Raw genomic sequence first — 57,671 nt, 5'->3', positions numbered from 1 at the left:
GCACAAAGGCTCGAGCGCGCCGCGGAATCAGGGTTTGCGGTAACGACCGGACAACAGCCGGGTCTGTTCGGAGGGCCGCTGTATACCTGGTGGAAGGCGCTCTCCGCCCTGGCTCTTGCCGATCACCTCGAATCGCTGACTGGCCGCGCGATCGTTCCGATATTCTGGGCAGGAACCGATGACTCGGATTTCCTCGAGGCAGCGTCGACAGCCGTTGCATTGCACGACCATGCTTTCAGAATTGGCATCGACACGCTCCCTGAAACCGGGAGCACCCTCAGCGAGATGCCCCTCGGGGATGTCAGCGAGCAGCTCGCCCAACTGGCGAGCGCATCAGGCTCAGCACCGCACGCGGGCATTCTCGACATCGTACGTCGCGCCTATTCGCCGGCGCAGACCCTTGGGGGCGCATATTTATCACTGCTGAGGTCGATCCTCAGCCCGTTGGGAATCGCAGTCGTCGATGCTTCTCACCCTGCAACAAAAGCCGCTGCCTTGCCGGTGGTTCGTGATGCATTGAGACTGGCGACCGCAGTGGAATCAGCGCTGGAATCACGGACTGCTGAACTGACTTCTGCTGGACACTCGGTTCAAGTCAGGCAGGTAAAGGGCAGGAGCCTGGTGTTCCGAGAGAAGGATGGCAACCGGAACCGCGTGACGACACGCGCGGCAGACGCCGCGGCCACGGCAACAGACCTGCGCAATCTCGGACCCAACGTACTGCTGAGGCCTATCGTCGAGCGCTCCATCATCCCGACAGTTGCGTATGTAGGCGGACCGGCGGAGATCGCCTACTTCGCTCAGATATCCGCGGTTGCAGAGGCACTGGATACTCCGGTACCGCTCGTCGTTCCCCGATGGGCCGGGATGGTCGTCGAGCCACGGATAGATCGCATTCTCGAAAAACATGGCCTGTCGATCGATGATCTGCGCGACCCGCACGCGGCGACAACAAAAATGGCGCGCGCGTCGCTGCCACCAGAGCTCAGGAGCAGCCTGGATAATATAAGGGAGTCCATACAATCAGCTGCCGATGCGATCGTTGCCGCTGAAGGGTCAGGGCTGGTACCGTCGCGGGTTGTCCAGGGGCTCAGGCACAACGTTGCGCGACAGATCGATCGACTCGAGCGCCGGTATGCCGCCGCCGTAAAACGACGTGGCAATGCCGATCTGACCGACGTTGCCTCGGCCAGGGCTGCACTTTTTCCACTCGACGCTGTTCAGGAGCGATCACTCAACATCGTCCCGCTGCTCGCGCGGCACGGGGAGACACTGATTCATGAGGTAATGCGGGAGATCGAGCCGCACGCGATCGCTCTGGCATGAGCGCCGACCGATCCCGCAGCGCTGCGTTTCTCGTCGGCGCAGGCATTTTTCTGAGCCGTATTGCCGGCCTCGTCCGTCAAAAAGTCTTTGCCTACTACTTCGGTACGTCGATCGCCGCCGATGCATTCAATGCGGCCTTCAGGATACCGAATTTTCTCCAGAATATGTTTGGCGAAGGTGTGCTGTCGGCGTCCTTCATTCCGGAGTATGCAGGGCTGATAGCACGCGAGAAGGAAGAAGAGGCGGGCAGGCTGGCCGGAACTGTGATCGCAGCTCTGGCGCTCGTTTCGGCTGTCCTTGTTCTGACAGGAGTGCTGCTAGCGCCGGCCCTCGTCGGTACAATCGCCCCCGGCTTCAGCGGCGAAAAGCGCGAGCTCACTGTTCAATTGACGAGGATTTTTTTCCCCGGGGCGGGGTTGCTCGTGTTTTCTGCGTGGTGTCTGGGAATTCTCAACAGCCATCGCAGGTTTTTCGTGAGCTATACAGCTCCGGTAATGTGGAATCTGGTGATGATCGGGACGCTGCTCTGGTACGGCGCCGGAACCGCGCTGCCGCGTCTCGCCCAGATCCTTGCCTGGGCGTCGGTGGTGGGAAGCGCTTTGCAGTTCGGCGTTCAGATTCCGTTCGTTCTCAGACTGGTAAGACGACTTCGGCCCAGCCTGAACTTTCGAAGTGAGAGCTTCCAAAACGTGTCTCGCACATTTCTGCCGACCTTCGTGGGACGTGGCGTCGTGCAGATATCCGCGTTCATCGATTCCTTCATTGCGAGCTGGCTGCCGACGGGCGCGGTCGCTACCCTCGCTTATGCACAGGTGCTTTACACCCTTCCGGTCAGCCTCTTCGGCATGGCAGTGTCAGCGGCAGAGCTTCCAATGATGGCGAGCGCCACCGGGACCATGGAGGAAATTTCGACGTATCTTCGCGGCAGACTCGATGGTGGCCTCGAGCGAATTGCGTTTTTCATAATCCCGTCCGTGATAGCTTTTCTCGCCCTCGGCGACGTCGTCTCGGCAGCGCTTTACGAGTCGGGGCGGTTCACGCGCAGCGACAGCGTCTGGATATGGCAGATTCTTGCCGGATCGACAATCGGCCTGCTTGCTTCAACCTGGGGCCGCCTTTACTCATCGACCTTTTATGCTTTGCGGGATACACGCACGCCGCTTCGGTACGCGGTTGTTCGGGTGACTCTCAATTGCGTGCTTGGATACATCGCTGCCCTTTACCTTCCAGGATGGCTTGGACTGAATCCGCGCTGGGGGGTCGCCTTCCTCACGGCGGCGTCCGGCATATCCGGCTGGGCCGAATTCTATCTTCTCCGCCGGGAGATGACCAGGCGGATTGGAAAAACGTCCATACCGGCCGCATTCACGATAAAACTCTGGCTGGCAGCCCTCGCGTCCGCCGCCATCGGATGGGGCTTCAAGCTCGGCCTGGACGGCCGCCACACGGTATGGATAGCACTCGTGATTCTTACATCCTATGGCCTTTCCTATCTGTTGATCACTACCCTCATAGGTGTACCTGAGGCAGTGTCACTTACCGGGCGAATCCGCCGCAAGCTGTAGACGGGAGCACCGAACGGCGCTCGCCACTGAAGGTATAATTAAGGATGAGGTCGATCCCGGATAGCGTCGCGAGGAAACTGCCACACCTGCCTGACGGCCCCGGCGTGTACCTCTGGAAGTCGGGAGACGGAACCACGTTGTACGTGGGCAAGGCCAAGAAACTTCGCTCGCGCGTTCGAAGCTATTTCGGCTCTGATCACGTGGGCAGCCCAAAAACGCGACACCTCGTCAATCAGATTGCTGACGTGGAGACGATCGTCGTCCCGACTGAAGCCCACGCGTTGATCCTCGAAGCAAATCTGATCAAGGAATACCGGCCGCGATTCAACATCGCACTTCGTGACGACAAGTCGTATCCGTACATAAAAGTCACGATTCAGGAAAGCTTCCCGAGGGTGTACGTCACGCGCCAGTTACAGAACGACGGGGCCAGATACTTTGGGCCGTACACTGATGTGGGTTCGATGCGGCGGGCGCTCAACGTCGTCAAGCGCATTTTTACCGTCCGTTCCTGCAACTATGACATGCCGCGCGAAATGCCCGAGCGGCCGTGTCTCGACTACTCCATAAAAAGGTGCAAGGCGCCGTGCATCCTTGCGCAAAGCCAGCCTGAATACCGCTCGATGATCGATGAAGTGCTTCTTTTCCTCGACGGCAAGCCCGGGGAGGTCGTACGGCGGGTTCGCGAACGGATGGAGCTCGCAGCGGAGTCACTTGATTTCGAAAGAGCCGGCGAGCTTCGCGACGCACTTGCGCATATTGAAAGGATGGAGGAGCCGACCGTGGTGCTCGAGGTCGAAGGCGGCGACCGTGATGTCATCGGGTACGCCAGGGACGCCGGCGACGCTTGTGTCACTCTGCTGAGGGTCCGTTCCGGGAAGCTGCTATCCCGGGAGCATCGCTTTCTGGAAAATCTCGACGGGGAAGAGGATACCACCGCGCTCTCCGCGTATCTGGCGCTCACCTATGTGCCCCTCCGTGAGCGTGCCCGCGATCTCCTCGTACCATTCGATTTTGACGACCGCGAGGTGCTCGAACAGACGCTCGGTGAAACGCGGGTGCATGTTCCTCAGCGAGGCCCGCGCCGGGAGCTGGTGGACCTGGCCCAACAGAATGCCAGACACCTCCTGGAAGAGCAGCGCCTCGCAAGCCACCACGAAGCGGGAACCAGAGCTGCCGATCCGGTCTACGAGTTGAGCCGGGAGCTATCGTTGCAGAAGCTCCCTCGCGCAATGGTATGCTTTGACATTTCGACAGCGCAGGGTACAGACACCGTCGGCTCTCTGGTCTGGTTTGAAAACGGAAGGGCAAAGCGCGCCGAGTATCGAAAGTTCAAAGTGAAAACTGTGGAGGGAACGGATGACTTCGCGTCGATGCGGGAAGTCGTCTCGCGTTACTTCCAGCGGCGAATCACGGACGAGAAAACCTTGCCCGATCTGATTGTTATTGACGGTGGCAAGGGCCAGTTGTCAGCGGCGCACGAAGCCCTCGTTCCGCTTGGTCTCGGAGACATGCCGCTCATCAGTCTCGCGAAGCGTGAGGAAGAAGTATTTGTGTGGGGACGGCAGGATTCAATTCGAATGTCTCGCAGATCGACAGCGTTGAGGCTGCTGCAGCAGCTCAGAGACGAAGCGCATCGATTTGCGATCACATATAACCGAAAGCGGCGAACTATGCGGACAGTGACTTCGGCGTTGCTCGAAGTGCCGGGCATCGGGCCCGTGAAACGCCGCCGCCTCCTTCAGGAATTCGGCAGCGTCCAGGGCGTTCGGGATGCGGGGCCGGAGACGATCGCCAAGGTGCTGGGGTTTACCGAGGAACGGGCCCGCAAGCTGCTGGAAACCCTTGCGGCCACGGCTCCTGTGCAATGAGCTAAGCACCGATGTTTCCTTGATTTCCGCGAGGCAGTCTCTAAATTACTTTAGCTATGGTACGAGTGTCGCGGGTTGAAGCAGGCAGTATCGCTGAAGAGATCGGAGTGGTTGCCGGCACGGAGTTCAGGTCGGTGAACGGACGCGCGTTGCTCGACTTTCTCGATTGGGAATTTCTTACAGCCGATGATGAGTTGGTCATCGAGGCCAGGCAACCGGACGGCGATGAGATCGTCTTCGAGATCGCGCGTCCGGACGGTGAATCGCTGGGCGTTGCACTCGAGCCGCCGAATGTGCGTCGGTGCGCAAATCGATGCGAGTTCTGCTTCATTGAAGGCCTGCCCCCGGGCTTGCGGCGGAATCTCTACATCCGCGACGACGATTATCGGCTCTCCTTCACGTATGGGAACTTTGCCACGCTGTCCAATGTCAAAGATCGGGACATCGCCCGAATTCTGGAGTATCGTCTCTCGCCGCTATATGTGTCTGTTCATGCGACCAACTGGGAAGCTCGCAAGGTTCTACTGAACAATCCGCGGGTGCCGAACATCGTCGAGCAGCTGACCCGCCTCGCTCGCGGCGGCATCCAGTTTCACTGTCAGATGGTTGTGGTTCCCGGTTTGAACGATGGTGCGGTTCTCGAAGAATCCCTTTCCGATTTGTGGAACCTCGGCGAGGCGGTCCTGTCCGCGGCCGTGGTGCCGGTGGGATTGACGCAGTTTTCGCATCTCTACAGCGGGCAGGGAATGGACGCCCTCAGCGCCACAACACTTCTGGAACAGGTCGGAAACTGGAGCAGGCGCGGGGAGCGGGAACGTGGAGACACCTGGGTGTTCGGATCGGACGAGCTATATCTGCTCGCTGGTCAGGAGCTTCCAGATGCAAGCCACTATGGCGAGTTCGCGCAGATTGAAAACGGAATTGGGTCGATAACGTCGCTGAGAGACCGGGTGAGGCTGGGGCTTATTGGGCTTCCGCGGCTCGATGGCGTACGGATAGGCATCGTCACCGGAATGGCGATGACGTCCATCATGCCCGGCATCGTCGAGCACCTGACTCTGGCGACGGGCGCCGCCTTCGAGATTATCGAGACCGAAAACTCGCTTTTTGGCCCGACGATCACGACCGCCGGCCTTCTCGTCGGCGCCGATATCGAGCGCGCACTTGCGTCTCGCGGTGATCTGGACATTGCGCTCATCCCCGCAGAGTCCATCAACGAGGACCGAATATTTCTCGACGACATCGTCTTCGATGAGCTCCGCAACCGGCTGCCGATGCCGGTTTTCCCTTCATACGATTTCATCGACATTTTGAGTACACAGCATCTGGCGGTCGCAGCGTGAACATTCCCGTTGTCGCGATCGTAGGCCGGCCCAACGTCGGAAAATCAGCCCTCTTCAATCGGATTGTCGGCGATTACAGCGCTATTGTCAGTGAGGAAGCCGGCACGACCCGTGACCGCCACTTCGCGCGGGCTGACTGGAACGGCCGTCAGTTCTGGCTTGTCGACACTGGCGGCCTTACCGATGATCCCCGCGTGCCGATGGATGTCGAGATCCGTCGACAGGTGATCGAAGCGATTGGGGAGGCCGACCTGATGATGCTGGTTGTCGATGCGAAAGCAGGACTGCACCCGAGCGATTCACGCGTCGTCGATCTGCTGCGGGAAGCGCAGAAGCCCTGGGTGCTTGTCGCCAACAAGGTGGACGTGCCCGAGTCGACCGACTTCTACGAGTTCTATTCACTCGGCGCTGGTGATCCAGTACCGGTTTCAGCGACTAACGGAAAGAATTCGGGAGATCTGCTCGATGTCGTTGTCGAGAGAATCCCGGAGGTCGTGGAAGAGGCGACCGAGGCGCTGAGAGTGGCTGTGATCGGGCGGCCGAACGTCGGCAAGTCATCGATCGTAAACCGCATCCTCGGAGAAGAACGGCTCGTAGTTTCCGACGTATCGGGAACGACGCGCGATGCGATCGATACGCCCATGGTATATCATGGCCGCGACATCATTTTCGTTGACACAGCGGGGCTGCGACGCCAGGCGCGCGTCGACGATGGAATCGAATTTTATTCCTCGCTCCGCTCCCGCAGAGCTATCGACCGCTCGGACATCTGCATTCTTGTGATCGATGCAACGGAAGGCCTGCATAATCAGGATCTGAAAATTGCGGCGCTGGCCTGGGAGGCAGGCCGCGGGCTGATGGTGGTCGTAAACAAGTGGGATCTCGCCGAGAAGGAGACCAATTCGGCGTTCAAGTTCCAGAAGGAGGCAGGGGAGAAAGCGCCCTTCTTCAAGTTCGTGCCTTTCATTTTCACCTCGGCCACCAGTGGCCAGCGGGTTACGAAGATTCTCGAAGTGGTGCTGCAGGTAGAGGCAGAGCGTGCGAAGCGGATATCGACTTCGCAGGTCAACACCCGTCTGGAGGAGCTCCTCGCACGACGCCAACCGCCCCAGGCGGCAGGACGGGAGGTGAAGCTAAACTACGCAACTCAGGTAGAGACGACCCCACCCGTGATCGCTGTGTTTGGAAACAATCCAGACCTTGTTCAGGAGCATTACATCCGCTACCTGCACAATGGATTTCGGGAATCGTGGGGATTCATGGGGAGTCCGCTCCGCGTCGTCATGCGGAAGAAATCAGCCTAGGTGCATCCGGCCGCAGGGGTGCTGCTCGCGTATCTGGCGGGCTCGATTCCGTTCGCCTTACTCGCCGGCAAAATGCGCGGGCTCGATTTGAGAGAGCACGGCTCCGGAAACCTCGGTGCAACAAATGCCGTCCGCGTTCTGGGACCGGCGATCGGAGGTGTTGTGTATCTTGGCGACACGTTGAAGGGATTGCTGCCAGTGTTGCTGTTGCCGCCGGTCACGCGCGCTGCCCGTCCGGATCTATGGGCAATAGCGTTCGGGGTAGCGGCAATTGCCGGTCACGTCTTTCCCCTATTCCTGCTTGGCAAGCGAGGAGGGAAGGGGGTTGCAACGGGTGGTGGCGTGTTCTTCGGACTGGCATGGCTCGCTGGTTTGATCGCGCTTGGCGTTTTTCTTGTGACGCTGGCGTTAACCAGGATTGTCAGTGTTGCATCGATTGCAGCAGCGCTCGCGCTTCCGCTGGCCGTTCTCGCCTGGCGCGGCGTCGCGAGTCCGCTTTTTTCTGTGAGTCTGGCAATCGGCCTGCTGGTAGTTTATGCGCACCGTACAAACATCGCGCGCCTGCGCCGTGGCGAAGAGCCGCGAATTCGTAGCGGTGCCGGAAAAGGCGCGGGCACCACATAGTGCGGTGCGCCATGATCGGGGCGGGAGCCTGGGGCACGGCGCTGGCCGATCTTCTTTCGCGCAACGGGCATGAAGTTCGGATCTGGGCGTATGAATGGGATGTTGTCGAAACGATAAATCGGTCCCACCAGAACCGGCGTTTCCTGCCTGGCTGCCAGCTCTCCGATACACTCCGGGCCTGCAATGAATTGAGCGAAACGCTTGAGGGTGCAGAGCTGATAGCGGTTGCGACTCCCTCACACGTCACACGGGAGATTTTGAAAAATGCGAGCGAGTTCATCAGCACCACGACACCACTGGTGCTGGCGTCAAAGGGAATCGAACAGGACACGCTATCTCTGATGACGGACATTGCTGCGCAGGAACTGGGGGGTACACGTGTGGTGGCCCTCTCAGGGCCGAGCTTCGCCGCCGAAGTGGCGGCCCGCCAACCCACTGCGGTCGTGGTTGCGGCGACCGATCCTGCCGATGCCCTGCTGATGCAGACTGTATTCAGCTCGACGCAATTCAGGGCTTACACTCACACCGATGTGACCGGCGTTGAGGTTGGAGGGTCACTCAAGAACGTGATGGCTGTGGCAACGGGCATTGCCGATGGTCTCGGATTGGGATTCAACGCCCGCGCGGCCCTGATCACACGGGGCCTCGCGGAAATGACCCGGCTCGGCGTCAGACTTGGCGCGGAAGCGTCGACATTTGCCGGTCTTGCGGGTCTTGGCGATCTGGTTCTGACCTGCACCGGGTCGCTGAGCCGTAACAGAAGTGTCGGTGTCGAAATAGGGCGAGGGGCGCCACTGGAGAAAATACTTGCCGGAAGGGATACCGTCGCTGAGGGAGTGATGACAACGCGAAGTGCGCACGCGTTAGCCACGCGCGAGGGGGTTGCGATGCCGATCGTGGATGCTGTGTACCGGGTATTGTTTCAGGCTGACCAGCCGCGGGATGCGATACACTCGTTGATGACCCGCGAGCTCCGGACGGAAGCTGATTGATGCCCGCCGCTGAACCGGTGCGCGAGTTTTTCTCGATGGGGGACGTTTGTAATCTGACCGATCTCAAACCCCATGTGCTTCGCTACTGGGAGAGCCAGTTCAGATTCCTGCACCCCGCCAAGAACCGCTCGGGGAACCGTGTTTACCAGCGCCGGGAGATCGAGCTGATCATGCTCGTGCGGCAGCTTCTGTACACTGAGAAATACACGATCGACGGCGCTCGCCAGAAGATCGATGAGTATCGCAAGAGCGGGGAGCTGCGCACCGTTGCTCGCTCCGCGCTGGATGCTCAGACAATCGAGTCAATGGAAGCGGAGCTCAAGGAAATTGCCGCGATCCTCGACGGAGAAGAAATCCCGGAATGAGTCGCCGGATCGTGGTTATAGTGCCCGCATACAATGCCGAGAAAACGCTGGTAACTGTTGTGCGCGGGCTCAGGAAGGCACTACCGACCGCGTTCATTGTAGGTGTGGATGACGGCTCCGATGATGGTACGGCAGCGCTGCTGCGTTCCGTGTGTGACCGCGCGATTCGATTTGAGCAGAATCGGGGGAAGGGCGCTGCGTTGCGCGCAGGCATCGCGGTTGCGCTGGAGAACGATTGCGATGCCGTACTTTCGATCGATTCGGATGGCCAGCACGATCCCGCTTTTTCTCGGTCGCTGGTATCGGCCCTGGGCCAATACCACATCGCGATCGGAACGCGCGACCTCCAGGGTGAGCAGATGCCGAGGCGCCGGAGATTTGCGAACTTTCTGTCGACGGTGGCGACCCGCTTTGTGTCAGGCGGCGCAGTCGGCGACAGCCAATCCGGGTTCCGCGCCTTCCGGCGCGAGGTCATTGAGGAAATACAGGGCGTCGGTGACCGCTATGAATACGAAACTGATTTCATCATCCGTGCGGCTCGCGCAGGGTTCACCATTACGAACGTGCCTATTTCGACCATCTACGGACCGCCAAGTTATTTTCGCGAGTTTCGCGACGCCTTGCTCGTTATCCGCGTACTCGTGCGTCATCTTGGCGGCGCCTTGCGCAAGTACACGCCGCGGAGCGTCTCTTCAATCACGGACATGAAGTAATGCGTTTGCTCTGCACCAATGATGATGGAATCCTCGCCAAGGGTCTCGAATGCCTCATCGCGGCAGCAGAACCGCTTGGCGAAGTGTCTGTCGTGGCTCCAGACCGGGAGCAGAGCGCAACCAGCCACTCGCTGACATTGCATCATCCCGTGCGCCCGGTTTCCCGCGGCGAGCGTCGCTGGCAGGTCGACGGCACTCCCACCGATTGCGTGATGCTGGCAGTGGCAGCGCTGATGCCGGAGCGTCCCGATTTTGTGTTGAGCGGCATCAATCATGGCCAGAATATGGGCGAGGATGTTCTCTACTCGGGAACTGTTGCAGCAGCCATGGAGGGAATCTCCATTGGCATCCCTTCGATCGCGATCTCGTTTGCCGGCGGAGATTTGCGAGCGGACGTTTCAATGCTCGACGACCAGATCGGACCGCTTACTGCGTTACTCAAGCACCTCGTGACACTGCCGGATTTTCCTCGGGACACGCTGTTGAACGTGAACCTGCCGCCGCGCCGGGGAAGTGACATCGCGGGAGTACGACTTACGCGCCTTGGGCGGCGTGTGTATTCCGATTCGATAAGGAAGATGGAAGACCCATGGGGCCGGCCGATCTACTGGATTGGCGGAGGATCAATCGAGTGGTCCGGCCCCGAGAATTCCGACTTCCGCGCAATTGAAGAGGGTTACATATCGGTTACGCCGCTGCATCTCGACCTGACACATCACGCGATTCTCGACACGCCGGGAAGCTGGTGGCGCGACCAGTAGAACCTCAGGAGTACAGGGGCGCAAGGCGGCGGCTGGTGGAGTTGCTGCAGTCGCAGGGGATTCGCGACCTGTCGGTGCTGCACGCGATTGACGGCGTTGCCAGGCATCCGTTTGTGCCGACCGGCGTGCGTCACCGCGCATACGAGGATTCCGCGTTGCCCATCGGCAACGGTCAGACCATCTCGCAACCGTCTATTCACGCGCGCTACCTCGAGCTGCTGCGGTTGAAGGGCACTGAAAAAGTGCTTGAAGTGGGCACTGGCTCGGGCTATCAGACCGCGCTGCTTTCACGGCTCGCATCGCAGGTTTTCACGATCGAGCGAATAGCGCCGTTGCTCGACAAGGCGCGGGAAGTTCTGAGTCAGCTGGGTGCGAACAATATTTCGTTCATGCTCGGGGATGGCACGCTTGGCTGGAGACAGTTCGCTCCTTTCGATGCGATTCTGGTAGGTGCAGCTGCTCCTGAGGTTCCGGCGGCGTACACCGAGCAGCTCGCGGAAGGGGGCAGGCTGCTGATTCCGCTCGGTCAGCGGGATGAGCAGATTCTGAACCTGTTTACCCGAGTGGGTGATGAGCTCGAGAGAGAGGATATTGCGCCCGTGCGATTCGTGCCTCTGGTTGGAAAGCACGGATGGGAAGAATAGCGACATGGGTTTACGCCTGCATCCACCCTTTTTCGGCGGCGAAATCGATCTCATCGACCGATATCTCGACTCGCTTCCGTCGATCGATGATTTCCTCGAGGATCGGGCTGCCGCGGGCCAGTTCGCCCTTGAGCCGGAGCTCAATGCCGAGCTGGAGCTGGACGCTGACGGATGGGCGCTTGCTTCGTGGCAGTCATACGACTGGAGCGATGTCGCCCAGCTTGGAGCGCCGCAGGACGAGGCCGATGCAGAAGCGGCGTGGATTGCGACAGACTGGACTCCGGTAAGCAGCGAGGCGCACGATGCCTGGGGATTTCGCGGTACGCTCGGTACCAATCATCCAACCGCCGACGAAGTGGCGTTCGCCCTCGACGCTATCGCGCGGAAGATACGATCGGGAGAGCTGTCGATCGACCAGTTCAGAGGCACGCCACCGGAGGCTGCGGTTGCGGCGGCACTCGCGGCGATGCTCGAGCTTTGGCGCTGAAGGATGTCGGAGGCGCATATACGTGTGTCGGGGAGGGTCCAGGGAGTGGGATTTCGATGGTTCGTGCGAGTTGCGGCGCGGCGGCTCAGTCTCGCTGGCTGGGTGACCAACAGGCCCGACGGCAGTGTCGAAATTGCCGCGAGCGGGGGCGAGGAGAGTCTGGCACAGTTTCGGAGGGCGGTTCAGAGCGGCCCTGATGGTGCCCACGTTGTTTCTGTTGTCGACCTCGCACCGGTGACGGGGGAGCTGGAGTTTCCCTTCGCGATGCGAAAATGACGACCAGATTGCGTTATGGGCGACGACTCTTGCGGCGCGTGCGCGGAATTTCGCGAAGGGACCGTTTAAGATTGAGAGTTGTTCAGAACAATCGAGCCCTCGTAGCTCAGGTGGATAGAGCAGCGGTTTCCTAAACCGTTGGCCGGGCGTTCGAGTCGCCCCGAGGGCATTTCCCGAAGACGTTTCAGGCACTCGTGGTACCGCTCCGGAGCTCAGGTCTGGCTCGTGAAGTTGAGACACCGACGGCGCTCCGATATGTTCCTTGGAGCCAATGACAGCCGTGATTGAGCCGAGTGCAAAGACTTTTGAAGTTTCGGGCGCCGGCGCGGTCTCCCGAATGATCGCAAGTTCCCGACAAAAACCTCAGATAACGCGACGATGACCGAACCTGCAACTCCATATAAAACCCGCTCCAGCAGCACCGAGTCGATGAGCGATTGGCTTCAGCTCCACAACAAGCGGCTAACCCTGGGCGCGGTCGTCCTCATCGCCGCAACCGGCGGATTGTGGTTTTATAACCGCTCTCAGGATCTGAAGCACGAGCGGGCTGAGCGTGCCTATTATTCCGCCCAGCGATCCGTTTCTTCCGGCAATCTGCCCCTGGCCGAGTCTGACCTGAAAAAAATGGTCACGCGCTATGAGGGAAGTGATGGGGCAATCCAGGGCCGGCTCCTCCTCACCCGGGTGCTCTACGAACAGGGCAAGTACCAGGAAGGCGTCAATCAGCTGCGCGAGGCGGCGGACGGTGCGAGCGGGTCGAAAGAGTTTGGCGCCTCGGTTCACCTTGTGATGGCGGCGGGCTACGAACAGCTTAAGAAGTACGCGGAGGCTGGCGCTGCATATGAGAAGGCGGCAACGGCGGCTCGGTTCGATGCCGACCGACACCGGTATCAATCCTTTGCCGCGCGGTCGTATCAGCTTGCCGGGAAACCAGCCGATGCCAAGCGTTTGTGGACGCCGCTGGCGGAGGATTCAAAAAGCGTCGTGGCTGGCGAAGCGCGCGTTCGCCTCGGCGAGATGTCGGCAACTCCGCAGCCGAGGAGCTGACGCCAGTAAGCCGACGGGAATCCGCCACCCCTTCACAAACCGGGGGCGGGTTAGTACGTATAATATATGTTATGTAAACTCCAACTGATGATGGAATGTGGAGAACCGCCATCCTTCGGTTATTTGTTCCGCTTATAACTCGTTCGTTCTGTTTGTGTTACGACATGCGGCGTCGAAAACGCTTTAGCTGTGTGGCAAGTCAGATGACTCGTCGACACGTCTTCGGCACGAACCACCGCCGGCTTCGCTCGCTGTTGGCAGGATCCTATGGCCAAGCGCATCGCGGCACCTACATCGGTTCGTCGGCCGACGGCCCGTAGATACCCGGCAACGCAATGTCGTTCAGCCTCAGGTACACGGTTAACTGACCCCGATGGTGGATCATATGGTTCATCACGAAACCTCTCAGAACCGCGATCCTTGGCATTGCGAAGATGACATTGCCACCGTTCTTGAGCGCCCACGTCTCCATCAATGTGGCGTCCGACGCCCCCTCGATCGCCTCCCTGGCAGCCGTTCTGCTGCGCTCGAAGCCAGCGACAAGCTCCTCCGTCGTATCCGCCTTCGCACGCTCGAACTTCGCTCCGCCTGCAGGATTGAAGTCCAGCTCCGGCTGAGTAATCGTCATTGTTGCATAACCAGGCAACTCGGCGACATGAAGTGCCAGCTGGCCAAGGCTGAATGACTTTGGATGGGGTTTCCAGGAGGCATTATGCATCGGCACCCGCTCAAGAATCCGGCGAGTGTTTTCCATCTCGTGATCGAACTCACCCAGCAATGTCTGGTTGATCATTATCCAGCATCTCCACTGTCTGAAGTGTGTGACCCCGGGGTACGGCTGGTCTCGAATCCCTCCCGCAGCTGTCCCGCGAAAACGATATCGGCGCTTCCACGAAGAGACGGATACCATGATCCTTCGTCCCGGCGTATCGTCACAGCGAGCATTCGCCCCGAGCGCGTCTCGAGCGTAACAGGTGACGATGCCATTCCCCATTCGGTGAGGAGAATAGCCGCGGCGACAGCGCCAGTGCCGCATGCGAGCGTCTCTCCCTCAACGCCGCGCTCGTAGGTTCTCATCCTCCAACTGCCGCCCGGAGACGAAGCGACAAAATTCACGTTAGCACCGTCCCGAAGCGAAGAATCTCGCCGGATTTGCGACCCCCGTCCACGCACATCCACGGCGTCCAGATCGTCCACTACGATTACCACATGGGGAACGCCCGCCCGCGCAAATCCCATCGCTGATTCAGCCGGCCGGCGTTCGATCCTCGTAACTATCCCGTTCACTTCGGTGACCGGGGCGAGGTCGATCTCTGGCAGCCCATCCACCATGCGCGCGTTCACCACCCCGGAGTCCGTCTCGATCGCGAGCTCAGCGCCGACAACCATCCCCTGCTCGTGTGCCAGTCTCGTGGCACATAGCGTCGCATTCCCGCACAGTTCGCCGAGCGAGCCGTCGCTGTTGTAGTAGCGAATAGCGATAGTGTTGCTGGACTTTCCCCGCAGAAATACAACGCCGTCCGCGCCCACGCCCGTGCCGCGCGCACAAAGCGCACGCACGGCAACAGATGTTTCGAGTCCGTCTACGCTGCCCGGACGGGCCTCCAGGAACACAAAATCATTCCCGGATCCACTCATTTTGAAAAAATCGCGACCGCTCACATCAGCATCTTTGCCCAGGCGGGGCGCGCTGCTCATACCCGGCCCGCGATCGACCACCACCTGAGGCGCCACACCATCAGGACGGCCTCACGGACAATCTGTTTGGACATCTTGCTTGATCCTTCAGTCCGGTCGACGAAGACGATCGGGATTTCGACAATGCGGAATTTCTTTTTCCAGACCCTGAACGTCATTTCGATCTGAAAGGCATAACCATTTGATTTCACGGCAGTTAGGTCGATTGCCTCAAGGACTTTCCGCCGGAAGCATTTGAAACCACCGGTGGCATCGAAGATCTGAAGCCCCGTCACCCGCCTTGCATAAATGTTGGCTGAATAGCTGAGAAACAGCCGGCTCATGGGCCAGTTCACTACATTGACCTGCCCATTCTGATATCGCGATCCAATCACCAGATCAGCACTCTCGATGGCTTTGAGGAACAGCGGAATCATCTCGGGCGCATGAGAAAAGTCTGCGTCCATCTCGAACACCAGCTGGTAGTCGCGCTCCAACGCCCACTTGAACCCGGTCAGGTATGCCGTTCCCAGTCCCATCTTTCCAGCGCGATGAAGACAGTGTACTCGCGGTTCGGAGGCGGCAACTGAATCGACGATCGCGCCGGTCCCGTCGGGAGATCCGTCGTCAACGACAAGGATATCGATCGAAGCATTCTGGGACAGCACCGCCGGAATCAAACGCGCGATATTGTCCTTTTCATTGTATGTGGGGACTATCACCAGCGCTCGTTCAGCCACGCTTCCTCCGTTCTGCCACGACGCCTGCAACGGTCAACGCCAGCGCCAACGCGAGAGCCACGAATGTAATCAGCTTTCCGCGCTCGTAGGGTTCGCTATGAAATGCCAGGTCTACACTTGTTGCGCCGACAGGCAGTTGAACGCCCATCAGTGAATAGTCAGCGCGGCCGACCACAGCGGGTTTTCCATCGGCGGTAGCCCGCCATCCAGGGTAGTAATTCTCGGATATCATGAGTGCAGCGCCTGCGGGCGCCGGTGCAGAAAGCCGAATTGACGCCTTTCCGGGGGCGTAACTAGTGACCGTGGTGGAGATTGGCAGCGGTTCAGGTAGCGCCGCCAGGTTCGCTACCGCCGTGACAGGCACATCGGGCCCGAAAAGGGCCGCGCGTCTGACATCGAAGCGAGGGTCGAGTATCGTCTGGCCTACCGCTTCATCTTCCGCCTTGACGATCACGGGAGTGACCCAGGCATATGGGTTTTCTCCCGGAAGCCGATAGAGGAATACGGTCACGCCGGCCGCATCTGTCACCGGTCCCACCACCAGCTGCGCACCCGGGACCTGTGATCCCACATCCGGCACGTTGGTAAGGAGGAATCGCACGTTGAGAAGCTTCCAGACGTTCGGATTGAGAACCTGCTGATATCCCTGATCCTTCTGCAACAGCTCGTTGTAACGCCCGAGCTGATTGCCATGATAGCCGAGCACTGTTCGGATATCGTGGATCATCAATCCGTCTCCAATCAGGTTGGGGTCTCGGCCCGACCGAACGAATTCAACGGCTAGCACACGTACCGGCTGGCGCTCTGACTTGATATGGTCGATCGCAGGATCGGTGGCGTAGACAGTGGCGGCGGGCTGAGAAAAAATCCAGTAGTGCCGCATCACGGTCCACAGATCCACTGCAACCAGTGCCACGAACGCCCACCCTGCAACTCGTACCGAGAACTTTCCCCGCTTGAAGTAGAGTATTAGCGCGACGGCGGCTACCACGAATGCAAACGATCGCCATGCTCCCAGGATCATCTGCAGTGAGTTCGCGTCGACGCTATCGACAGCCGCATCGGGGGCCAGCGTTTGCGCGATTGCCGTCAGTGCGCCGGTCGAGCCGAGCAGGACGACCAGTCCTGAAAAGACGAGCCAGCCGACTGCGTAGCGGCGGCTCACTTCCCCGCTCAGAATTCTTTCAACCCCCGCTGCGGAGAGAAAAGCCAGAGCGAGGGTCCCAACGAAGAAGACTGTCTCAGGGGCGCGGAAATATCTGGTGCCCGGCACCAGCGCATACGGAATGCGGTAAAACGGGGTGTCGCCACCGAATGCCCAAAGCGTCGAGATGACAAAAGTCAGCCCCCAGAACAGGAGCTGACCCCTGGCCGGGTCGCGGCGGTATTTCGAGAAGGCCGCGCCGGCAACGACGAGCACTACCACCCCGATGTAGTCGCTGTGAAAATGAATACCGTTCTCGCCCCAGTAGGCATCGAGCATACCCGTGAACTGCGGCAGGTACGCATCAAAGATTTCCTTCAGTGGCCACGCATAAGACGTTGCGGTGGAATAGTCTGAGATGCCGCCGGCTCGTGGAGACCAGGCGACGTACTCTCTCACCGGGAGATATTGAATTGCCCCCATCGCCATGCCGAGGATCACCGCTCCCAGCGCCCGTGCGAGCCTGACGAACGCATCTCTTCGCTCCAGTGACCCCCGTTTCACCGTCGATACAGCGAGGAAAATTGAGTAGGCGCCTGCCGCGAGAAGGAGGTACTGGAGCAACTGCGGGTGCGGGCTGAGCACGGCAAGGCCGATGACAACCGCCAGCACTCCCCAGCTCCATTTCATTCCATCGCGAAGTCCGCGGGTAAGCATCCACAGGGAGAGGGGCAACAGTGCGCTTACATAGAGCTTGCCGTCATGGCCGGGCGAAACCAGTGAGGCGAGTTGACCGCTCATCATGTAGGCGATACCGCCAAACAGCGAACCGAAAAATCCGAATCCGCTTACGCGCAGGAAGTGGTAAGTGAAAAGGCCCGCGAGAAACATGTGGATGATGAATGACCACGTCATGGCAACGTCGGTTGGCATCAACATCCGCAACAAAAAAGTCGGGTAAAAAATGTCGCCGTGCATTGCCGCAACGAATGGGAGGCCGCCGAACAGATACGGGTTCCACAGCGGGAACTGCCCCAGTGCCTGCAGCGTGCTCGCTCCAAACTCGCGGAACGCGTAGCCGGCAATGAACTGGTCGCTGTGCGGCCCGGCCAGAAATTTCCCCCCGAGTGCAGGATAGGCCAGCACCATCGTGCAGACGGCGTAGGTCAGCGCTGCCCAGATCCCGCCCCACCGAGGCTCCGCCGTGCCGGCGGCGTTCACGTCAGAACGCGAAGGTGGCTTGCGAGCCGATGACGATGAAGGGCTATCCTGCGCGATAGTCGCACTGCCGCCGGTAGTTTCTGCCATTATATCAATTGGTTGAGCTGGACCCCCGCCGGATGGCGAGGTATGCTAGGCCGGGCAGCAACTCGACGACGGTTAGCCAGAGCCGGGATGCGATTGCGATGGTCAGTGCATCCGCCTGGCTGGAAAGTCCAAGGCGCAGCATGCCAGCGACCATTGCTCCCTCGCGCACTACAGCACCGCCCGGTGCGAAAAGCGCAAGAAAACCAATGATGTACGATGCGGCGTAAACTGCGACGTAAGAAGTTGTCGCGCCAGCCGCTTCCCCAAGGACGCCCCGCACAAAAAACTGAAACGCAATTCCGTACGCAACCCACGAAAGAGCCGCACTTGCAAATGTGCCCCAGATTGTCGCACTGCCAAGTGCGGGAACGGTCACTTCCCTTCCGAAGAGCCGCGCCGTCCGGCGAACGATCACGGGCAATACATAAGGAGTGGCGGCAATGGAGGCCAGCATGGCCCCGCCGATCAGCGCTGCCAGCCACGGGCGGTCGACGGCCTGCGCGCCAGTCACGAGTACAACCCCGATTCCTGCCGCGATGCTTACGATCTGAATGAGAATGGAGGATCCGGCCGCCGCCACCGGAGAAACCGAATTGTCCCGGGCCATCATGCTCATCGCCGCGATCGACCAGATCTTCCCCGGGATGTACTTGCCAAGGTTCGATATGAACCAGATGCGAGAGGCTGTACGGAAAGAGAGATCAGCCGACCACGCCACCAGCAGCCTTCGCCAAGTCTCGATGAGGAGCGCGTAGGTCAGGAAGACGATGACGGTCGCGCCCGCAACCCAGCTCCATCGGATTTGCAGATGCTGGAGTCCGCCTGCCGCTTCGCTCCATTGGCCGCGGAGCGAGTGCCACGCAAACCAAAGCACTGCCAGAGCGAGTATCCACTGCGCTGCAACAAAGGCGTTGCGCTGATTCCGGTTCAAGACTTCGGCCCGGCAGCATCGCGGTAGATGGCGGCGTACCGGCGCGCGGCGGGCGCTGGCAGGAACAACTCGCTGGCTGCAATCCTGCCCGCTTTCCCAAAACCGATTGCCTCCGCCGGGCGTGCCAGAATACGCATCATCGCCGCAACAAGCTCGTCCAGGTCAGCCGGGGAAGCTAAAAGCCCGGTCCGCTCGTGCTCGATAACATCGGTCAACCCGCCAGATCGGAATGCAATTACCGGCGTCTCGCACATCAATGCTTCAGCGGCAACCAGGCCGAGCCCCTCGTCAATCGAAGGAACGATGAGCGCTGTAGCTGCCCGGTAAAGTGCCTGCAGAAAGCTCTGGTTCAGTTGCCCGTGCCACGTGATTCGGCCGTGCAGTCCGCTGGCTGCGGCTAACGCTTTCAACTCTCGATCGTCCGGTCCGTTCCCCACAACATCGAGCTCAACGCTGTCATCCAATCGCGCCATTGCGTGCAACAGGTGTTGCAATCCCTTTTGCCTGTTGAGACGGCCCACAAAAAGAAACCGACTCACCTTGCGCAAGCCGCCCGGACTGAACTTCTCGGCTGCAATGGGCATCGGCGCAACAATGGGAGAGATACCGGGCACGATCGCGATGACTTCCGCGGCCAGCCAGCTCGACACAACTGTCACGCGCGATGACCGGCGCATCACGTTACGGAACAACGGCTGGCTAACGTGGATGCTCCGTGCGAGCCGGACATCGGTGCCGTGCATGGTCGTCACCAGCGGCGCGCGCGAATATCGCGAAACCGCTGCGCCAAGTACCCCTGACGGGAACCACCAGTGCGCATGAATCACGTCAGGCGCAAATCGGCGCTGCGCGCCCAGCGACTTCGCCAGACCGGCGCCCATATAGCCGAGCAGCGCGAGTCTCGCGGTCCATGAACCGGCCACATCCTGCGCCATAGTGCCGGTGTACGCGAGCGTTTCGAGCGAGTGAGGGGCGTAACGGAACCGCTCTACAGGAATGCCGTCAACGGATTCTGACTCCTTCAGTCCCGGAGCCGCCGGTGCGATGACGTGAACGTCGACATTCTCGTCGCGGAGGGCCGAGGCAAGCCGATGAAGAAACGAACCGGCCGCGTCGCCGGCAAAGCGCGGGAACGAATGGGTGAGAAAGAGAACTCTCACCAGCTATCGGGTCAGGTTTCCGTCCCTTCCCTGCGCCAGCTCCTCGATTCGCGCGCGAAGCTCGCGAGTCTCTGCGCGTTGTGCGGCAACAAGTTCTCCGATGAAGCCAGTGGCGAAGAAAACGCTTCCAAGGATGAGACAACTCTGAATCAACGTCCACACGGCCCGCACCCCTTCATCCGCGAAAATCAGCCATAGCAGCGCTGAAATACCCGCGAGAACGCCAATCAGGAAAAGTCCGGCGCCAAGCATCCCGAAAAGCAGCAACGGCTTTTTGGCAAATCTCAGCTCGAACCACACCGCCAGCATGTCGATCACGCCAACCGGAATTCTACAGAGCCCGAACTTGGATTTGCCCGCGTGCCGGGGGTACAGCGGCACCGGAACTTCGGTCACAGAAAAGCCCTGTGCGACGGCCATGACTACCATGTAGCGGTGCCAATCCGGGCGTGCGGGCAGAGAGTCCATCACTTCCCTCCGATACGCCTTTACCGAATTGAGGTCGCGAACCGGGACATTGAACAGAGACCGGCTGAGTTTGTTGTACACTCCTGAAACGAACGCTTTCTCGTACTCACCTTGCTTGTACCCGGTCACCATGTCCGAAGCACCGGCAATGATGGGAGCAACGAGCCTGGGAATGTCTTCAGGCAGATACTGGAGATCGGCCGGATAGAAGACGAGAATCGACCCGCGAGCATTCAGGTAACCCGTCCGAAGAGACTCGGCGATTCCGCGCCTCACGCGGTGACGGGCCGGATGAAGGAACGCATACCGGGCGGCGAGAGACTGAAGTACCTCCCAGGTACCGTCGATGGAACCGTCGTCAACCACAATCACCTCGTACTTCCCTGGTTCGCTGGCCAAGGTCGCCGCCGCCTGTTCCATGAATAGCGACAGATTATCGGCTTCATCCTTTGCCGGGACGAGTACGCTGACGACCGGCACACCGGTGCGAGGCGTGAGCGGCGTACCTCCTGTAAACGGGGCAGGATCGACCTGCAACGCGGTCATATCCGTTTGCGCATGCGGGCTGAGAGCACTCCAAGTTGATCGCGGTATTTGGCGACAGTGCGTCTCGCGATCTGCACGCCGTCCTCCCGGAGAATGTTGACGATCGCCTGGTCTGTGAGCGGATGCTTGGGATCCTCATCCTGCACGAGTTTTTCGAGTTGAGCCTTGATGCCTCGTGCGGATACGTCATCACCGTCCGTTGTTGCGAGCCCTGAGGAAAAAAAGAATTTCAATGCCAGCACACCCCGGGGTGTCTGAACGAACTTCTCGTTCGTCACGCGGCTCACCGTTGACTCGTGCATGTTGATCACTTCAGCGACCTCGCGAAGAGTCAAAGGCTTGAGAAACTGTACACCCTTCTCGAAGAACTCCCGCTGACGGTCGACGATATAGTTCATGACCTTGAGCATGGTCTGCCGTCGCTGCTCGATGGCCTGGATCATCCAGTTCGCAGAGTTGAGCTTGTTCGAGATGAATTCCTTGTTCTCGCCTTCGAACTTCTTCTTGTCGCGCGCGATCTCCTGGTAGGCGCGACTCAGTTTGAGACGGGGTAGATTGGCGTCATTCAGAAAGATGTGATAGTGGCCGTCGATCTTATCGACGATGAGATCGGGAATTATATAATTTTCGTCGCCCGACCTGAAACGCAGTCCGGGTTTCGGATCGAGCTTGGCTATCTCGTCAGCAGCTTTCTGCACGTCGGTGGCGGTGATTCCAAACCGCTTCGAAATCTCGCTCCAGCGATGAGCGATGAGCTCATCGAAGCAATCGTGGACCAGCCGATATGGTACTGACTGGTTGAGGCCGGCTTCCTCGAGCTGAAGCAACAGGCATTCGCGAAGGTCCCGCGCCCCAACGCCGGCGGGATCAAGTTCCTGCACCGTCTTCAGCATCGCTTCGCCGTCGGCCGTCGTGTAGAGCGGGATGTCCGCCATCTCACGATCGTTTTCCTCTGCCGCGTGAGTGATCAGCTCGTTGAGCACTCTGACGATATCTTCAATCGTGGAGGCGAGATAGCCGTCGTCATTGATGTTGCCCAGCAACTCGTCGGCGAGCAGAAGCTCGCGGGGATTCAATGCGAGCAGGCTCACCTGCTCGCGCAGGTGGTCACTCAGATCGCGAGTCGCTACCGTGACCGGCTCGTAATATTCGCGCTCTTCGTATTCTTCACGTCGCCCCCCGGCAGTATCGAATCCGTCGAGAAGAATTTCTTCCCAGTCGATCTCGTCGCCCCGTTCTTTCTCCTCCGGGTTTTCGGCGGGTGCTTCCGGCTCGGCTTGATCGTCCTCTTCTTCATCTTCCTGGTCGACAAGATCGAGGAACGGGTTGTTGAGGAGTTCCTGTTTGAGGTGTTGCTGCAGGTCGAGCAGCGGCATATAGAGCAGGTCCATCGCCTGGTACAGCCGCGGGTTGATCTTCAGCTCCTGCCTGAGCTGTGTGGACTGACTCATTCCGGGCTTCAATGCGCGGCTCCTGCTGACGGCATATTGGAAAAACGATCGCGCAGTCGCGCGGTGAGCGTCGGACCGAGGTAGATGTCCGCGACCGTGTCGTCGAACACCAGCTCTCGGACGGTGCCCGAAACCTTTACCTGGCCGTCAAACATAATGTACGCACGGTCGACGATATCCAGTGTCTGCTCGACATTGTGGTCGCTGATCAGCACCCCGATACCCCGGTGGCGGAGGCCGGCGACGATGGTTTGAATGTCGTGTACCGCGATGGGATCGACGCCAGCGAAGGGCTCGTCGAGCATCATGAACTTCGGATCGGTAACGAGCGCGCGCGTTATTTCGAGTCTCCGCCGCTCACCGCCCGATAGTGTATAGGCCTTGCTCTTCCGGAGCCGCTTGATGCTCAGTTCATCGAGCAGCGTTTCGAGCCGGGAGCGACGCTCGACCTTTGACAGCGGAAGCGTTTCCAGAATGGCGAGGATGTTGTCTTCGACAGAGAGTTTTCTGAATATCGAAGGTTCCTGTGACAGATAGCCGATACCCTTGCGGGCTCGCTTATACATCGGCATCCCGGTTATATCCTGATCGTCCAGCAGAATCCGGCCGGCTTGCGGATCGATGAGCCCGACGATCATGTAGAACGTGGTGGTCTTCCCCGCGCCGTTGGGCCCGAGAAGACCGACAATTTCGCCCTGTTGCAGTTTCAGCGCGACATTGTTGACAACCGCTCTTCGCCGATAGCTTTTCACGAGGCCACGCGCCTCGAGAATGCTCCCGCGCGGCGGAGGAATGGTTTCGCCGGGCGCCTCGATTTCAATCTGGCCAGCGGCATCACGAAGGCCATCTGCGATCTCGCCGCGGTGCGCCCCGACCTCACTCCAGAGAGGCTCGGCAACACGGATGCTTGCGCCTTCTGCGTCGAGGTCGTCAGGGGGCTGGAGAAGCACACCATCGCCAGTGAGACGAGGCAGTATCGAAGTCGCCAGGTAGCTATGCACTTCGTCGAGGCCGAGCCGTCCCGCCTCACGCTCGGCGTCCTTGCCGTCGGCACGCATCGTCCGCAGAAATTCATCGCGATATCGAATGACGACGTCGTGAAAACGCGCTGAGCCCGAGGCATCGGCTTCGCGGATAATTGCGCCCAGGGCGATGGACATCGAACGTTCATCGCCAGAAAGATTCCGGATGATCTCAAGAATGCGTGCTGGCAGATCCGGCGAATTCACTGAATGCGCCTGCGTATGGGAGTCGCGGGTGTGCGCGTCGGAGCCGGTGCAGGTGTCTGGCTGCCGCGACCCGGTGCAGGTGTTTGAGTGCCGCGGCCGGGTGCAGGTGTCTGGACGTCGCGCGCCGGTAAAGGTCCGTCCGGTTGCGCGCCGCGAACGTTCCCGATCGTCGGTTCGAGGTAGAGGCCGCTGGCCTGATCTAGAACGCTGACGACGTTCACCGCCTTGTCCGCGAACAGTATGGTGATCACCCGTCCGCGGACGTAGTTGATGTTCGGCTGCCGAATTCCGGGAGTGTTGCCGGCGATCTGATAGAAAGATCTTGCATTACCTGTCGAAACGATGCGCTTCGCCTGCGGTCTTCTTGCAGTGTCGGCGGCCGGGATGCTGTCAAACTCCGCAACAATGGTGTCACCGCGGATCCAGTCCCGTTCACGCGTTGCAAGACGGATGGTGTCGGTGTTGCTATTGGCGTAAGCATCTCCCGTTGCCCGAACTTCGCGAAGGCGTTGCGAAGGCATGATAGCATCAATCGAGTCAGCCGTTATTTCGCGCTCGGGCGAAAGCGCACGGGCGCGGGACTTTCCCCATGCTATCACACGCTGAAGCTGACGGGCATCGATTCTGAGGTCGACGGAATCGGCCAGCAGCTCGAGGTCCTGGCTGAGAGCGTGGCCTTTTGGCGTGGCAACGACGCGCTGCAGCTCGCGGTTGCGGCTAAACAAGTCAATCACTCCGCCGCTCAGCGTGAACGGACGATCACGCCTGCTCTCGATCGACGGTGTCATCATCAGGCGCGCAAACTCCCGCGAGCCGTCAAGAAAAGCTGAGTCTCCCCTGGCGATGAGGTCGGGGCGGTTGATCTCAACTTGCCCTGACGCGTAGACAAGCTCATCACCCTCAGCGACAATCCGGTTTGCCACGACGTCGACGGGCTCTCCCGGCTGTCCAACCGTGGTCCGCTGTACAAGTGACATCCGCGGCCTGCCGGAAGCCTCAGTCCGCGCCAGCGCCCTCGTCGGCGACACGCGATAGTAATCAGCGTTGGGGCCGCGCATGGTGGTCCCGCTTTCGAGCCGCACATCGACGTTTCCCTCTGCATGCAGGCGGTCTTCCAGCTGGTAGTATGTCATCCGGTCGGAATTGACTCTGGCCCTTGTCTCGTTATACCGAACGCTTCCAACGAGGTAGAGGACACTAAGATCACCGTAGTATTCCGCGCTGTCGGCATTAATCGTATTGTCCTGACCCTGACAACGATATGTTACGCCGCCCCCCTGAAATACGTTGTACCGCTTGCTTGGCAGCTCGAGGGCGGTCGTGCGCGTATTGCCGCTCGGCGATTCATACTGCAGGAGGCACTGTCGCGGCGCCTGGGAGTGCAGCACGGGGGCCGTCGTCACTGACAGCACCATTCCAGTGACCGCCAATACCAGGCTCGTGGAAACACGCGCCTGCAGGCAGTACGCAAACGCTCGATCAGTTCTCGTCATTGTCCGGGAAGCGTGACCATGCCGGTGCTGCCGCTTCTCGTTTTGAGGATGCGAACATTCTGCATATTGGGATCCGATTTGAAGCCTACACCTTCAAGGCTCCGTCCGGGTTCGGTGAGCGAAAATACACTGTCGCTCGAAATCTCATTCAGCTGCTGGTCGAATTTCAGCTCCGGTGTCACCAGGCGGCGACCTTCCTCCGTGATGACTGTGACGCTGTCGCGGGCGACCATGTTCCCGAAGCGGCTGTTGTACGTTCCCCGCCTCGATGTCAGAAAAGAATCGCGCGCACCTGTCAATGTGAAGAATGTCGTCTCCACGCCGCGTAGCTCCACTCTGGTATTGTCATCGAAGAAATACGCAGTATCGGCCAGCAGCTCGGCGCGTGACAACCCCTTGTCGGTGATATTGAAGCGCGCTCCGTACATGACCTGTTCGGCCGAATCAGCCAGCGTCGTTCGCCGGCTGATAGGGGGCTGTGTCCTTTCGTCGCAAGCCAAGAGGCCGGTCGCGAGCAGAGCGGCGAGAGCAGCCGCGGCATGGCTGATACGTCGTTTCATACGACGCCCGCACGCATAAGATCATGAAGGTGGATCACTCCCACCAGTTTTCGACTCTCATCGATTACAGGCATCGAGATAATACCGCGCTGTTCCATCCTGTACACAACGGCACTCCCAAGCTCGTCATTTCGCGCCATTGCCGGTTTCACAGTCATCACGCTGCTGACCAATACAGGCATGACGTTGTCCTCGCGCTCCATCAGCCGGGTGAGATCGCCGGAAGTAATGACTCCAGCAACACTGCCGTCATCACCGGCAATCACCGCGATACCCCGCCGTTCAGCCAGCTGGACAACGGCCTCGCGCATCGTTGCGCCTGGCGGAAGCACAGGCACGAGCGCACCTGTCACCATCACATCCTGAACCTTTGTGAGCAGCTTTCGTCCGAGCGCGCCGCCGGGATGAAGTCGCGCAAAGTCGTCCGCCTTGAATCCCTTCTCCTCGAGCAGCGCAACAGCGAGGGCATCTCCCAGCGCCAGTGCCACCGTTGTGCTCGTGGTTGGAGCGAGATCGTGAACGCATGCTTCTTCCCGAACCCAGGCATCCAGCGATACGTCCGTATGACGCGCGAGTGAGGAGTGCCGGTCGCCGGTGATGGCAATGGTGCACACGCCAAGTCGCTTTAGATGATCGAGCAGCGCAACCAGCTCCTCGGATTCTCCGCTCTTGGAGATGAGAATCGCCACGTCCGATGAACCGACTATTCCAAGATCTCCGTGCAGACTCTCCGACGGGTGCAGGAATGTCGCCGGCGTCCCAGTGGAAGTGAGCGTCGCGGCGATTTTCCGGCCGACGAGACCCGACTTCCCAACCCCCGATACAATCGCGCGACCAGTCGACCGCGCGAGAATCTCGACAGCGCGAACGAAACTCTCGTCGATACGCCTCTCGCTCTCTTCCAGCGCCTCGCGCTCCATACGGATGACGCGGCGCCCCCGCTCTATGATCTCGTCTGCCTTCATTCCCCGACGCTTTCCCAAATGGCGACGAGCTTGTCGAGCAGCGATTCAATCTGAGACAGTGGCAGCATGTTCGCTCCGTCGCTCGGCGCGCTAGCGGGATCGGGATGGGTTTCGATGAATATTCCATTTGCTCCCGCCGCGACGGCCGCAAGGGCCAGCGTCGGAATGAACTCCCGGGCGCCACCGCTGGCCCCGCCTTCTCCCAGACCCGGACGCTGAACGCTGTGAGTCGCGTCGAAGATGACGGGTACACCGGTAGCGTCTCTCATGCGGCTGAAGCTCCGCATGTCGACGACAAGGTCGCCGTAACCGAAGAAAGTTCCTCTCTCGGTAACGGCAATTTCTGCCGTCACACGTGGTTGTGATCCGCGAACCTTGTCGACTGCTCCCAGCATTCCTTCCGGATGAAGCCACTGCCCTTTCTTGACATTTACCGGCTTCCCGGTGCCACCAGCCGCTTGAAGCAGATCTGTCTGCCGGCACAGGAAGGCCGGGATCTGAAGCGCATCGACGACTTCCGCCACAGCCAGGCACTGCTCCGGTAGGTGCACGTCGGTAATTACGGGCAGCCCGGTTTCATCACGAACCTTTTTCAATGCTTCCAGACCGGCCTCGGTGCCAGGTCCGCGTGCTGCCCCGCGATTGGATCTGTTGGCTTTGTCGAAGCTTGCCTTGAAAACAATCCCGCCCGGCACCCTCGAACTCAAGCGTTTGAGCTCCTCGGCGACCAAAAGGTTCAACGTATCGGTTTCGACGACGCACGGCCCTGCGATCACGAAAAGCCTGTCAGCGGGGAACAGCTGGCTCATCTAGTCGGCCGCTTCCATAACAGCACGCTTGCGTTCGGCGCGTGAGCCCTTGCCATCGAGCGCCGCGGCAATGAAGCTTGCGAACAGCGGATGAGGGCGCGTTGGCCGCGATTGAAGCTCGGGATGAAACTGGCACCCGATGAACCACGGATGGGTCTGCAGCTCTACAATCTCGACCAGCGATCCGTCCGGCGAGAGACCGCTGAGCGTCAGGCCATGCTCGACAAACGTGTCGCGATACGCGTTGGAGACCTCGTACCGGTGTCGGTGACGCTCACTTACCTGCGGGCTCCCGTATATCTTAGCGGCACGGGTGCCCGTGCCAAGACTGCACGGATACGCCCCCAGCCGCATGGTCCCGCCCATGTCGGTGATGTGCTGCTGAGTTTCCATGAGCGACACTACGGCATTTCCGCACTCCGGCTCGAACTCGCTCGAATGGCTGTCGTCCAGCCCTATGACGTTCCGCGCGAACTCGATAATCGCCGTCTGCATGCCGAGGCAGATTCCGAAAAACGGGAGACCCGATTCGCGTGCATAGCGGATTGCCTCAAGCATCCCGTCGATTCCGCGGACGCCGAAGCCGCCAGGGACGAGAACCCCATGAAAGTCGGCGAGCAGCTCGCGCGTGCGCTCACGGCCGGTGAACATGTCGCTCGCCAGCCACGAAATGTCCACGCCCGCATTGCTGGAGATGCCACCATGAATCAGGGCTTCCTGCACACTCTTGTATGAATCGATGAGCTCGGTGTACTTGCCGATCACAGCAATTTTCACCCGCGCGCCGGGGGCGATGATACGATGTACCATCGATCGCCACGTGGAAAGATCCGGAGCTTTCCGACCCAGCAACCCGAGGCGGTGCATCACCCGTTCGTCCAATCCCTGTTCGTGAAAAGTGATCGGAATCTGATAAATCGTCGGGACATCCCGGCTCTCGACCACTGCCCCGAAATCGACGTTGCAGAACAGTGCGATCTTGCGTTTCACCTCTTCGGAGAGCGCCCGCTCGCTGCGGCAGATTAGAATGTCCGGCTGAATTCCGATTTCCATCAGCTCCCGTACCGAATGCTGAGTCGGCTTGGTTTTCACCTCACCGGCGGCCGCGATGTAGGGCACCAGCGTCAGGTGAATGAAGATCGCGTTCTCGCGCCCGATTTCATGACGGAACTGACGGATCGCCTCCAGAAACGGCAGCGACTCGATATCTCCAACAGTGCCGCCGATCTCGACGATCACCACGTCGCTCTCCGGCGCGAGCCGCTTCATGGCGGTCTTGATCTCATCCGTGACGTGGGGAATCACCTGGACCGTGGAACCCAGATATTCCCCTCGCCGTTCCTTCGTGATCACGTTGAGATAGATTCGGCCGGTAGTGACATTATTTGCCTGCGCCAGCGAACGATCGATGAAACGTTCGTAGTGCCCGAGGTCCAGGTCTGTTTCAGCACCATCGTCGGTGACGAAAACCTCCCCGTGCTGAAAGGGCGACATCGTCCCCGGGTCGACATTCAAGTAAGGGTCGAACTTCATGATCGTGACGCGCATGCCGCGTTCGACGAGAAGCCGTCCGAGTGACGCAGCGGCGATTCCCTTCCCCAGCGACGAAACCACGCCGCCGGTGACAAAAATGTACCGGGTCTGCTGTTTGGACTGTGATTGCATGTGAGTTATCGCTCCCCGATGAATTCCAGCCAGCGCGCGTTGGCGCGCGCCAGGTCGTCTTCCGTGTCGATGCCGCTTGCGGGTGTTTCCCTCGCAATGGCCACTCCCATTGGAATGCCTGCCGCCAGCGGCCTGAGTTGCTCGAGCCGTTCGGCCTTTTCAAGTGGATGAGGCGGAAGCGCAACCCACTTCGCCAAAGCGTTGCGGGAATAGGCATAGACGCCAATGTGCTGAAGCATCACTGGAAGTCCTTCAGCGGACTCGGGGTCGCGGACAAATGGAATGTGTGCCCGTGAGAAATAGAGCGCGCGCCCATCGTCGGCGACCACAACTTTCACGACATTCGGGTTATCACCAATGTCGCTGTTGGCGGGGGAGGCGGAAGTGCCAAGTTCAAACCGCCCTGAAGTCACCATCTTGATGGCTCCGTCAATAGCCGCTGGCCCGATGAACGGCTCGTCGCCCTGGATGTTGACGATTGTCTCGAAGTCGGCGAATTGCGGCATGGAGGCAACTTCGGCGACCCTTTCCGATCCGGTCGTATGCTGGTCACTGGTCATGACGCATTCGGCACCTTCGGCACGCACGGCGCTGGCAACGGTCTCGTCGTCGGTTGCCACCACGAGAAGGGTGTCGGTAAGACCCATTGCGGCAACCCGCTGCCAGACGCGGACAATAAGCGGGGCGCCCGCCAGAAGCCGGAGCGGTTTACGCGGTAACCTCACCGCACCAAGCCGGGCCGGAATTACCGCCAAGGTCTTCATCTGTACCGACAGCCCGCGGCGCGCGATGCAAAAGTCACGCCAGTAAATATAGACGCGGCAACGGGTTGCAGCAATGAAACGGTCTATGGGCTAGCGTGCGCTAGAGCGTGAGCGACACCCCAAGCGAAAACGCGCTTTTCTTCGAGAAGCTCGTTTTCCGATAGTTCGGATCGATGTGATATTCGGCTTTGAGGAGCCGCACACCGATGCCGACACCGATGTTCTGGACCAGGTCGGGCATGCCTCCCACTTCAGCGCCGCCCGCGGCGTACCGGGCGCTCAGTATAGGCGAGCCAACGAATGGAAGCACCGGGCGAGTGAGAGGTATGGTGTACTCGCCTTCGACGTAGACGAGATTGTCACCGCCAAGTGCGAGCAGGTCTACGGTCGCCAGCGTGCCTGCGCCTCCCAGGTAGGCAAAACGCTGGGGAGGCGCGTCGTTGCCGGGTGTCACGACTGCGTGTCCGCGGAACGCAAATCGCTGCGTGCCGAAAGTCGGAAACCCCGCCTTGCTGCCAAAAGTGAGCTGCGTGAAACTGCCGGCGGTCTCGGATACAACGCCTGTGCACGCCAGCGTGCCAGCGCATTGCGGCAAGCCTCCGCGCACGGTGTCGAATCGAAGGCTTTCCGAAGGCCCGTCAAGCCCTGCTTCAACCCTGGTGTCGAAATTGAAGGTGGTGAGATCCCGCTCGTAGCCCACGTCAACGCGGCCAAGTGCCGACGAGATACGTCCGCGCGACACAGCAGGGTTCGGTCGCAGCATTTTCAGGCTGTCGTTTCGTCCGAGAACGCTGAACGGCGCTGACGAATGGGCGATTGGCGAGCCGGTCGACCACGCTTTTTCGGTGAGCGCACCTACCGACGGAGTTATGGTATAGTCGGTTCTTGTGATGCGCCGGCTGTAGCGGGCTACAGCACGATCGGCGCGGAAATAGTTACGCGCATCGCTCCCCACGAAAAACACAGCCGCGGAGTTGATCAGATCAGACCTGATCCAGTCGTCGTTCGTTATCGTCGATCGTCCGGCACCGATCTCGATCTCATCGCGGTCGGACAAGCGGAGATGTCCCCTTACGAACGGATCGATTTTTCCGATATCCGACCGATAGGTAAGCGTTGGATCGATATTCACCTTCCCGTCGCTCAGACTTATGAACGGGCCCCAAGGTATTACCAGCCCGTCGACACGGTTGTAGGACGGCAGCCGGAAGCCGATCCCCAGCGGGAACGATACGGCTCCGTCGTAGTCTACATAGCCGGTGTCGACTGACGGACTGGGCGGCTCAGGGGTGGGCGGCGTGGCCTGCGCGGCTGAGTCCGATGACGCCAGCGCAACGGCAAACATCGCGGCCATCACACGTATGCATGAGACTGATATAAGATTCATTGGACGATGTCGAGAAAATTGCGCAGAATGTCCTTACCGCACTGTGTCATGACCGACTCGGGATGAAACTGTACGCCCCATACGGGAAGAGTCCGGTGCCGCATCGCGTGAATTTCGGACGGATCACCGTCGATCCATGCAGTCACTTCGAGCTCGGATGGCAGCGACTTCCGTTCGACGGTGAGCGAATGATAGCGCATGACTTCCAGGGGCGACGGTACTCCGGTGAAGATCCCGCCGCCGGTGTGCACGATCTGCGACGTTTTTCCGTGCATGACCTGGGGTGACCGCACGACTCTCCCCCCATACGCCTCGCCAATCGCCTGATGACCCAGACAGACGCCCAGGATCGGTATCGACTTTCCCCAGCGCCGGATGGCGTCGAGTGAAACTCCGGCACCAGAGGGAGTTCCAGGTCCCGGCGAAATGACGAGTGCGTCAGGTGTCAGATCACCAATCTCCTCTACGCCAATCGCGTCATTTCGCCGAACCACTGGTTCGGCGCCAAGCTCGCCGAGATACTGGACGAGATTATAGGTGAAGGAATCGTAATTGTCGATGACGAGGATCATGCCCGCGGATGAAATTGCCGATGGACACTGCGGAGGTATTCGCGATCGACATGAGTGTAGATCTGGGTGGTGGATATATCCGCGTGGCCGAGCATTTCCTGCACGGCACGGAGATCGGCGCCACCCTCGAGCAGGTGCGTTGCGAATGAATGCCGCAGGGTGTGAGGAGACACCGCCTTTTCGATGCCCGCCATGCTCACGTACTTGCGGAGAATCTTCCACGCTCCCATTCGCGACAACGGATCGCCGCGTGCGTTCAGAAACAGGATTCCCTTGCCCTTCCCTCGTTCTAGACGTGGCCGCAACTCACTGATGTACAGCGCTACAGCGCCGATCGCGCTTCGGCCGATGGGCACGAGGCGTTCTTTGGAGCCCTTACCAAAAACCCTGACCAGATGCTCACTCATCAGGACGTCGCGCTGGCCGATGCTTATCCATTCGGACACACGAAGGCCCGCGCCGTACGCAAGCTCGAGCATCGCGCGGTCGCGATACCCAAGCGGCTCGCCGGCCAACGGTGCTGCAACGAGCCGGGCTGCTTCTTCAACTGTCAAGACATCGGGAAGGGTCCTCCATCGTTTCGGCGTTTCGAGCCTTTCGCTCGGATCACGCACCAGCTCGCCCTCGTCGAGCATGAAGCGGAAATAGCCGCGCACCGCGGACACGTTCCGCCGAATGGATGCCGGGGCCAGGCCGAGGTCCTTGAGATGATACACGTACTCGCGGAGCGTACGCGCGGTTACGCCGGCCGGAGCGGGTGCGCCATTGATGGCAGCAAATGTGGCAAAACGCGACAGATCGCGCAGATAGGCTTCGCTCGTCCGGGGCGACGATCCCTTCTCCACCGACAGATAATCCTGAAAACGTTCAAGATGAAATGCGCGTGCAAACTGATCTTGGGTCCCGTCTGATGTCATCCGATCAAGCCGCTCTCTTCCTGCGGCGAAAAAGGTATATCGCGATGATTGCCGCTACGATGCAAAATCCGGCTATGGCCGCGATTTTTCCGTAGCGCACTATTGTCGCGTAAAGCACCTCCCAGTTCGAGCCCGCGCGGAACGCAACCCACGTAACGAACGCGAACCAGATTCCGGAGGCCGTTGCAATCGAAAGCGCCACCGGCAATGCGGGCAAACGCATGGCTCCGGCGAAAGGAGGTACGATTGCTCGAACTCCCGGAAGGAAACGACTGATAAACAGCGCCGGGAGCCCATAACGGCTGTAAAGACCGCGAAGACGATCTTCGGCCCCTGCACCACCCCAGCGTTCCAGCCGGCTCATGAAGGCCCCTGATCCGTACCGTCGGCCCACAAAATACATGAGAGTGGCGCCCAGGAGGTTCCCCAGCCAGGCGATCAAAAACGTTGTGTAAGGAGACGCTTTGCCGCGTGCGGCGAGAAAGCTCCCGAACGCAACGGCGGCGTCCGCGGGGAACGGCGGAAATACGTTCTCCACCGCTGAGATGAAGAAAATAGCGAGATAGAGGGCGCCAACGGGCAAGCCGTTGAGCCACGCGGTGACGACCTCTACGCTCATTCGAGTATGCCACCATCGCGCGGAAAGAGAGTCGCCACGGCAATGCAAGCAAGCCCCTCACCGCGTCCTATCCAGCCCATTCCTTCGTTGGTCTTCGCCTTTACGTTCACCGATGCGCCCGTCACTCGTTCGAGGACGATGACAATGGCATCCCGGTGCTGCGAGATTTTTGGCCGTTCGGCAATCACCGTCACGTCTGCGTTTACGATGAGGAACCCGCGGTCGGAGGCACGTGCTACCGCAACCGCCAGCATCTCGATCGAATCACGTCCGGCGTTTGCCAAATCCGTATCCGGGAAAAGCGTGCCGATGTCCCGGTCGCCGCACGCACCCAGAATTGCATCGGTGAGCGCGTGGGCTATCGCGTCACCGTCGGAATGCCCCGCCAACCGCACGTCCGAGGGAATGCGCACTCCTCCGAGAACGATCGGACCACCGGCGATAAACCGGTGCGAATCGTATCCGATTCCAGTTCGCGGAAATTTTGTTGAAACGGGGGAACGGGTATCAGATACAGAATGGGAAGTGGCCTCGTCAGGCTGCATGTTCCGCTGGCTGGATCAGCGAATAATCCTGCCGGCGGCGCGCGGGGGTGAATCCCGCGTCAGCGATCAACCGCTCCATTTCCTCAGTCGAGGTACGATGCGTCGTGTTGGCCGCAGAAACAACGTTTTCCTCAATCATCAGCGATCCGAAATCATTGCATCCAAACCGAAGCGCAATCTGACCGATCTTCATTCCCATTGTGACCCAGCTCGACTGGAGATTGGGAACGTTGTCGAGGACGATTCGCGAAATCGCGACCGTGCGTAGATACTCGTCAGCTCCTGTTCTGGGTTGATGCGACATCTCCGGCGTGTTCTCGGGCTGCAGCGGCCAGCAGATGAACGCGGTGAAACCGCCTGTCCTGCTCTGGACTTCACGAACGCGCTCGAGATGCTCCATTCGCTCAGCCAGAGTTTCGCCAATACCGTACATCATGGTGACTGAAGTCTTCATGCCCTCACCGTGGGCAAGCTCCATGATCTCGAGCCACCGGTCCGCACCCGCTTTCTTGCGCGCAACAATGTTGCGCACGCGCTGTACCAGGATCTCACCACCACCGCCGGGGATGGAATCGAGCCCGGCACTTCTAAGCTCGCGAATGACATCCAGTGCGTCCATCCTGAACAATTTCGCAAAAAAATCCACTTCGCTGGGACTGAATCCGTGGATATGAATCGGATGATTCCGCTTGATGTACCCAAGAAGATCGAGGTACCACTGAAAGGGGATGTAAGGATTGTGGCCACCCTGAATCAGGATCTGCACCGCACCGAGCAGCTTCGCCTCGTCGATCTTCGCCCCGATCTGCTCAAACGAAAGTGTATATCCCTCGTTGTGCTTCGGGCGGCGATAGAATGCGCAGAATCCGCAGTCAGCAACACACACATTCGTGTAGTTGATATTGCGGTCGATGATGTAGGAAACAACATCTTCCGGGTGCAGTGACCGCCGCACCCGGTCAGCCTCTGCTCCCAGCTCGAGAAGCGGAGCGTTCGTGTAGAAATCGAGGAGATCCCGCATGTCGTCCTTACGCCGCTGGAAGAAAAGCCAGGGTGCCGTTCGGAATTTGACCGCGGTCGACAAGCCGTCGGTAGAACTCCGTGAGGCCGGCAAGGTGGGGATACGACAGCCCGTAGTCGAGACCGGCGAAGTATTCACTGCACAGTTCCATGCTGACGCCGGTTGCAGTGGCTGCCTGCGCCGCGAGTGTGCGCAGGTTGGCGAGTCCCCAGTCTCGGGAGGCGATAAGCCCGGAGTGTACCTGAAGCGCGGCCTCTACACGCACCGTGCGACGGGCCACCCACACTGCAAACACAAATGGCAATCCTGTCCAGCGCTTCCACATCTGTCCGAGATCGTACTCGTAGTCGTAGCCTGCGGCTCGTTCGCCGCTTCCAAGCAACAGCGCCGCGTCGCCGATCACGAGCCGCGCATCGTGATCGCCACCCTGCATTTCCCCAAGGTCGCTTACCTCGGCGTTGCCCGGAACGAAATTCGGCTGGGTGTGCCAGACATTCTCGAACAGGAGCTGGAGCAGCGCAACGCTGGTCATCGAGCTGCGACTGATAAGCACCCTGCGCCCACCGAGATCGCGCGCAGGCAACCGGGAGAAAAGCATCACACTTCGAACGGGGCCGTCGCATGAGATCGCCAGGTCGGGCAACAGCAGATAGCGGCTCGATTCTCTTGCATACTCGACAGCTGATACTACGCTGACATCCAGCTCTCCGGCGGCGATGCGCGCGTTCAGCTCAGTAGGAACCCCGTCGAGCAATGTGCCGTCAAGTTTGACGATGCCGCGATCGATAGCTCCGTAGACGGGGTAGCAGTTGATATAGGGAATCCGTCCGATACGCATCTTCACGCCGCAACCGCTGTCACCGAACGCGGAAACGTTCGCAGAATGTTATAGAACGAATCACGTTCTGCAGGAGTCTTGCCAGCTCCCCGAATGAGGGTGAGAATGTCATCGAGAGTCATTCCCTGCGGCGTATGCGCGCCAGCCTCATGGTAGATCTTCTCACGCACCACGGTGCCTTCGAGATCGTTCACGCCAAATGACAGTGCTGTCTGGGAAAGAAACTGAGTGACCATGATCCAGTGCGTTTTGACATGGTCGAAATTGTCGAGGAATAATCGCCCCGCGGCGAGATTTCGCAGGTCATCAAAACCGGTCGTCGCAGTTCCCTCGCGCCCGAGCTCGGCACCCAGCTCGTTGTTGTCGGGATGGTAGGCCAGCGGTATGTACGCGAGAAACCCCCCGGTTTCGTCCTGAAGCGACCTGAGCATCGTCAGGTGTTCAACGCGGTCTTCAAGCGTCTCGACGTGGCCATACAGCATCGTGCAATTGGAGCGGATGCCGAGGTTGTGCGCCGTGCGATGAACCGCGATCCAGTCTTCGGCGGCAAGCTTCCGGTCGGCGATTGCCATTCTCACGCCGCGCCCGAACACCTCCGCCCCGCCACCCGGGAGTGTGTCCAGCCCGGCTTCGCGGAGCGTAACGAGCACTTCCTCGATTGGCAGCTTGTCGATGCGCGCAATGTGCGCGATTTCGACCGCCGTCAGGGCCTTGATGTGAACATTGGGGTGGCGCAGCTTCAGACCGCGGAACATTGCGCTGTAGTATGCGAGTCCCGCCTTCATATCGAGCCCCCCGACAATGTGGAACTCGCGCGTAAGCCCGTTGTCGGCGACGGCAGCTTCCTCGAACACCTGATCGAGCGTGTAATGATACGCGCCGTCTTCCTTCGGCAAACGGGCGAACGAACAGAAAACACAGGTGGTGCGCAGGTAGCAGACGTTCGTTGGATTGATATGCTGATTCGCCGCGAACGTGACCACATCGCCATGTTTCGCCGCATTGACGTGGTTAGCGAGCAATCCAAGACCAATGAGGTCGGGGGAGCGAAAAAGAGTCAGACCGTCGGCTGTATCGAGGCGGGTTCCGCTCATGACCTTCTCGCCAACGGCCCTCAGGGCCATGTCAGACACGCGGGAAAGATCGAAGCTCGATGCCGGGCGCATCGCTAGTCCGTGAAGCGCTTTATGACGAGCGTGGTGTTGTGCCCGCCAAATCCGAAACTGTTACTCAGCACGGCGCTGACCTCTCGTTTGACCGGACCGTTGGTTGTGTAGTTGAGATCGCAGTCGGGATCTGGAGTTTGATAGTTGATCGTCGGCGGTATCAGTCCCTCGTTTATAGCGAGTGCGCCGATCACAAGTTCCACCGCCCCCGCGGCTCCCAGCATGTGACCGGTGCAAGACTTTGTCGAGCTGACGTTGACGCCTGCGGCATGCTCGCCGAACACTGCCTTGATCGCGGCGGTCTCATTCACGTCGTGGGCGGGAGTGGACGTTCCGTGGGCGTTGATGTACTGAACATCCTCAGGGCCCATCCCGGCGTCCTTGAGCGCACGCTTCATGGCCCGTTGCGCCCCTTCTCCGTTGGGGGCTGGTGCCGTCAGATGATAAGCATCGCCCGTCGCGCCGTATCCAACGACCTCGGCATAAATGCGCGCGCCACGGCGGCGAGCGTGCTCCATCTCCTCGAGGATTACCGTTGCGCTGCCCTCACCCATGACGAACCCATCCCTGGTTGCGTCAAACGGACGCGACGCAGTTTCAGGTGTGTCATTCCTCTCTGACAGCGCCTTCATGTTTGCAAACCCACCAATGGCCATTGGCGTCACCGTAGCCTCCGCGCCGCCGGTGATCATTACGTCGGCATCACCGTACTGGATCGTGCGAAACGAGTCGCCAATCGCGTGGGCGCTGGTGGCACATGCGGATACAGTGGCGTAGTTCGGGCCCTTGGCACCGAACTGCATCGAGACGATTCCAGCGGCAATGTCACCGATGAACATCGGGATGAAGAAAGGCGAGATCTTGGATGGGCCACGCTGCCGGTAGACGTCGTGCTGTTCCTCGAAGATTTTGAGGCCCCCGATGCCACTGCCGACGATGACACCCGTGTTCTCCGGATCATAGCCCGTACGATCACCGAAGCCGGCGTCTTCCATCGCCATTTTAGCCGATGCAACCGCATACTGTGTGAAATGATCGGCGCGTTTTGCCTCCTTCCGATCCATGTATTGAAGCGGATCGAACCCCTTGAGCTCGCACGCAAAACGGACGGGAAAGATGCTCGCGTCGAAGTGAGTGATTGGCGCCGCTCCGGAGCGACCTTCGATCAGGGAGCGCCACATCGTCGCTACGTCGTTGCCGACGGGCGTGACAGCTCCCATGCCCGTGACGACGACCCTGCGCTTCATCTACGCGGGAATCTTGCTATTCAGATAACCGAGGGCATCGCCAACTGTACGGAGCTTTTCGGCATCTTCGTCGGGGATGTCGATGTTGAACTCCTTCTCGAACTCCATGACGAGCTCGACAATGTCAAGGCTGTCGGCACCGAGATCTTCGATAAAGCTGGCTTCGTTCGTCAGCTTCTCGCGTTCGACTCCAAGTTCCTTCTCGATGATGTCCTTAACCTTATCCGAGTTATCGGCCATTTACGTCCTCTTCAGTGTGGGTTGGGTGCACGAAATATAGTTAAGCGATGTGATAGCAGAAAGTTACGGGGCACCACATGCGACCGGTTCTACATCACCATTCCGCCGTCAATAACGACAACCTGGCCGGTTATGTAGGAAGCCTGATCCGACGCAAGAAACACCACGGCCGTGGCAATGTCCTCGACCTTCCCCAGACGCTCGAGCGGGATCAGGCCGGTTAGAGCACCGCGCGCCTCGGCTGTCATTGCAGCAGTCATCTCGGTCTCGATGAACCCCGGTGCGATGGCATTGACGAGGATATTCCTCGACCCCAGTTCCTTCGCGACCGATTTTGTCAAAGCGATCAGTCCGGCTTTGCTGGCGGAATAATTCGCCTGGCCCTTGTTGCCGTTCAGGCCAACAACACTGGCCATGTTGATGATGCGCCCGGTGCGACGTTTCATCATTCCGCGGGCTACGGCCCGTATGGCTGCAAACGCGCCGCGCAAATTTGCATCCATGACTGCATTCCAGTCATCATCCTTGAGACGCATCACCAGGTTGTCGCGCGTAAGCCCGGCGTTGTTGACCAGAATATCAATCGCGCCAAACTGTTTTTCGACATCGCTGACAAGCTGCGCGACCTGTGCAGTGTCGCTTACATCGCACCCGAAACCCATCGAGCCGCCGCCGATTTCAAGCGCAACACTTTCCGCATTGCCTTTCTCACGGCCCACTATCGCAACGCGCGCCCCGCTTGCGGTAAGCGCTGCTGCGATCGCGCGCCCGATACCTCTCGTGCTGCCGGTCACCAGTGCAACTTTTCCCGTGAGATCGATGTTCATTTGCTCATTTGATTGAGGAGCTTTTCGACTTCCGCGGCAGTCCCGCAGGCCATGCCTTTCGCGCCCGGAACAATCCGGGTCAACAGGCCAGTCAGGACATTACCCGGGCCCATCTCCACAAACAGCGCATCGGGAAAACGCGTAGCGATCTTCGTCACCTCACCCGTCCAGCGAACCGCTGAAGTGAGCTGTTTCACCAGCAGCTCGCGAACGTCGTCTGATGAGCCTGCCGGTGCCTCGGTGACGTTCGAGTAGACAGGGAAACGTGGTTCGGCGAACGTGGTGGCCCAGACTGCCTCTCGAAAACCTTCTGCCGCGGGTTCCATTAACGGCGAATGGAAGGCTCCGCTCACAGGCAAGCGGACCGTCCGGCGCGCGCCGTTGAGCTTTGCGATCTCCATCAGGCGGTCGACGCCGCTGCTTTCTCCCGAGACCACAATCTGCTCGGCAGTGTTGTAGTTGGCGGGAACAACAAGTCCCGCGCTTCGGGTGGCAAGCTCGCACAGTGACTCGATTGAATCCGTGAATGTGCCAAGTACGGCTGCCATGGCCCCAGGGCGATTCTGGCCCGCCTCATACATCAGTTCGCCACGCCTCCGTACGAGCCTCACGGCATCCCCGAGCGAGGTGGACCCGGCCGCGTGGTAAGCGGTGTGCTCACCGAGCGAATGACCCGCAGCCGCGCATACGTGCCCTTCCAGCGCGTCTTTGAGGGTGGCCCAAACCGCAGCGCCGTGTGCAAGAAGCGCTGGCTGCGCATTGTGCGTCGCCGTGAGGTCTGCAGCGGGGCCTTCAAAACAAAGATCGGAAAGAGCCATGCCAAGCGCCTCGTCGACCGTCTCGAATACGTCGCGCGCAGCTGGAAACGCTGCCGACAGATCCTTGCCCATGCCCGGCTTCTGCGATCCCTGACCGGGGAATAGGAGTACGATGTCCATTCCGTCAGAACCTTATGATCATCGAAGCCCAGGTGAATCCGGCTCCAAAGGCAACGAGCAGAACTGTAGAGCCTTCCCTGATAAGTCCGCGCTCAGCGGCTTCGTCCAGCGCAATCGGAATGGATGCGGACGATGTGTTTCCATACCTGTCGACGTTCACGTAGACTTTGTCCATCGGAATATGGGAGTGCTTTGCGGTTGCTTCGATAATCCGGATGTTGGCCTGGTGAGGTATCAGCAAATCGATGTCACTAGCCGTAAGCCGTGCTGCGTCGAGCGCACGATCGGCTGCTTCCGACATTGATCTCACCGCGTGCTTGAAGACCTCGCGGCCGGCCATTTTGACGAGGTGGCTCCGTTCCTCGAGTATCGCTGCCGTCATCTGGTTCGTCGATCCGCCGCTTGGCCGGTAAAGAAGGTCGGCGAGCTGGCCGTCGCTGCGCATGAAGGAGGAGAGAATTCCCTTCCCTGTTGCGGCGCGTTGTAATACCACCGCGCCGGCACCGTCACCAAACAACACGCACGTCGAGCGGTCCTTCCAGTCGACGATGGCACTCATTTTCTCGGAGCCTGCGACCAGGATGGTTTCTGCGACTCCGGAGGCAATCATTCCTTCGGCGACCGTCATACCGTACAGCCAGCCCGAGCAAGCCGCTCCGATGTCGAGCGCGGCGGCGCGCGACGCGCCAAGCGAAGCCTGTAGGTCCACTGCTGTCGAGGGAAGCAGCCGGTCAGGCGTCGCCGTGCTCAGGATGATCGTGTCGAGCTCGCCCGGCTGAATGCCTGCACGGTTCATCGCCTTTTGCGACGCATCCGATGCCATCGAACAGGTCGTTTCGCCATTTCTGGCGATGTGACGCTCCACAATCCCGGATCGTTCCACGATCCACTCATGAGAGGTATCGACCCCAATTGCCGCAAAGTCATGGTTCGTCATGACGTACTCCGGCACACCGCGCCCTGTACCAATTACCGCCGCAATCGGCCGTTTCACGATGCCATATCCTGCTGAGCTGCAAGGCCACCAGCAGCTGACAAATGCGCTCCAATATGCTCGTTCATCCGGGTTTCAACCGCCCGCACCGCCACCTTGACCGCGTTCTTGATAGCCCGTGGCGAGGAGTTGCCATGGCAGATGATACTCACACCCTGAACGCCGAGCAGTGGGGCGCCTCCATACATGGACGAATCCAGCGGTCCGAGTGCCGCTTCAAGCCTTCCCCGGTCGATTCCGGGCCCGCGGCTCAGGAGATCGACGATCATCGGAGTAACGGCTTCGTAGAACTTCAGCACAATGTTGCCCGTAAAGCCATCACAAATAACAACATCGACAGGGCCCCTGCTCGTACATCCAGCAGGGAGATCGCGTCCCTCGACGTTTCCATGAAAATTGAAACCCGCAGTTCGGAACAGGGAATGTGCCTCCTTGCACACGCTGTTGCCTTTGCCCTCCTCTTCTCCGTTGCTCAGCAACCCGACTACCGGATTTTGCCGGCCGAGTACGTGCTCGGCGTAAATGGATCCGAGCCAGGCGAACTGAACCAGTTCATGCGCGGAGCAATCGACATTCGCCCCTGAATCGAGGAACACGATCGGATTGAGCGACGTCGGGAAAATAGTGGCGATCGCCGGCCGGGTAAGGCCCGGCTGCAGTTTGAGAAGAACAGACGAGACCGCCATCTGCGCTCCGGTGTTGCCGGCAGATACGAACGCGTCCGATTCACCGTCGAGCTGCAACCTGATCCCGATCGCCATCGGGTTGTTCGGTTTTTTTCGCAGAGCCGCGGTTGGCCTCTCGGACATCCCGATCGTGTCGGAGGCCTCGACGAGCCGGATGCGGCTGCGGAGATGGGCAAAATGAGCAAGCTCGCCGCTGAGTGAGCTGGCGAGCTGGCGTTCGATCGCAAGTGTCTGCCCTACGAGCTGGACGACGTGTCGTTCGTCGAGCTCATTCAATGCGTGGAGCGCTCCGGCGATAGTTGCCTGGGGAGCGAAATCGCCCCCCATGGCGTCCAACGCGATGCGCGCCAATGCTACGCTTCCCTGGGAGCGACTCGCAGTTCTCCATCGTAATAACCGCACTCGTCGCAAACGTGATGGGGCCGCTTCATACTCTGGCACCGCGGGCATTTCTGTATCGCGATGGCGGGAGCGGTTTTGTGCGTGTTTCGCGCGCGTTTCTTTCGTTTCGATGTACGGCGTTTTGGTACAGCCATGGGATGATATCTAAGTTGAGTGTAGTGCTTTCAGGTAAGTCTGTCGCGCACGGAATGTAACGCATCCCACCGTTTGTCTGCCGATACCGGAACGCAATTGCAGGTTGAGGTGTTGAGATCGATGCCACAGCTGGGGCACAAGCCTTTGCAGTCTTCCCGGCATTGCAGAAATGCCGGCGCCGCCAGAAGCCATACTTCCCGAACCGCTTGGCGCAGATCGAGAGAATGCGCCATCGGATCGAACGGGTAAACATCCGGATCGTCGAGACTGTCCTCACCTTCGGATGAGAATATGAAATGTGCTTCTTCCGCAACGTCGGCCGTCACGTCGGCAAGGCAGCGCCGGCATGGCGCGGCAACTGCCCCGCGAAAGCTTCCGCTGAAATAAAAGCGGGACGAGCCCGCGGCGGAGAGTCTACCCTTTACGTAGATCGGGTGCGAGGGACGCACGTCTCCATCTTCCCAGACGGAATCGTCCGGCGCGAGATTACTGTCGACGTGCGCTGCCTGCGACTCCAGAGAACGGATGTCAAACGACAGCATAAGGCCTAAAGCTAGCGACCCCGGCAATGGCGGAAAAGTGCCGTGGCTGAGTCCGGCGAGGCTGGTGGCCTTGTGTAACGCCGCGCAGCCTGTAGACGACAAAGAGAGAATGGCCGCGCGGGCCGCGGCGCTCTCAGCTGTTCTGCAGCAGCTCCGATTCAGAAAAGAAGAAGCGGGACTCACGTTCGGCGTTTTGGTCAGAGTCTGACGCGTGGATCGCGTTTCGCTCCTTTGACTCGGCAAACAGCTTCCGAACGGTTCCGTCCGCTGCCTCGGCAGGATCGGTCGAGCCGATCGCCTCGCGGAGATTGGCAACCGCGTTTGCCTTGCCGAGAACGATCGGCATACATGTACCAGACGTCATGAACGACGTCAGCGAGCCAAAGAAGGGTCGCTCGCGATGTACCTCGTAGAACGCGCCCGCCTGCGCGTCCGTCAGCCTGAGCACGCGGGCCGCCACGACACGGAAGCCCGCATTCTCGAGGTGGGCGATAATGCTGCCTGCCTTTCCGGAACCAAATGCGTCCGGCTTGATGATTGTCAGGGTTCTGCTTCCAGCCATCTCGGTATTTCCTGTGTTATCGGTCATAGTTTCCGTAGAAGCTCGACAACGTCAATTGGGCGCTTTGCCACCCCAACTCCATTTTCCTCGAACGCTTCCATTTTTTCCGCGGCTGTACCGGCCGATCCGGAAATGATGGCACCGGCGTGGCCCATTCGGCGGCCGGGGGGAGCAGTCTGACCGGCAATGAATCCCACCACCGGTTTGGTCATCCGCTCTTTCACAAAACGAGCAGCTTCCTGCTCATCCGTGCCACCGATTTCGCCAATCATCACCACTGCCTCGGTATCCGGATCGCTCTCGAAAGCCGCCAGGCAGTCAATGAAACTGGTGCCGTTGATCGGGTCGCCGCCGATTCCGACACAAGTCGTCTGTCCCATGCTGGCGCGTGTCATCTGAAAGACAACTTCATAGGTGAGAGTGCCCGACCGGCTGACGAGACCGATATGCCCGGCCTGACAGATTCGTCCAGGAATGATTCCAACTTTTGATTTTCCGGGTGAAATCAGTCCTGGACAGTTCGGGCCGAGCAGCCGCGCCCCTTTTTCTTTCACGAATGGGTATACACGAGTCATGTCGAGGACGGGTACGCCCTCGGTTATACAGACGATGAAAGGTATTCCCGCATCTGCGGCTTCCATCATCGCGTCGGCGGCAAACATCGGCGGAACATAAATGACCGTCGCGTTTGCCCCCGTCTGACTGACCGCTTCGCTTACGGTGTTGAAGATCGGGACGACCGAATCGAATTTCTGGCCGCCCTTTCCGGGCGTAACACCGCCGACGACCTGCGTTCCATACTCGACCATCTGGCGGGCATGAAACGATCCATCGCGGCCAGTGATTCCCTGAATAAGCAGCCTGGTGCCTTTGTCGATGAAGATGCTCACGCCGCTTTTCCTGTCGCGAGTGCAACCGCTTTCTGAACGGCTTCATCCATGTCGGTCATCGCCGAAAATCCGTTATCCTGCAGTATCTTCAAGGCAATCTCTTCGTTGGTGCCCGTGAGCCGGATGACGATCGGCACCTTCAGGGGATTCTGCTTTGTGGCGGTAACAATTCCATTGGCAACGTCATCGGTGCGCGTGATTCCGCCGAAAATGTTGAAAAGAATTGCCTTCACGTTCGGATCAGAGGTGATGATCTGCAACGCGCTAACGACTTTTTCGGGATTGGATGACCCGCCAATGTCCAGAAAGTTCGCGGGCTCGCCGCCGTAATACTTCACGAGATCCATCGTCGCCATTGCAAGGCCGGCCCCGTTCACAACGCAGCCGACATTTCCGTCGAGCTTTATGAACGTGAGGTTCGCATTGCGCGCTTCGACTTCGCTTGCCGCCTCGGAGGATTCATCGCGCAAGGCTGCGATGTCCGGCAGGCGATCCAGCTCATTATCGTCGATCACCATTTTGGCGTCGAGCGCAACGACGGCACCTTCAGGGGTCGTGACCAGCGGGTTGATTTCGGCCAGCGAGGCGCCGCTCGCCGCGAATGCCGAGTACAACTGCTGCATGATTTGCGCAGCGGCCCGCGCCTGCTTCACATCGTTGTACAGGAAAAAACCCATTTCCATGGCTTCGTATCCACGTAGCCCGTACCGCGGATCGACCGGGCGCCGCATGATTTTGTCGGGAGTTTTCGCCGCGACTTCCTCGATGTCGATACCGCCCGCAGGGCTCACCATGAATACCGCGCGTTTCGAAGAGCGGTCGACGATGATACCGACATACGCCTCAGTGGCAATCTCCGCGGCGGGCGTAACGAGCACCTTCTCCACCGGCAAACCCTTGATCGTCAGCGCCAGAATCTTCTCGGCTACTTCGCGTGCCTCCTCGGGTGTCGATGCAAGCTTGACCCCACCGGCCTTCCCTCTTCCACCCGCGTGAACCTGCGCCTTTACAACAACAGTTCCACCAAATTGACGAGCGATTCGCTCGACCTCCGCGGCTGTGGTAGCCACCTCGCCCGGAGGAATAGGGACGCCAGCCTGGCGGAGTATTTCCTTCGCCTGATACTCGTGAATGTTCAAGTAGGCTCCGCTCCGCGGAACCGCGGAGAAAATGATTGAATCGAGACAGGGGGAACTTAACGGGCTATGGTCGTTCCCGCGCGACCGTGCACGGCTTCCAGGCCGAGCTTCAATTCTGTGATCACGGCGCGGCCTCCGGTATGAGTGGCATAGTCGATTGCCGCGCGTACCTTGGGCGCCATGCTGCCTTCGCCGAACGCGCCTTCTTCGTCGAGGCGCGTTGCTTCAGCAACAGACAATTTCCCCAGCGCCCGCTGGGTCGGCTTGCCCCAGCCGGTGTAGACTGCGTCCACGTCGGTCAAGATGACAAACAACTCCGCGCCCAGCTCGCGCGCGAGAACGGCTGCCGCGAGATCCTTGTCGATTACCGCATCGACGCCTTCCAAGCCACGTGCATCGTCCCGATATACGGGGATGCCTCCACCACCACACGCAATCACGATTGTCCCCTCCGCCACGAGCTGGCTGATAATGCCGAGCTCGTGGATGGTGACAGGCCGAGGGCTCCCTACCACGCGGCGGAATTGCCCGCGGCCGTCCCGTTTCACCGATTGACCGTCATCGAGCAGCGACTGCGCACGTGATTCGGAGATAGCGTGTCCAATGAACTTCGTTGGATTGGCGAGCGCCGGATCGCGGCGATCGACCTCGACCTGCGTGATAACAGTCGCTACCCGCCGATTTTCACCAGCCTTGTGCAGCGCGTTTTCAATCGACTGCTGGATCATGTAACCGATCCAGCCAGCGGTGCTTCCGACGAGTACCCCGAGCGGCAGGGGTGCGACTTCGTGCCGCGCTACTTCGTTGCGAACTAGCTCATCGCCTACCTGGGGCCCGTTACCATGGACGACGCAGATATCCCAGCCTTCCGCGGCCAGATCGACAATCGGTCCAAGACTCTCGCGGGTGTGCCGGAACTGATCCGCGATTGTCGACCGTTCGCCGGGCGGAGAAAGAGCGTTCCCGCCCAACGCCAGAACGGCGGTACGTGTGGTCTTTCGAGCGGAATGTTCAGTCACGACCGATCACCCGTCCAAGCGAGTCGTAAGCGGCGGCAAATCCGGGGAGATCCCCCGCCGCGAGGGTGGCCCGCATTCGCTTGTAGAGCCGGTTGACCTCAACGCGGAAAGCGGAGTCTCCGGTGCCGGCGATACCAGAGGGCAGCGTGCGCCCAAAGGGTGTCGTGGGGACCGGCGATAGCTCACTCAGGATATCCGGCGAGCCCGACCGGAAAACCGCGGGGAAACGAGCCCGCCAGCTGGCGGCGATGGGATCCGGCGATGGTGCCGGCACGACGGTCACCCTGGCAGTTCGCGAATTGATCATGCCAGTTCCAGCGTGGCGGAAGTATGAGCGTTCCTCACCCGCGAGCACATGATGCTCGCTGAGCGGATAATTGACGGACGCGGAATACAATTGCACCACCCAGAACAAAGTATCTGCGATATACGCGGGTGTAACATCGCTGCCCTGATCAAAAACCGGGGTCAGACGTTTCAGTCGCTCGCGAACATCGCGGGTGGTGACTATCCGCGTCGGCGGCGGCAGGTCGCTCCACATCAGATCGAGTCGCTGCTCCGACCATGCGTGAGCGAGCCGGCGAAGCCCGCTACCCAGCACGGGGGAGTTCACACCCGCGCCGTTTTTCACCAGTGCAGCCCCGACAGCGCCCGGATATATCAGCGCATCTGAACGCGCACCTTCGACGAGCGCGGCTACCCGCGTGGAATCCGAGAAAACGCTGAACCGCGTGTTTTCGGCTGGCTGGGACAACACTCCGGGCGCCCGGAGGCCATAGGCCCTGCGGGTGAAAATCTCGCGGGTCGCCTGGTACGGGGATTCTGGAACTCCGGTCGTCGAGGCACTGCCGATGCTCCTCACGAGTGACGGCAATACAAGGCCAATGGTGACCGAGAAAATTAGCACTGCGGAGACTGTGAAAAAACTTGCGCGGATCTGACCGGCCCATCCGCTTGCCAGCACCAGTGCGGCCCCGGCGACGGTTCCCACGGAAAGCGAGAGATAGGCAGGGATCAGCCACTGGTGGTCGATGTATGAAAACGCACCTGCTGGACCACTGCCGTGCATAAGAAGCCCGTACCCGTCGAGACGGTATCGCCATGCGAGAGTCACCAGCAGCAGCGAGGCCAGAACGGTCAGATGGCGACGCGCCCTGACTGAGACGTGAAATGCTCCTTCGTGCCACCGCAGACTTGGTGTAAGGGCGTAAAGCCCTATCACGAGCGCGGAGACAACGATCAGAAGTATGAGAGCCCACGTATAAACGGCGATCTCTAGTGGAATCCAGGCCACGTAGAAACCGAGATCCATCTGGAAAAATGGGTCGGCCTCGCCGAATCGCGGACTGGCTCTGACCAGCGCCAGATCCTGCCAGCGCGGTGCGGCAAACGACATCGCAACAGCAACGGCGCCGGATAGAAAAAAAGCGACCCCATCGATGTATCGGTGCGGGACCGCCTCACCAAATTCCACGTTCCCCAGCCGCCGCGGAAAGGCCAGCGACACAATGCTACGCCGCAGGACGGACAAGTTCACCAGCGCAAAGAGCCCCGCAAAGGTGGCGGATACAAGGTGGATGACGGCGATATCGCGAACCCGCTCCTTCCACAGCGACGTCGCGCCGGGCGCCCGGTACCACGCATAGTCAGTGTAGATCATCGCCAGCATACGGCCCGCCAGCAGCACGAGTCCGACGGCTGCGAGCGCGACGAGGAGCCGCCGGCGGGGGTTCATCTCAAACGCTGACGCCCTGCGCGCTGAGCCAGCTTTCCATCTCGCCCCGGATCAGGGCGAGTCCCTCATCGGTTCGGGCCTCGAAGCGGAGGACGAGCACCGGCTGCGTATTCGACGCCCGGATCAGGCCCCAGCCGTCGCCGAACAGCACCCGTGCCCCGTCGACGTCGATTACTTCATGAGTCGCGGAAAAATGCTTGAGTGCGTTCTCGACTATTCCGAACTTGAGCTCGTCGGCACAAACAACGCGTAACTCGGGTGTGGAAATAAACCGTGGCACATCGGCCATCATTTCCCGGACGCTCAAGCCGCTATCGGAGATGATCCTGAGCAAACGCGCCGCTCCATAAAGCGCATCATCGAACCCATACCATCCCTCCGAAAAAAACATGTGCCCAGACATCTCGCCTGCAATCGGAGCATGTGTCTCATGCATCTTCTCCTCGATCAGCGAATGCCCTGTCTTCCACATCAAGGCCTGACCGCCAGCTTTCTCGATCTCTTCCGGCAGTGCCTGCGAGCATTTCACGTCGAAGATTATCGGCTGTCCCTTCCCCGTCCTTTTCAGAACGTCGCGGGCGTACATGATGAGGATGTGATCTCCCCAGATAATGCCGCCGTCCTCGTCGACGACACCTATTCGGTCCGCATCACCATCGAACGCGATTCCGAGCCCGGCTTTCTCTTCCTTCACCGCCGCGATCAGGTCTTCGAGATTTTCAGGGACCGTCGGATCGGGATGATGGTTCGGAAAAGTACCGTCGCTTTCTCCAAACAATATCGTGCCCGCCAGCCCCAGCCGGTCGAACAGGCGTCTGGCGACCAGCGCGCCCGCGCCGTTCCCGCAATCAGCCACGAAATGCATGGGGGTCGAGATTCTCCCAATGCGCTCTGCGACATCATCGATGTAGCGCTCGATGACGTCTTCATTGCGAATCGTTCCGGCGCCTGACGGGAACTCGCCAGCGAGAGCGAGTTCATAGATCGCCTGAATATCCGCCCCGTAGATCGACCTCGTCTCAAGACCGAGCTTGAAGCCGTTGAACTCCGGCGGGTTGTGCGACCCCGTTATCTGAACGCCTCCAACGACATCCAGTTTGTGCTGGGCCCAGTATGCCAGCGGCGTCGGCACGATCCCGATGTCCACTACATCCAGCCCGCTCTCGAGCAGGCCTGCCACGAGCTCGGCATGCAATGCATTCCCGCTCGGCCGGTTATCGCGGCCAACGGCGATTGCGCCTGAAATTCCGCGACGCGCCAGAAAAGCTGCGTATCCCCTGGCGACCAGCCTCGCAACGTCCGGAGTGAGATCCGTGTCGGTGACGCCGCGAATATCGTATTCACGGAAGATGTTTCGCTGCAGCATTCGATCTTACCTCGGGACGGAAGCGCTGTTCACGCCCGCGACTGCCTTGTCGGCCGTGCGAACGATACCAGCTACGGGCTGGCTGCGTTCAGCCCACCTGATGACGGAATTCGGAAGGATGCCAAGGGCAAGAATCAGCACAGCAGATGCGGCAATAACGAAGCGCGTCCAGTTTCCGAGAGCAGGTATGGTCGCTGCATCGACTGGACGGGGACGCATGAACATCACCATCACGACGTAGAGATAATAGCCGGCAGATACGACGCTGGTGAGCACCAGGATAACAGCCAGCTTTGTCTGGGGCGCGGCGGTTTGCAGCGCCGACTGAATCAGCCAGTATTTGGCAAAGAAACCAATGCCGCCGAAAATCGGGAACCCGAGCAGCGCGAGCATGAATACCGCCATGGCGGTTGCGAGCCACGGACGCACGGACCACAGACCGGAGTAATCGTCGATGTTGAGCTGCGTTTCACCGCGGCGTTCGAGCGCCACTATTACACCGAACGCTCCCAGTGTCGCGAGTGTATATGCGAGGAGGTAGAACATGAACGCAGCACTTGCGGCGGGCGTGCCGATCGCAATCGCGACGAGGATGTAGCCGGCGTGCGCAATGCTCGAGTACGCGAGCATTCGCTTAATGTTCTTCTGCGCCAGCGCGATCAGATTGCCAGCGACCATCGTCGCCACCGCAAGCCACCAGACCGGCCCGTGCCAGACCGACGACACCGTGGAAAATCCTTCCAGCCAGACGCGCAGGAACCCGGCAAATGCCGCCGCTTTCACTGCTGCCGCCATGTATGCGGTAATCGGCGTTGGGGCTCCCTCATAGACATCGGGAGCCCACATGTGAAACGGCGCGATTGCGACCTTGAAACCGAAACCAATCAGCAGGAGGGCGATGCCGACGATCAGAAGTGAATTGCCGCCCAGGTCGAGCGCCGCTACCCGCGTTCCGATCAATCCAAGATTCGTCGTCCCTGTCGCTCCGTAGATAAGTGCGATGCCGTAAAGCAGGAACGCCGTCGAGAATGCGCCAAGCAGGAAATACTTGAGCGCTCCTTCAGCCGATCGCGCACTGCGGCGATTCAGACCAGCGAGGACGTACACTGCGACGGACATGATCTCAATCCCCAGAAACACGATCATCAGATCCCGCGCGGCTGCCAGGGTCATCATTCCCGCCGTCGCGAACAGCACCAGGACGTGCGATTCTGCGGCGGCAATACCGGCTCGCGCGTTGTAGTCCATCGACAGCGCGATCGTGCCGATCGTCGCGAGGAGGAAGACGATGTCGGCCGTCCACCGAAAATTGTCAGCGGCAATGATTCCGCTGGAAACGGTGTCGGCACGCGCTATGTAGAAGCCGATGGTGATGATCACCGTTACGCAGAGAACGATCGCAGCAACTCCAACGTTCCGCTGATGTCGTTCACTTTCAGGGCGCCACGCGGACCAGAGCAGCAGGATCATCGCCCCGCCCATAAGCAGGATGTCGGGCGCAAACGCCGTCATTAGATGCGACGGGATCGAGAGGTCGAGCGTCATGGTGATGACTCCCCTGCGCCCGCTGCCAGCACCGGCCTGCCCGACTGAAGCGAATTCGCTCCCCGCTCGACTTGTGTGACCAGACTCTGGGCCGCCATCTCCATCCGTCGAAGCACTGGAGCCGGATAGACGCCAAGCCAGATGATCACGACGACAAGAGGCGTCATCAGTCCAATCTCCCGCCAGTTCAGATCAGGGATTCTCTCATTCTCTTTCCGGTCGAGTGGATTGAACAAGATCCGCTGGAGGGCCCAGAGCAGGTACACAGCCGCGAAGATCACCCCCGTCGTTGCGACGATCGTGAATATGGGGAACGGCTTGAAGGAACCGATGAGCACCAGGAACTCGCCGATGAAGCCGTTCGTACCCGGCAAACCGATGCTGCTCAATGCCACGAGGGTCAGCAGGGCCGCGAAAATGGGGACTACCCGCGCTATCCCTCCATACGACTCGATCTGCCGGGAATGTTTGCGCTCGTAGATCATGCCGATGAGCAAAAACAAGGCGCCGGTTGAAATGCCATGGCTGATCATGATCATCAGCGAGCCCTGCACGCTCTGCAGCGTGAGCGCGAAAATACCGAGCATGACAAAGCCCAGGTGGCTGACGGAGGAATAGGCAACAAGCTTTTTGAAGTCGGGCTGTACCATTGCTACCAGCGCTCCATAAACAATACCGATCACGGCCAGCGTCACAATCACCGTCCGCACAGTGGGATGCATCGCCGCACCCGGAAACAGTGGCAGCGCAAATCGAAGAAACCCGAACGTGCCCATCTTGAGCATGATCGCGGCGAGAATGACAGACCCCGCCGTCGGCGCCTCGACGTGCGCATCGGGCAGCCACGTGTGGAATGGAAACATCGGGACCTTTACCGCGAACGCCGCGAAGAATGCGCCAAAAAGCCAGAGCGCAGCAACCGGATTGACGACTGGATTCGCAAGGATGTTGTCGTAACTGAAGTTCGGCGTGCCAGTCGTCTCGTTACCGGCGTGAATGCCTAGGTAGAGAATGGCTACCAGCATGAGCAGCGACGGCAGCATCGTATAGATGAAAAACTTGAGGCTTGCGTAGATTCGCCGTTCCCCACCCCAGATGCCGATGATGAAATACATCGGCACCAGCATCACTTCCCACATCACGTAGAAGAGAAACAAATCGCGCGCCATGAACACACCGAGCATGCCGCTCGTGAGCACCAGCATGAGAGCAAAGAACGAGTGTACCTTCGTCTTGACGCTCGTCCAGCTGCCGAGCACCGTCAGCGGCATCAGGAAAGTGGTGAGCAGAACCATCATCAGCGCGATGCCATCGAGACCCAGCGTAAACCGGATTCCCCACATTGGAATCCAGGCGGCGTCGACGGCCGCCTGCCAGCCGCCATTTGCCGGGTCGAAAGACCACCAAAGCCCCAGCGAAACCAGAAACTCCACCGTGAAAACCCCCAACGCAACGCGTCGGGCAGTGCGGTTCGAATCCTCGCCCCCGTTTCGTGACGCGGACGAAAGCGCCAGCAACAACGCTGCGCCTGCGAGCGGAATCAGAAGCAAAGCGGGCAAAACCCATGAGTTGTAGCCGAGCGACCTGAGCATTTCTTCCATGTGGATTCAGCGGAAAGTGACGGCGCCCAGCACAACCAGCACGCCGGCGACTAACACCCAGGCATACGTACCAACAGCGCCCGTCTGCACCCGCGATCCTACCCAGCCGAAAGCCCGCATCACCGCAGTGCTGCCATTTACCAGAAATCCGTCGATAAGCCCGGTATCTACTCCTTTCCACAGAACGCTGCGCGATATCTGGTAAGTCGGGTCGACAATCGCGAAATCGTAGCCTTCGTCGATGAAATACTTGTTGGCGAGTACGCGCTCGAATCCTTCTTCTGCTCGAGAGTCCTTTTTCGGCAGCAGACGTTCCGGCTTGAGGCGGGCAAATGCGTAGGCAACTCCGGCTGCCGCTATCAGCACCGCAATCCCTATCAAGACCGCCTCGGTGCTGGCGGAATGCGGCCCTGCCTCGGGCCCGGCGACGCGGGCGGAAGAAGCTCCGACAACCGGCTCCAGCCAGTGCTCGAGAGATTGTATGGGACCCAATGGAATCAGTGCAGGAAGGTTGAGCCAGCCGCCGGTCGCACTCAGACCGCCGAGCACCACGAGCGGGCCAGTCATGATCCAGGGGGCCTCATGCAGATGCGGCCGCGCTGAGTCGCCGGTGCGGTTGGGACCATGAAACGTGTACAGCATCAGCCGGGTCATGTAGATCGCTGTAAGCAGCGCCGCGGCCAGACCCAGCAGATACACGACATAAAGAATGAATCCTCCCGGAATTCCCAGCAGGGTCGCATCCGCAAGGGTGGAGTGACCCGCGCGTGTAAACACCGCGCCAAGCACTTCGTCCTTCGAGAAGAAGCCTGAAAAAAATGGGATCCCGGATATCGCGAGGGTCGCAATCCACATCAGGACCCAAGTCACCGGCATGTAACTCCTGAGGCCGCCCATGTTGCGCATGTCCTGAGCGTCGTCTGCGGCATGTGTGTGATGATATGCGGCATGCATCGCATAAATCACCGATCCGGCGCCCAGAAAGAGCAACGCCTTGAAGAACGCATGCGTTACCAGATGAAAGACGCCGGCGGTGTACGATCCGACGCCGACACCGATGAACATGTAGCCGAGCTGCGAGACTGTCGAATACGCCAGAACCTTCTTGATGTCCCACTGCTTGAGACCGATCGTCGCTGCAAAGATGGCTGTCAGCGCCCCGATTAAAGCGACCGCCAAACCGGCGACCGGAGCCATCGAGAAGAGCACTGAGCTGCGGGCGACAAGATATACGCCGGCCGTGACCATGGTCGCGGCGTGAATCAGCGCTGAGACAGGAGTAGGACCCGCCATGGCATCAGGCAGCCATACATAGAGGGGAATCTGGGCACTCTTGCCGGCGCAACCGAGGAAGAGAAACAAGCAGATGGCGGTTACTACGAATCCTCCAAATGGCAGCGAGGCGGCGGCGCCGTTCACTCCTCCGAAATCGAGCGTGCCAAGGGTCGCGAACATCAGGAACATCGCTACCAGAAAGCCGAAATCCCCGATTCGATTCACGATGAATGCTTTCTTCCCTGCGTCGGCGTTGGCCTTGTCGGAGAACCAGAACCCGATCAGCAGATAAGAGCAAAGCCCAACACCCTCCCATCCAACGAACAGCACCGGATAATTCGCGCCAAGCACCAGGACGAGCATGAAGAACACAAAAAGATTCAGGTAGGCGAAATATCTCGGATACCCGGGATCCTCCCGCATGTAGCCCACACTGAATATGTGAATCAGCGTGCCCACGCCGGTAATGACCAACACCATAACCATCGATAGCTGGTCGAGCTGGAGCGCGGCGTCTATCTGAAGGCTGCCCACCGGCATCCAGCTGAACAGGGTCTGGATGAACGGCGCCTCCATGCTGGCAGAGCGCATGGCGGCGAATATTACCAGCGAGAGAAGAAACGACAGCCCGAGCACGAGAGGCCCTACGATGCTGGCAATCGATGCATAACGGTGAGGCTTGATCGCGTGATGATCATCGCCATGCGCACCTGATTGTTCAGCCAGCGCGATGTCACGTGCATCGTAACCGTGTTCTGCATTGTCCGTACTGACGTGACCCATGTCCGGATCGTTCGGACCGATGCGCCCCGCGCTTGCGATCGACAACGCCCCGTTGATGATAAACCCCGCCAGTGGCAGCGCGGGAAGAAGCCAGACCAGCTCGGCCGCGGTGCCGGCGAGCGGGTGTGCCTCAGCAGCTATCTGAGAGAGAATCATCATCCCTTCAGCAGATTGATGTTTTGCAGGTTGATGGACTGCTGGTGCCGGAAAATCGAAATGATGATTGCCAGACCAACGGCTGCCTCAGCGGCAGCGACGGTCATCACGAAGACGACGAAAACCTGTCCCTCTGCACCGTAGAACCGCGAAAACGCGACAAATGTAAGATTGACGGCATTGAGCATCAGCTCGACGCACATGAAGATGATTATCGCGTTGCGACGCGTCAGAACCCCTACCACGCCGATGGTGAAAAGCGCGGCCGAAAGTGCGAGGGACTCAGCGAGCATCGGCTTCTCTCCTGCGTCCCAGTACCACGGCACCGGCAATGGCGACGAGCAACAGCACGCTGGTGAGTTCAAAGGCCAGCAGGTATTCGTTGAAAAGCGGCCGGGCAACGCTGCCCACTGCGCCATATCTGTTCATCTGCTGAACGGCGAATCCGGCGGGAACCTGGAACGTCCCCGCAATCCGCCCGCGTGAAATCGTCATGATCATGCTCAGCATCGCAATGCCAATCACAACGGCGGCAAATGCGGGCCACTTTCCGCGCGCATCGGCTATCTCGGATGGATGCCCGAGATTCAGCAGCATGACGACGAAAAGAAATACGACCATGATTGCGCCTGCATAGACCAGCACCTGCATGATGCCGATGAACTCCGCATCGAGAAGCACGAACAGCGCGGCAATCGAGAACATGGTGTTGACGAGCCAGAGCGCAGCGGCAACCGGGCTCTTGCGCGTCACAAACGCAAGTGCCGAGGCGATCGAGACGACACCGAAAAAGTAAAAATGGAACTGGTAGAAAAGCGGATAATGGGGCTCCATCATTCGCCCTTCGGGTCTTCAGGATCCCACATCTCGCAAACAGGATGGGTCTGCGCTGTCAACCGCTCCAGATCGTAGACGAAACCAGCGCGGCTGTACTCCGAATTCTCATAATGTCGTCCCACGTGGATCGCCTCCTCGGGGCAGACCTCCTGGCAATAGCCGCAGAAGATACAACGAAACTCGTCGATCTCGAACAGCAGCGGATATCGATTGCCATTCTCGTCCTCGCCGGGGATAAGCTTGATGCAGTTGGCAGGGCAAACCGTCGGACACAATCCGCACGCCACGCATTTTGCCTTACCTGTTTCATCGGTGAGCATGCGATGCGTTCCGCGCCACCGGGGAGAGATCTGCCACTTTTCCTCCGGATACTGCACTGTGACTTTGTGCGGATTCATCAGATGTTTGAATGTCAGCGCCATGCCCTTCACCGTCGCCCTGATGTAGCTCACGTCTTCGATGGGACGGTCGAGAACCTTCACGTTGATAGCCATCAGTCTCCCGACTCGGTAGCCAGTTGAGCACGTCGCGCGGCGCCCTGCAATCGCTTCAGCCGGGTTCCCTGCATCCGTCCGTATGCGGGGCTGATGATCCGGCCGCGATCGAGAATCGCGAAAACAATGACTACAAGCGCGATGTTGACGGCGCCAAGGATGGAGCTGTACATCGCGCCGCGGTCGATACCAGCCGCCTCAAGCAGCAGGATGAGCGTCGCAATGATGACGATGTACGCCAGCGCCAGCGGCAGCATGAATTTCCAGCCCAGTGACATCAACTGGTCATAACGGAAGCGCGGCAGCGTCCAGCGGATCCACATGAAGAGAAAGAGAAAAAACAGCAGCTTGACGAGGAAAATGCCAACCGATATCAGGGTCAGCCACCCGCTATACGGCCCGATGTTGTCTCGCCCGGTGAACGGAACATCCCATCCACCGAAAAACAGCGTCACCATCAACGCGCTCGCCGTCACCATGTTGGCGTACTCGGCAATGAAGAAGAGTGAGAACTTCATCGCGCTGTACTCAGTATGGTATCCGGCGATGAGCTCTGCTTCGGCCTCCGGAAGGTCGAAGGGCAACCGATTGGTCTCCGCAAACGCGGCAACGAGAAAAATGAAAAATGCGATCGTCAGGTTGACGACGTTCCATCCGCCATACGCCTGCTGTGTGATTATCGAGCCGAGTGTCACGTTCCCCGCCAGCAGCAACACCGGAATCGTGGACATGCCCAGCGATATCTCATACGAAATCATCTGGGCACTCGAGCGAAGTCCGCCGAGGAGCGAGTACTTGTTGTTCGATGCCCAGCCGGCCAGCACAATTCCGTACACGCCAAGCGAGCTGATTGCGAGAATAAAAAGAAATCCGACCGGCAGATCGGCCACTACCATATCCACTCGTCCCCACCGCGTCGGGAACGGCGCACCGAAAGGAATTACAGCGAAGGTGGTAAGCGCGGG

The 57,671-nt window shown here is 59.5% G+C and carries 58 protein-coding genes and 1 tRNA gene (2 of these 59 cut by a window edge); 15 read left to right on the top strand and 44 right to left on the bottom strand.

The window, feature by feature from the left end; translation table 11 throughout:
• The 15 genes from bshC to WKF55_05220 all read left to right on the top strand — a co-directional run.
• Window positions 1-1,326, top strand: the 3' portion of a protein-coding gene (gene bshC, locus WKF55_05290) for a bacillithiol biosynthesis cysteine-adding enzyme BshC (protein MEJ7758989.1). It extends 207 nt beyond the left edge of the window; only the last 1,326 of its 1,533 coding nucleotides appear in the window; the start codon falls outside the window, past its left edge; its stop codon occupies window positions 1,324-1,326.
• Window positions 1,323-2,891, top strand: a complete 1,569-nt coding sequence (murJ, locus tag WKF55_05285; GenBank protein ID MEJ7758988.1) for a murein biosynthesis integral membrane protein MurJ — start codon at window positions 1,323-1,325, stop codon at window positions 2,889-2,891. Before bshC ends, murJ begins: the two co-directional genes overlap by 4 nt.
• A gap of 44 nt (window positions 2,892-2,935) precedes the next feature.
• A complete protein-coding gene (gene uvrC, locus WKF55_05280) occupies window positions 2,936-4,762 on the top strand; it encodes an excinuclease ABC subunit UvrC (GenBank protein ID MEJ7758987.1) in 1,827 nt (608 codons plus the stop codon).
• Window positions 4,763-4,818: 56 nt separating this feature from the next.
• Entirely contained in the window at window positions 4,819-6,105 is a 1,287-nt protein-coding gene (locus WKF55_05275) for a DUF512 domain-containing protein (GenBank protein ID MEJ7758986.1), read from the top strand.
• Window positions 6,102-7,409, top strand: coding sequence for a ribosome biogenesis GTPase Der (gene der, locus WKF55_05270; protein MEJ7758985.1), 1,308 nt, complete (start codon window positions 6,102-6,104; stop codon window positions 7,407-7,409). The genes WKF55_05275 and der overlap by 4 nt, the downstream gene beginning before the upstream one ends.
• The gene (gene plsY, locus WKF55_05265; protein ID MEJ7758984.1) at window positions 7,410-8,033 is read left to right on the top strand and encodes a glycerol-3-phosphate 1-O-acyltransferase PlsY; all 624 of its coding nucleotides are present in this window, start codon (window positions 7,410-7,412) and stop codon (window positions 8,031-8,033) included.
• A gap of 11 nt (window positions 8,034-8,044) precedes the next feature.
• Window positions 8,045-9,025, top strand: coding sequence for an NAD(P)H-dependent glycerol-3-phosphate dehydrogenase (locus tag WKF55_05260; GenBank protein MEJ7758983.1), 981 nt, complete (start codon window positions 8,045-8,047; stop codon window positions 9,023-9,025).
• On the top strand, window positions 9,025-9,390 hold the full coding sequence (locus WKF55_05255) for a MerR family transcriptional regulator (GenBank protein ID MEJ7758982.1): 366 nt from the start codon (window positions 9,025-9,027) through the stop codon (window positions 9,388-9,390). Before WKF55_05260 ends, WKF55_05255 begins: the two co-directional genes overlap by 1 nt.
• On the top strand, window positions 9,387-10,103 hold the full coding sequence (locus WKF55_05250; protein MEJ7758981.1) for a glycosyltransferase family 2 protein: 717 nt from the start codon (window positions 9,387-9,389) through the stop codon (window positions 10,101-10,103). Before WKF55_05255 ends, WKF55_05250 begins: the two co-directional genes overlap by 4 nt.
• Window positions 10,103-10,864, top strand: a complete 762-nt coding sequence (gene surE / locus WKF55_05245; GenBank protein ID MEJ7758980.1) for a 5'/3'-nucleotidase SurE — start codon at window positions 10,103-10,105, stop codon at window positions 10,862-10,864. The genes WKF55_05250 and surE overlap by 1 nt, the downstream gene beginning before the upstream one ends.
• Entirely contained in the window at window positions 10,849-11,508 is a 660-nt protein-coding gene (locus tag WKF55_05240; protein MEJ7758979.1) for a protein-L-isoaspartate(D-aspartate) O-methyltransferase, read from the top strand. Before surE ends, WKF55_05240 begins: the two co-directional genes overlap by 16 nt.
• A gap of 4 nt (window positions 11,509-11,512) precedes the next feature.
• Window positions 11,513-11,995, top strand: a complete 483-nt coding sequence (locus WKF55_05235; protein ID MEJ7758978.1) for a hypothetical protein — start codon at window positions 11,513-11,515, stop codon at window positions 11,993-11,995.
• Window positions 11,996-11,998: 3 nt separating this feature from the next.
• A complete protein-coding gene (locus WKF55_05230; protein ID MEJ7758977.1) occupies window positions 11,999-12,271 on the top strand; it encodes an acylphosphatase in 273 nt (90 codons plus the stop codon).
• A 95-nt stretch (window positions 12,272-12,366) separates the two neighbouring features.
• Window positions 12,367-12,440: transfer RNA gene (locus tag WKF55_05225), tRNA-Arg, on the top strand.
• 209 nt (window positions 12,441-12,649) lie between these two features.
• The gene (locus tag WKF55_05220; protein MEJ7758976.1) at window positions 12,650-13,318 is read left to right on the top strand and encodes a tetratricopeptide repeat protein; all 669 of its coding nucleotides are present in this window, start codon (window positions 12,650-12,652) and stop codon (window positions 13,316-13,318) included.
• Between the two features lie 289 nt (window positions 13,319-13,607).
• Here WKF55_05220 and WKF55_05215 read toward each other — a convergent pair whose 3' ends face one another.
• The 44 genes from WKF55_05215 to nuoH all read right to left on the bottom strand — a co-directional run.
• On the bottom strand, window positions 13,608-14,111 hold the full coding sequence (locus WKF55_05215; GenBank protein MEJ7758975.1) for a DinB family protein: 504 nt from the start codon (window positions 14,109-14,111) through the stop codon (window positions 13,608-13,610).
• Window positions 14,111-14,956, bottom strand: a complete 846-nt coding sequence (gene dapF / locus WKF55_05210) for a diaminopimelate epimerase (protein ID MEJ7758974.1) — start codon at window positions 14,954-14,956, stop codon at window positions 14,111-14,113. The genes WKF55_05215 and dapF overlap by 1 nt, the downstream gene beginning before the upstream one ends.
• A 56-nt stretch (window positions 14,957-15,012) precedes the next feature.
• Complete coding sequence (locus WKF55_05205) at window positions 15,013-15,735, bottom strand: polyprenol monophosphomannose synthase (protein MEJ7758973.1); 723 nt, start codon at window positions 15,733-15,735, stop codon at window positions 15,013-15,015.
• A complete protein-coding gene (locus WKF55_05200) occupies window positions 15,728-18,187 on the bottom strand; it encodes a hypothetical protein (GenBank protein MEJ7758972.1) in 2,460 nt (819 codons plus the stop codon). The genes WKF55_05205 and WKF55_05200 overlap by 8 nt, the downstream gene beginning before the upstream one ends.
• 4 nt (window positions 18,188-18,191) lie before the next feature.
• On the bottom strand, window positions 18,192-19,118 hold the full coding sequence (locus tag WKF55_05195) for a lysylphosphatidylglycerol synthase domain-containing protein (protein ID MEJ7758971.1): 927 nt from the start codon (window positions 19,116-19,118) through the stop codon (window positions 18,192-18,194).
• Window positions 19,115-20,278 carry a glycosyltransferase gene (locus tag WKF55_05190; protein MEJ7758970.1) on the bottom strand — a complete coding sequence of 388 codons (1,164 nt, stop codon included), beginning with the start codon at window positions 20,276-20,278 and terminating at the stop codon, window positions 19,115-19,117. Before WKF55_05190 ends, WKF55_05195 begins: the two co-directional genes overlap by 4 nt.
• Window positions 20,279-20,281: 3 nt before the next feature.
• Entirely contained in the window at window positions 20,282-21,292 is a 1,011-nt protein-coding gene (locus WKF55_05185) for a glycosyltransferase family 2 protein (protein MEJ7758969.1), read from the bottom strand.
• Window positions 21,289-22,743 (bottom strand): RNA polymerase factor sigma-54, encoded by a 1,455-nt coding sequence (gene rpoN / locus WKF55_05180; GenBank protein MEJ7758968.1) that lies wholly within the window; start codon window positions 22,741-22,743, stop codon window positions 21,289-21,291. The genes WKF55_05185 and rpoN overlap by 4 nt, the downstream gene beginning before the upstream one ends.
• 8 nt (window positions 22,744-22,751) lie before the next feature.
• Window positions 22,752-23,972, bottom strand: a complete 1,221-nt coding sequence (gene lptB, locus WKF55_05175) for an LPS export ABC transporter ATP-binding protein (GenBank protein MEJ7758967.1) — start codon at window positions 23,970-23,972, stop codon at window positions 22,752-22,754.
• Window positions 23,969-25,465, bottom strand: coding sequence for a hypothetical protein (locus tag WKF55_05170; GenBank protein MEJ7758966.1), 1,497 nt, complete (start codon window positions 25,463-25,465; stop codon window positions 23,969-23,971). The genes lptB and WKF55_05170 overlap by 4 nt, the downstream gene beginning before the upstream one ends.
• Window positions 25,462-26,025, bottom strand: coding sequence for an LPS export ABC transporter periplasmic protein LptC (gene lptC / locus WKF55_05165; GenBank protein ID MEJ7758965.1), 564 nt, complete (start codon window positions 26,023-26,025; stop codon window positions 25,462-25,464). Before lptC ends, WKF55_05170 begins: the two co-directional genes overlap by 4 nt.
• Window positions 26,022-26,990, bottom strand: a complete 969-nt coding sequence (locus WKF55_05160; protein ID MEJ7758964.1) for a KpsF/GutQ family sugar-phosphate isomerase — start codon at window positions 26,988-26,990, stop codon at window positions 26,022-26,024. Before WKF55_05160 ends, lptC begins: the two co-directional genes overlap by 4 nt.
• Window positions 26,987-27,799, bottom strand: coding sequence for a 3-deoxy-8-phosphooctulonate synthase (kdsA, locus tag WKF55_05155; GenBank protein MEJ7758963.1), 813 nt, complete (start codon window positions 27,797-27,799; stop codon window positions 26,987-26,989). The genes WKF55_05160 and kdsA overlap by 4 nt, the downstream gene beginning before the upstream one ends.
• Window positions 27,800-29,464 (bottom strand): CTP synthase, encoded by a 1,665-nt coding sequence (locus WKF55_05150; protein MEJ7758962.1) that lies wholly within the window; start codon window positions 29,462-29,464, stop codon window positions 27,800-27,802. It abuts the gene before it with no gap.
• A 5-nt stretch (window positions 29,465-29,469) separates the two neighbouring features.
• Window positions 29,470-30,228: a 3-deoxy-manno-octulosonate cytidylyltransferase gene (gene kdsB / locus WKF55_05145; protein MEJ7758961.1), complete on the bottom strand. Its 759-nt coding sequence runs from the start codon at window positions 30,226-30,228 to the stop codon at window positions 29,470-29,472.
• Window positions 30,229-30,328: 100 nt separating this feature from the next.
• Entirely contained in the window at window positions 30,329-31,615 is a 1,287-nt protein-coding gene (locus tag WKF55_05140) for a hypothetical protein (GenBank protein ID MEJ7758960.1), read from the bottom strand.
• Window positions 31,612-32,187, bottom strand: coding sequence for an aminodeoxychorismate/anthranilate synthase component II (locus WKF55_05135; protein ID MEJ7758959.1), 576 nt, complete (start codon window positions 32,185-32,187; stop codon window positions 31,612-31,614). Before WKF55_05135 ends, WKF55_05140 begins: the two co-directional genes overlap by 4 nt.
• Window positions 32,184-33,104 (bottom strand): site-specific tyrosine recombinase XerD, encoded by a 921-nt coding sequence (gene xerD / locus WKF55_05130; protein ID MEJ7758958.1) that lies wholly within the window; start codon window positions 33,102-33,104, stop codon window positions 32,184-32,186. Before xerD ends, WKF55_05135 begins: the two co-directional genes overlap by 4 nt.
• A 4-nt stretch (window positions 33,105-33,108) precedes the next feature.
• The gene (locus tag WKF55_05125) at window positions 33,109-33,723 is read right to left on the bottom strand and encodes a DedA family protein (protein ID MEJ7758957.1); all 615 of its coding nucleotides are present in this window, start codon (window positions 33,721-33,723) and stop codon (window positions 33,109-33,111) included.
• Entirely contained in the window at window positions 33,720-34,190 is a 471-nt protein-coding gene (ispF, locus tag WKF55_05120) for a 2-C-methyl-D-erythritol 2,4-cyclodiphosphate synthase (protein MEJ7758956.1), read from the bottom strand. Before ispF ends, WKF55_05125 begins: the two co-directional genes overlap by 4 nt.
• 67 nt (window positions 34,191-34,257) lie before the next feature.
• Window positions 34,258-35,289 carry a cyclic dehypoxanthinyl futalosine synthase gene (gene mqnC, locus WKF55_05115; protein ID MEJ7758955.1) on the bottom strand — a complete coding sequence of 344 codons (1,032 nt, stop codon included), beginning with the start codon at window positions 35,287-35,289 and terminating at the stop codon, window positions 34,258-34,260.
• A gap of 7 nt (window positions 35,290-35,296) precedes the next feature.
• Window positions 35,297-36,127 carry a menaquinone biosynthesis protein gene (locus WKF55_05110; GenBank protein MEJ7758954.1) on the bottom strand — a complete coding sequence of 277 codons (831 nt, stop codon included), beginning with the start codon at window positions 36,125-36,127 and terminating at the stop codon, window positions 35,297-35,299.
• 2 nt (window positions 36,128-36,129) lie between these two features.
• On the bottom strand, window positions 36,130-37,293 hold the full coding sequence (gene mqnE / locus WKF55_05105) for an aminofutalosine synthase MqnE (GenBank protein ID MEJ7758953.1): 1,164 nt from the start codon (window positions 37,291-37,293) through the stop codon (window positions 36,130-36,132).
• A gap of 2 nt (window positions 37,294-37,295) precedes the next feature.
• Entirely contained in the window at window positions 37,296-38,540 is a 1,245-nt protein-coding gene (fabF, locus tag WKF55_05100; protein ID MEJ7758952.1) for a beta-ketoacyl-ACP synthase II, read from the bottom strand.
• Window positions 38,541-38,780: an acyl carrier protein gene (locus tag WKF55_05095; GenBank protein MEJ7758951.1), complete on the bottom strand. Its 240-nt coding sequence runs from the start codon at window positions 38,778-38,780 to the stop codon at window positions 38,541-38,543.
• An 89-nt stretch (window positions 38,781-38,869) separates the two neighbouring features.
• Window positions 38,870-39,607, bottom strand: coding sequence for a 3-oxoacyl-[acyl-carrier-protein] reductase (fabG, locus tag WKF55_05090; protein ID MEJ7758950.1), 738 nt, complete (start codon window positions 39,605-39,607; stop codon window positions 38,870-38,872).
• On the bottom strand, window positions 39,604-40,545 hold the full coding sequence (gene fabD, locus WKF55_05085) for an ACP S-malonyltransferase (GenBank protein MEJ7758949.1): 942 nt from the start codon (window positions 40,543-40,545) through the stop codon (window positions 39,604-39,606). The genes fabG and fabD overlap by 4 nt, the downstream gene beginning before the upstream one ends.
• Before the next feature lie 4 nt (window positions 40,546-40,549).
• Window positions 40,550-41,539, bottom strand: a complete 990-nt coding sequence (locus WKF55_05080) for a beta-ketoacyl-ACP synthase III (GenBank protein MEJ7758948.1) — start codon at window positions 41,537-41,539, stop codon at window positions 40,550-40,552.
• Window positions 41,536-42,576, bottom strand: a complete 1,041-nt coding sequence (gene plsX / locus WKF55_05075; protein ID MEJ7758947.1) for a phosphate acyltransferase PlsX — start codon at window positions 42,574-42,576, stop codon at window positions 41,536-41,538. Before plsX ends, WKF55_05080 begins: the two co-directional genes overlap by 4 nt.
• A 2-nt stretch (window positions 42,577-42,578) precedes the next feature.
• Window positions 42,579-42,761, bottom strand: a complete 183-nt coding sequence (gene rpmF / locus WKF55_05070) for a 50S ribosomal protein L32 (protein ID MEJ7758946.1) — start codon at window positions 42,759-42,761, stop codon at window positions 42,579-42,581.
• A gap of 30 nt (window positions 42,762-42,791) precedes the next feature.
• Window positions 42,792-43,304: a DUF177 domain-containing protein gene (locus WKF55_05065; GenBank protein MEJ7758945.1), complete on the bottom strand. Its 513-nt coding sequence runs from the start codon at window positions 43,302-43,304 to the stop codon at window positions 42,792-42,794.
• Between the two features lie 133 nt (window positions 43,305-43,437).
• The gene (ndk, locus tag WKF55_05060; protein MEJ7758944.1) at window positions 43,438-43,893 is read right to left on the bottom strand and encodes a nucleoside-diphosphate kinase; all 456 of its coding nucleotides are present in this window, start codon (window positions 43,891-43,893) and stop codon (window positions 43,438-43,440) included.
• Entirely contained in the window at window positions 43,890-44,756 is an 867-nt protein-coding gene (sucD, locus tag WKF55_05055; GenBank protein ID MEJ7758943.1) for a succinate--CoA ligase subunit alpha, read from the bottom strand. Before sucD ends, ndk begins: the two co-directional genes overlap by 4 nt.
• Window positions 44,753-45,895, bottom strand: coding sequence for an ADP-forming succinate--CoA ligase subunit beta (gene sucC / locus WKF55_05050; GenBank protein MEJ7758942.1), 1,143 nt, complete (start codon window positions 45,893-45,895; stop codon window positions 44,753-44,755). Before sucC ends, sucD begins: the two co-directional genes overlap by 4 nt.
• Before the next feature lie 56 nt (window positions 45,896-45,951).
• Window positions 45,952-46,914 carry a carbamate kinase gene (locus WKF55_05045; GenBank protein ID MEJ7758941.1) on the bottom strand — a complete coding sequence of 321 codons (963 nt, stop codon included), beginning with the start codon at window positions 46,912-46,914 and terminating at the stop codon, window positions 45,952-45,954.
• Window positions 46,907-48,649: a UPF0182 family protein gene (locus WKF55_05040; GenBank protein MEJ7758940.1), complete on the bottom strand. Its 1,743-nt coding sequence runs from the start codon at window positions 48,647-48,649 to the stop codon at window positions 46,907-46,909. The genes WKF55_05045 and WKF55_05040 overlap by 8 nt, the downstream gene beginning before the upstream one ends.
• Window position 48,650: 1 nt before the next feature.
• Window positions 48,651-50,015: a phosphomannomutase/phosphoglucomutase gene (locus tag WKF55_05035; GenBank protein MEJ7758939.1), complete on the bottom strand. Its 1,365-nt coding sequence runs from the start codon at window positions 50,013-50,015 to the stop codon at window positions 48,651-48,653.
• A 6-nt stretch (window positions 50,016-50,021) separates the two neighbouring features.
• Window positions 50,022-51,560, bottom strand: coding sequence for an NADH-quinone oxidoreductase subunit N (locus WKF55_05030; GenBank protein ID MEJ7758938.1), 1,539 nt, complete (start codon window positions 51,558-51,560; stop codon window positions 50,022-50,024).
• Entirely contained in the window at window positions 51,557-53,161 is a 1,605-nt protein-coding gene (locus WKF55_05025) for an NADH-quinone oxidoreductase subunit M (GenBank protein MEJ7758937.1), read from the bottom strand. The genes WKF55_05030 and WKF55_05025 overlap by 4 nt, the downstream gene beginning before the upstream one ends.
• Window positions 53,162-53,167: 6 nt before the next feature.
• Window positions 53,168-55,378 (bottom strand): NADH-quinone oxidoreductase subunit L, encoded by a 2,211-nt coding sequence (gene nuoL, locus WKF55_05020; GenBank protein MEJ7758936.1) that lies wholly within the window; start codon window positions 55,376-55,378, stop codon window positions 53,168-53,170.
• The gene (gene nuoK / locus WKF55_05015) at window positions 55,375-55,668 is read right to left on the bottom strand and encodes an NADH-quinone oxidoreductase subunit NuoK (protein ID MEJ7758935.1); all 294 of its coding nucleotides are present in this window, start codon (window positions 55,666-55,668) and stop codon (window positions 55,375-55,377) included. The genes nuoL and nuoK overlap by 4 nt, the downstream gene beginning before the upstream one ends.
• The gene (locus tag WKF55_05010; GenBank protein MEJ7758934.1) at window positions 55,658-56,212 is read right to left on the bottom strand and encodes an NADH-quinone oxidoreductase subunit J; all 555 of its coding nucleotides are present in this window, start codon (window positions 56,210-56,212) and stop codon (window positions 55,658-55,660) included. The genes nuoK and WKF55_05010 overlap by 11 nt, the downstream gene beginning before the upstream one ends.
• On the bottom strand, window positions 56,209-56,706 hold the full coding sequence (locus WKF55_05005; GenBank protein ID MEJ7758933.1) for an NADH-quinone oxidoreductase subunit I: 498 nt from the start codon (window positions 56,704-56,706) through the stop codon (window positions 56,209-56,211). Before WKF55_05005 ends, WKF55_05010 begins: the two co-directional genes overlap by 4 nt.
• A protein-coding gene (gene nuoH / locus WKF55_05000) for an NADH-quinone oxidoreductase subunit NuoH (GenBank protein MEJ7758932.1) crosses the window boundary here: on the bottom strand, window positions 56,706-57,671 show its 3' portion. Its footprint extends 315 nt past the window's final position; 966 of the gene's 1,281 nt are visible here — the last part of the coding sequence; the start codon falls outside the window, past its right edge; the stop codon is at window positions 56,706-56,708. Before nuoH ends, WKF55_05005 begins: the two co-directional genes overlap by 1 nt.

The organism is Gemmatimonadaceae bacterium (genome assembly GCA_037721215.1).
In the GTDB taxonomy this organism is placed as follows: Bacteria; Gemmatimonadota; Gemmatimonadetes; order Gemmatimonadales; family Gemmatimonadaceae; genus UBA4720.
This window is presented reverse-complemented; position numbering and strand designations above follow the sequence as displayed.

Excerpts from the sequence above, each read along its gene's own strand:
- murJ (MEJ7758988.1), top strand. The coding sequence starts at position 1,323 with ATGAGCGCCGACCGATCCCGCAGCGCTGCGTTTCTCGTCGGCGCAGGC.
- uvrC (MEJ7758987.1), top strand. The coding sequence starts at position 2,936 with ATGAGGTCGATCCCGGATAGCGTCGCGAGGAAACTGCCACACCTGCCT.
- WKF55_05275 (MEJ7758986.1), top strand. The coding sequence starts at position 4,819 with ATGGTACGAGTGTCGCGGGTTGAAGCAGGCAGTATCGCTGAAGAGATC.
- WKF55_05260 (MEJ7758983.1), top strand. The coding sequence starts at position 8,045 with ATGATCGGGGCGGGAGCCTGGGGCACGGCGCTGGCCGATCTTCTTTCG.
- WKF55_05255 (MEJ7758982.1), top strand. The coding sequence starts at position 9,025 with ATGCCCGCCGCTGAACCGGTGCGCGAGTTTTTCTCGATGGGGGACGTT.
- WKF55_05250 (MEJ7758981.1), top strand. The coding sequence starts at position 9,387 with ATGAGTCGCCGGATCGTGGTTATAGTGCCCGCATACAATGCCGAGAAA.
- surE (MEJ7758980.1), top strand. The coding sequence starts at position 10,103 with ATGCGTTTGCTCTGCACCAATGATGATGGAATCCTCGCCAAGGGTCTC.
- WKF55_05235 (MEJ7758978.1), top strand. The coding sequence starts at position 11,513 with ATGGGTTTACGCCTGCATCCACCCTTTTTCGGCGGCGAAATCGATCTC.
- WKF55_05230 (MEJ7758977.1), top strand. The coding sequence starts at position 11,999 with ATGTCGGAGGCGCATATACGTGTGTCGGGGAGGGTCCAGGGAGTGGGA.
- WKF55_05220 (MEJ7758976.1), top strand. The coding sequence starts at position 12,650 with ATGACCGAACCTGCAACTCCATATAAAACCCGCTCCAGCAGCACCGAG.
- WKF55_05215 (MEJ7758975.1), bottom strand. The coding sequence starts at position 14,111 with ATGATCAACCAGACATTGCTGGGTGAGTTCGATCACGAGATGGAAAAC.
- dapF (MEJ7758974.1), bottom strand. The coding sequence starts at position 14,956 with ATGAGTGGATCCGGGAATGATTTTGTGTTCCTGGAGGCCCGTCCGGGC.
- WKF55_05200 (MEJ7758972.1), bottom strand. The coding sequence starts at position 18,187 with ATGGCAGAAACTACCGGCGGCAGTGCGACTATCGCGCAGGATAGCCCT.
- WKF55_05185 (MEJ7758969.1), bottom strand. The coding sequence starts at position 21,292 with ATGACCGCGTTGCAGGTCGATCCTGCCCCGTTTACAGGAGGTACGCCG.
- rpoN (MEJ7758968.1), bottom strand. The coding sequence starts at position 22,743 with ATGAGTCAGTCCACACAGCTCAGGCAGGAGCTGAAGATCAACCCGCGG.
- WKF55_05170 (MEJ7758966.1), bottom strand. The coding sequence starts at position 25,465 with ATGACGAGAACTGATCGAGCGTTTGCGTACTGCCTGCAGGCGCGTGTT.
- lptC (MEJ7758965.1), bottom strand. The coding sequence starts at position 26,025 with ATGAAACGACGTATCAGCCATGCCGCGGCTGCTCTCGCCGCTCTGCTC.
- WKF55_05160 (MEJ7758964.1), bottom strand. The coding sequence starts at position 26,990 with ATGAAGGCAGACGAGATCATAGAGCGGGGGCGCCGCGTCATCCGTATG.
- kdsA (MEJ7758963.1), bottom strand. The coding sequence starts at position 27,799 with ATGAGCCAGCTGTTCCCCGCTGACAGGCTTTTCGTGATCGCAGGGCCG.
- WKF55_05150 (MEJ7758962.1), bottom strand. The coding sequence starts at position 29,464 with ATGCAATCACAGTCCAAACAGCAGACCCGGTACATTTTTGTCACCGGC.
- kdsB (MEJ7758961.1), bottom strand. The coding sequence starts at position 30,228 with ATGAAGACCTTGGCGGTAATTCCGGCCCGGCTTGGTGCGGTGAGGTTA.
- WKF55_05140 (MEJ7758960.1), bottom strand. The coding sequence starts at position 31,615 with ATGAATCTTATATCAGTCTCATGCATACGTGTGATGGCCGCGATGTTT.
- WKF55_05135 (MEJ7758959.1), bottom strand. The coding sequence starts at position 32,187 with ATGATCCTCGTCATCGACAATTACGATTCCTTCACCTATAATCTCGTC.
- xerD (MEJ7758958.1), bottom strand. The coding sequence starts at position 33,104 with ATGACATCAGACGGGACCCAAGATCAGTTTGCACGCGCATTTCATCTT.
- WKF55_05125 (MEJ7758957.1), bottom strand. The coding sequence starts at position 33,723 with ATGAGCGTAGAGGTCGTCACCGCGTGGCTCAACGGCTTGCCCGTTGGC.
- mqnC (MEJ7758955.1), bottom strand. The coding sequence starts at position 35,289 with ATGCGGGATCTCCTCGATTTCTACACGAACGCTCCGCTTCTCGAGCTG.
- WKF55_05110 (MEJ7758954.1), bottom strand. The coding sequence starts at position 36,127 with ATGCGTATCGGACGGATTCCCTATATCAACTGCTACCCCGTCTACGGA.
- mqnE (MEJ7758953.1), bottom strand. The coding sequence starts at position 37,293 with ATGCGCCCGGCATCGAGCTTCGATCTTTCCCGCGTGTCTGACATGGCC.
- fabF (MEJ7758952.1), bottom strand. The coding sequence starts at position 38,540 with ATGAAGCGCAGGGTCGTCGTCACGGGCATGGGAGCTGTCACGCCCGTC.
- WKF55_05095 (MEJ7758951.1), bottom strand. The coding sequence starts at position 38,780 with ATGGCCGATAACTCGGATAAGGTTAAGGACATCATCGAGAAGGAACTT.
- fabG (MEJ7758950.1), bottom strand. The coding sequence starts at position 39,607 with ATGAACATCGATCTCACGGGAAAAGTTGCACTGGTGACCGGCAGCACG.
- fabD (MEJ7758949.1), bottom strand. The coding sequence starts at position 40,545 with ATGGACATCGTACTCCTATTCCCCGGTCAGGGATCGCAGAAGCCGGGC.
- rpmF (MEJ7758946.1), bottom strand. The coding sequence starts at position 42,761 with ATGGCTGTACCAAAACGCCGTACATCGAAACGAAAGAAACGCGCGCGA.
- WKF55_05065 (MEJ7758945.1), bottom strand. The coding sequence starts at position 43,304 with ATGCTGTCGTTTGACATCCGTTCTCTGGAGTCGCAGGCAGCGCACGTC.
- ndk (MEJ7758944.1), bottom strand. The coding sequence starts at position 43,893 with ATGACCGATAACACAGGAAATACCGAGATGGCTGGAAGCAGAACCCTG.
- WKF55_05040 (MEJ7758940.1), bottom strand. The coding sequence starts at position 48,649 with ATGAACCCCCGCCGGCGGCTCCTCGTCGCGCTCGCAGCCGTCGGACTC.
- WKF55_05035 (MEJ7758939.1), bottom strand. The coding sequence starts at position 50,015 with ATGCTGCAGCGAAACATCTTCCGTGAATACGATATTCGCGGCGTCACC.
- WKF55_05030 (MEJ7758938.1), bottom strand. The coding sequence starts at position 51,560 with ATGACGCTCGACCTCTCGATCCCGTCGCATCTAATGACGGCGTTTGCG.
- WKF55_05025 (MEJ7758937.1), bottom strand. The coding sequence starts at position 53,161 with ATGGAAGAAATGCTCAGGTCGCTCGGCTACAACTCATGGGTTTTGCCC.
- nuoL (MEJ7758936.1), bottom strand. The coding sequence starts at position 55,378 with ATGATGATTCTCTCTCAGATAGCTGCTGAGGCACACCCGCTCGCCGGC.
- nuoK (MEJ7758935.1), bottom strand. The coding sequence starts at position 55,668 with ATGCTCGCTGAGTCCCTCGCACTTTCGGCCGCGCTTTTCACCATCGGC.
- WKF55_05010 (MEJ7758934.1), bottom strand. The coding sequence starts at position 56,212 with ATGATGGAGCCCCATTATCCGCTTTTCTACCAGTTCCATTTTTACTTT.
- WKF55_05005 (MEJ7758933.1), bottom strand. The coding sequence starts at position 56,706 with ATGGCTATCAACGTGAAGGTTCTCGACCGTCCCATCGAAGACGTGAGC.